General features: G+C 64.8%; 47 protein-coding genes and 1 tRNA gene (2 of these 48 running past the window's edge). 9 read left to right on the top strand and 39 right to left on the bottom strand.

The features are described 5' to 3' along the window. From BHD08_RS17975 to BHD08_RS17955, 5 genes are all read right to left on the bottom strand, one after another. Positions 1–790: the 5' portion of an ABC transporter ATP-binding protein gene (locus BHD08_RS17975; protein WP_125023956.1), read on the bottom strand. 35 nt of this gene lie to the left of the window's left edge; 790 of the gene's 825 nt are visible here — the first part of the coding sequence; it begins with the start codon at positions 788–790; the stop codon falls past the left edge of the window. Continuing rightward, positions 787–1578, bottom strand: coding sequence for an ABC transporter permease (locus tag BHD08_RS17970; RefSeq protein ID WP_125023954.1), 792 nt, complete (start codon positions 1576–1578; stop codon positions 787–789). The genes BHD08_RS17975 and BHD08_RS17970 overlap by 4 nt, the downstream gene beginning before the upstream one ends. Beyond that, positions 1575–2567: an ABC transporter substrate-binding protein gene (locus BHD08_RS17965; protein WP_125023952.1), complete on the bottom strand. Its 993-nt coding sequence runs from the start codon at positions 2565–2567 to the stop codon at positions 1575–1577. Before BHD08_RS17965 ends, BHD08_RS17970 begins: the two co-directional genes overlap by 4 nt. Next, positions 2567–4630, bottom strand: coding sequence for a TonB-dependent siderophore receptor (locus tag BHD08_RS17960; RefSeq protein ID WP_125023951.1), 2064 nt, complete (start codon positions 4628–4630; stop codon positions 2567–2569). Before BHD08_RS17960 ends, BHD08_RS17965 begins: the two co-directional genes overlap by 1 nt. A gap of 111 nt (positions 4631–4741) precedes the next feature. Next, positions 4742–5311: a DUF6436 domain-containing protein gene (locus tag BHD08_RS17955; protein WP_125023949.1), complete on the bottom strand. Its 570-nt coding sequence runs from the start codon at positions 5309–5311 to the stop codon at positions 4742–4744. An 85-nt stretch (positions 5312–5396) separates the two neighbouring features. Here BHD08_RS17955 and BHD08_RS17950 point away from each other — a divergent pair, with 85 nt between their 5' ends. After that, entirely contained in the window at positions 5397–6335 is a 939-nt protein-coding gene (locus tag BHD08_RS17950) for an alpha/beta hydrolase (RefSeq protein ID WP_125023947.1), read from the top strand. A 6-nt stretch (positions 6336–6341) separates the two neighbouring features. On the opposite strand, the gene BHD08_RS17945 is transcribed toward BHD08_RS17950, so the two are convergent. Beyond that, on the bottom strand, positions 6342–7106 hold the full coding sequence (locus tag BHD08_RS17945) for a hypothetical protein (RefSeq protein ID WP_125023945.1): 765 nt from the start codon (positions 7104–7106) through the stop codon (positions 6342–6344). Positions 7107–7260: 154 nt separating this feature from the next. Here BHD08_RS17945 and BHD08_RS17940 point away from each other — a divergent pair, with 154 nt between their 5' ends. Further along, complete coding sequence (locus BHD08_RS17940) at positions 7261–7869, top strand: 2OG-Fe(II) oxygenase (protein ID WP_125023943.1); 609 nt, start codon at positions 7261–7263, stop codon at positions 7867–7869. Positions 7870–7936: 67 nt separating this feature from the next. Here BHD08_RS17940 and dctM read toward each other — a convergent pair whose 3' ends face one another. The 30 genes from dctM to BHD08_RS17790 all read right to left on the bottom strand — a co-directional run bounded on the left by dctM (position 7937) and on the right by BHD08_RS17790 (position 45163). Next, positions 7937–9217: a C4-dicarboxylate TRAP transporter large permease protein DctM gene (gene dctM / locus BHD08_RS17935; protein WP_125023941.1), complete on the bottom strand. Its 1281-nt coding sequence runs from the start codon at positions 9215–9217 to the stop codon at positions 7937–7939. Then, complete coding sequence (locus tag BHD08_RS17930) at positions 9217–9843, bottom strand: TRAP transporter small permease (RefSeq protein WP_015278892.1); 627 nt, start codon at positions 9841–9843, stop codon at positions 9217–9219. The genes dctM and BHD08_RS17930 overlap by 1 nt, the downstream gene beginning before the upstream one ends. A 261-nt stretch (positions 9844–10104) precedes the next feature. Further along, positions 10105–11100: a C4-dicarboxylate TRAP substrate-binding protein DctP gene (dctP, locus tag BHD08_RS17925; RefSeq protein WP_015278891.1), complete on the bottom strand. Its 996-nt coding sequence runs from the start codon at positions 11098–11100 to the stop codon at positions 10105–10107. Between the two features lie 344 nt (positions 11101–11444). Beyond that, positions 11445–12839: a sigma-54 dependent transcriptional regulator gene (locus tag BHD08_RS17920; RefSeq protein WP_125023939.1), complete on the bottom strand. Its 1395-nt coding sequence runs from the start codon at positions 12837–12839 to the stop codon at positions 11445–11447. Then, entirely contained in the window at positions 12836–14641 is a 1806-nt protein-coding gene (locus BHD08_RS17915; protein ID WP_125023937.1) for an ATP-binding protein, read from the bottom strand. The genes BHD08_RS17920 and BHD08_RS17915 overlap by 4 nt, the downstream gene beginning before the upstream one ends. Before the next feature lie 126 nt (positions 14642–14767). Continuing rightward, complete coding sequence (gene rfbD, locus BHD08_RS17910; protein WP_106157138.1) at positions 14768–15682, bottom strand: dTDP-4-dehydrorhamnose reductase; 915 nt, start codon at positions 15680–15682, stop codon at positions 14768–14770. Next, on the bottom strand, positions 15679–16224 hold the full coding sequence (rfbC, locus tag BHD08_RS17905; protein WP_125023935.1) for a dTDP-4-dehydrorhamnose 3,5-epimerase: 546 nt from the start codon (positions 16222–16224) through the stop codon (positions 15679–15681). The genes rfbD and rfbC overlap by 4 nt, the downstream gene beginning before the upstream one ends. Then, positions 16221–17093 (bottom strand): glucose-1-phosphate thymidylyltransferase RfbA, encoded by an 873-nt coding sequence (rfbA, locus tag BHD08_RS17900; protein ID WP_106157144.1) that lies wholly within the window; start codon positions 17091–17093, stop codon positions 16221–16223. The genes rfbC and rfbA overlap by 4 nt, the downstream gene beginning before the upstream one ends. Then, a complete protein-coding gene (rfbB, locus tag BHD08_RS17895) occupies positions 17090–18160 on the bottom strand; it encodes a dTDP-glucose 4,6-dehydratase (protein WP_125023933.1) in 1071 nt (356 codons plus the stop codon). The genes rfbA and rfbB overlap by 4 nt, the downstream gene beginning before the upstream one ends. A 213-nt stretch (positions 18161–18373) precedes the next feature. Continuing rightward, a complete protein-coding gene (locus BHD08_RS17890; protein WP_106157148.1) occupies positions 18374–19501 on the bottom strand; it encodes an ABC transporter permease in 1128 nt (375 codons plus the stop codon). A gap of 1 nt (position 19502) precedes the next feature. Further along, a complete protein-coding gene (rbbA, locus tag BHD08_RS17885) occupies positions 19503–22244 on the bottom strand; it encodes a ribosome-associated ATPase/putative transporter RbbA (protein ID WP_125023931.1) in 2742 nt (913 codons plus the stop codon). Then, positions 22241–23317, bottom strand: coding sequence for an HlyD family secretion protein (locus BHD08_RS17880; RefSeq protein WP_015278883.1), 1077 nt, complete (start codon positions 23315–23317; stop codon positions 22241–22243). The genes rbbA and BHD08_RS17880 overlap by 4 nt, the downstream gene beginning before the upstream one ends. A gap of 117 nt (positions 23318–23434) precedes the next feature. Next, a complete protein-coding gene (locus BHD08_RS17875; RefSeq protein WP_125023928.1) occupies positions 23435–24064 on the bottom strand; it encodes an ABC-type transport auxiliary lipoprotein family protein in 630 nt (209 codons plus the stop codon). Next, positions 24061–24999 carry an MlaD family protein gene (locus BHD08_RS17870; protein ID WP_125023926.1) on the bottom strand — a complete coding sequence of 313 codons (939 nt, stop codon included), beginning with the start codon at positions 24997–24999 and terminating at the stop codon, positions 24061–24063. The genes BHD08_RS17875 and BHD08_RS17870 overlap by 4 nt, the downstream gene beginning before the upstream one ends. Positions 25000–25001: 2 nt before the next feature. Beyond that, positions 25002–25787 (bottom strand): ABC transporter ATP-binding protein, encoded by a 786-nt coding sequence (locus BHD08_RS17865; RefSeq protein WP_125023924.1) that lies wholly within the window; start codon positions 25785–25787, stop codon positions 25002–25004. After that, positions 25784–26932: an ABC transporter permease gene (locus BHD08_RS17860; protein WP_125023922.1), complete on the bottom strand. Its 1149-nt coding sequence runs from the start codon at positions 26930–26932 to the stop codon at positions 25784–25786. The genes BHD08_RS17865 and BHD08_RS17860 overlap by 4 nt, the downstream gene beginning before the upstream one ends. Before the next feature lie 144 nt (positions 26933–27076). Next, positions 27077–28213, bottom strand: a complete 1137-nt coding sequence (locus BHD08_RS17855) for a catalase family protein (RefSeq protein ID WP_125023920.1) — start codon at positions 28211–28213, stop codon at positions 27077–27079. 27 nt (positions 28214–28240) lie between these two features. After that, the gene (locus tag BHD08_RS17850; protein ID WP_125023918.1) at positions 28241–30112 is read right to left on the bottom strand and encodes a di-heme-cytochrome C peroxidase; all 1872 of its coding nucleotides are present in this window, start codon (positions 30110–30112) and stop codon (positions 28241–28243) included. Between the two features lie 93 nt (positions 30113–30205). Then, positions 30206–30742: a hypothetical protein gene (locus BHD08_RS17845; RefSeq protein ID WP_125023916.1), complete on the bottom strand. Its 537-nt coding sequence runs from the start codon at positions 30740–30742 to the stop codon at positions 30206–30208. Beyond that, positions 30739–33357: an SH3 domain-containing protein gene (locus tag BHD08_RS23270; RefSeq protein ID WP_256678722.1), complete on the bottom strand. Its 2619-nt coding sequence runs from the start codon at positions 33355–33357 to the stop codon at positions 30739–30741. Before BHD08_RS23270 ends, BHD08_RS17845 begins: the two co-directional genes overlap by 4 nt. Positions 33358–33410: 53 nt before the next feature. After that, positions 33411–35459, bottom strand: a complete 2049-nt coding sequence (gene tssI, locus BHD08_RS17835) for a type VI secretion system tip protein TssI/VgrG (RefSeq protein WP_125023914.1) — start codon at positions 35457–35459, stop codon at positions 33411–33413. Between the two features lie 20 nt (positions 35460–35479). Continuing rightward, complete coding sequence (locus BHD08_RS17830) at positions 35480–36451, bottom strand: serine/threonine-protein kinase (protein ID WP_125023912.1); 972 nt, start codon at positions 36449–36451, stop codon at positions 35480–35482. Beyond that, the gene (locus BHD08_RS17825; protein WP_125023910.1) at positions 36448–37179 is read right to left on the bottom strand and encodes a PP2C family serine/threonine-protein phosphatase; all 732 of its coding nucleotides are present in this window, start codon (positions 37177–37179) and stop codon (positions 36448–36450) included. Before BHD08_RS17825 ends, BHD08_RS17830 begins: the two co-directional genes overlap by 4 nt. Further along, positions 37179–40718 carry a type VI secretion system membrane subunit TssM gene (gene tssM / locus BHD08_RS17820; protein ID WP_125023908.1) on the bottom strand — a complete coding sequence of 1180 codons (3540 nt, stop codon included), beginning with the start codon at positions 40716–40718 and terminating at the stop codon, positions 37179–37181. Before tssM ends, BHD08_RS17825 begins: the two co-directional genes overlap by 1 nt. A gap of 1 nt (position 40719) precedes the next feature. Beyond that, positions 40720–41601 (bottom strand): type IVB secretion system protein IcmH/DotU, encoded by an 882-nt coding sequence (gene icmH / locus BHD08_RS17815; RefSeq protein ID WP_125023906.1) that lies wholly within the window; start codon positions 41599–41601, stop codon positions 40720–40722. A 5-nt stretch (positions 41602–41606) separates the two neighbouring features. Beyond that, on the bottom strand, positions 41607–42938 hold the full coding sequence (tssK, locus tag BHD08_RS17810; protein WP_125023904.1) for a type VI secretion system baseplate subunit TssK: 1332 nt from the start codon (positions 42936–42938) through the stop codon (positions 41607–41609). Between the two features lie 2 nt (positions 42939–42940). Then, positions 42941–43423: a type VI secretion system lipoprotein TssJ gene (tssJ, locus tag BHD08_RS17805; RefSeq protein ID WP_125023902.1), complete on the bottom strand. Its 483-nt coding sequence runs from the start codon at positions 43421–43423 to the stop codon at positions 42941–42943. 4 nt (positions 43424–43427) lie between these two features. After that, entirely contained in the window at positions 43428–44624 is a 1197-nt protein-coding gene (gene tagH, locus BHD08_RS17800) for a type VI secretion system-associated FHA domain protein TagH (protein WP_125023900.1), read from the bottom strand. 20 nt (positions 44625–44644) lie between these two features. Next, positions 44645–44746 carry a type VI secretion protein gene (locus BHD08_RS17795; protein WP_373278835.1) on the bottom strand — a complete coding sequence of 34 codons (102 nt, stop codon included), beginning with the start codon at positions 44744–44746 and terminating at the stop codon, positions 44645–44647. Between the two features lie 340 nt (positions 44747–45086). Further along, a tRNA-Arg gene (locus tag BHD08_RS17790) sits at positions 45087–45163 on the bottom strand. Positions 45164–45324: 161 nt separating this feature from the next. Between BHD08_RS17790 and BHD08_RS17785 the strand changes: the two genes are divergently transcribed. Further along, a complete protein-coding gene (locus tag BHD08_RS17785; RefSeq protein ID WP_125023898.1) occupies positions 45325–46026 on the top strand; it encodes a cytochrome b/b6 domain-containing protein in 702 nt (233 codons plus the stop codon). A 37-nt stretch (positions 46027–46063) separates the two neighbouring features. Here the strand turns inward: BHD08_RS17785 and BHD08_RS17780 are convergent, their stop codons facing one another. Next, a complete protein-coding gene (locus tag BHD08_RS17780; RefSeq protein WP_125024068.1) occupies positions 46064–46516 on the bottom strand; it encodes a cytochrome c in 453 nt (150 codons plus the stop codon). Between the two features lie 312 nt (positions 46517–46828). On the opposite strand from BHD08_RS17780, the gene gabD reads away from it, so the two are divergent. The 5 genes from gabD (at position 46829) to BHD08_RS17755 (ending at position 54366) form a co-directional block, all read left to right on the top strand. Continuing rightward, positions 46829–48277, top strand: a complete 1449-nt coding sequence (gene gabD / locus BHD08_RS17775) for an NADP-dependent succinate-semialdehyde dehydrogenase (protein ID WP_125023895.1) — start codon at positions 46829–46831, stop codon at positions 48275–48277. A 148-nt stretch (positions 48278–48425) separates the two neighbouring features. Beyond that, complete coding sequence (locus BHD08_RS17770; protein WP_015278861.1) at positions 48426–49634, top strand: HDOD domain-containing protein; 1209 nt, start codon at positions 48426–48428, stop codon at positions 49632–49634. 231 nt (positions 49635–49865) lie between these two features. After that, positions 49866–51971 (top strand): 3-hydroxyacyl-CoA dehydrogenase NAD-binding domain-containing protein, encoded by a 2106-nt coding sequence (locus BHD08_RS17765; RefSeq protein ID WP_015278860.1) that lies wholly within the window; start codon positions 49866–49868, stop codon positions 51969–51971. A gap of 43 nt (positions 51972–52014) precedes the next feature. Then, positions 52015–53211, top strand: a complete 1197-nt coding sequence (locus BHD08_RS17760; RefSeq protein WP_015278859.1) for an acyl-CoA dehydrogenase family protein — start codon at positions 52015–52017, stop codon at positions 53209–53211. A 12-nt stretch (positions 53212–53223) separates the two neighbouring features. Continuing rightward, positions 53224–54366, top strand: a complete 1143-nt coding sequence (locus BHD08_RS17755; RefSeq protein ID WP_125023893.1) for an acyl-CoA dehydrogenase family protein — start codon at positions 53224–53226, stop codon at positions 54364–54366. A gap of 350 nt (positions 54367–54716) precedes the next feature. On the opposite strand, the gene BHD08_RS17750 is transcribed toward BHD08_RS17755, so the two are convergent. Both BHD08_RS17750 and BHD08_RS17745 read right to left on the bottom strand, forming a co-directional pair. Next, entirely contained in the window at positions 54717–56075 is a 1359-nt protein-coding gene (locus BHD08_RS17750; protein WP_015278857.1) for an MFS transporter, read from the bottom strand. A 145-nt stretch (positions 56076–56220) separates the two neighbouring features. Further along, complete coding sequence (locus tag BHD08_RS17745) at positions 56221–57105, bottom strand: alpha/beta fold hydrolase (protein WP_125023891.1); 885 nt, start codon at positions 57103–57105, stop codon at positions 56221–56223. 100 nt (positions 57106–57205) lie between these two features. On the opposite strand from BHD08_RS17745, the gene BHD08_RS17740 reads away from it, so the two are divergent. Further along, positions 57206–57671 carry the 5' portion of a TetR/AcrR family transcriptional regulator gene (locus BHD08_RS17740; protein WP_015278855.1) on the top strand. The gene runs 113 nt beyond the window's last position, so 466 of the gene's 579 nt are visible here — the first part of the coding sequence; the start codon lies at positions 57206–57208; its stop codon lies beyond the right edge, outside the window.

Here is a 57671-nt window from a genome sequence, read left to right as displayed (position 1 = left end):
GAACCGTCGTCTCTTGCAGGGTTGCCCTGTTGCTGTGCGGCAACGTCTGTTGAGCGCGGCTGGCCAGGCCGAAACTCTTTCGCACGGCGGGCAATTGCAGCAGTTCGGCGGTCTGCTGGTAGATCCAGATATCGCTGCGCTGCACGGCTGGCAGATCCAGCTCCAGGTGACTGACGATGCGCCCCGGCGCCGCCGCCATGACCAGGATGCGGTCGGCCAGACGCACGGCTTCCATCAGGTCGTGGGTGATCATCAGCACGCCCATGCCGCGCGCGGCCTGCTCGGCCAGCAGCAGGGCATAGAGGTCTTCCTTGAGGCCGATATCCAGCGCGGCGAAGGGTTCGTCGAGCAGCAGCAGATCCGGCTGCAGCACCAGCGCGCGCGCCAGCGACACACGGCTCTGCATGCCGCCGGAAAGCTGGTGCGGAAACTTGCCGAGATCGCCTGCGGCCAGGCCCAGGCGCAGCGCGAGGGAGCTGGCCTGCTGCAGGCGTTGCTGTCGCGGTATGCCTGCCGCCTTGAGCCCCAGGGCGATGTTGTCGAGCGTGGTTTTCCACGGCAGCAGCCGCGGTTGCTGGAACATGCTGGCGGGGTTGCCGAAATCGTTGTCGATGCGTCCTTCCTGCACGTCCAGCAGCCCGGCACAGAGGTGCAGCAGAGTGGTCTTGCCGCAGCCGGAGGGGCCGACCAGGGCGACCACTTCGCCCGCCGCCAGGTTGAAGTCGATGCCGCTGAAGATCTCGTCGCGACCGAAGGCGTGGGCCAGGCCGTGGATGTGCAATTGCGTCATGAAGACACCTCGCGCCAGCGCTCGACTTCGCGCTTGATCGGTTCCAGCAGCAGGTACTCCACCGCCAGCAGCAGGCCGACCACCGCGGTGATCCAGGCCATGGTCGCGCTGGTATCCAGGTGCGAGCGCGACACCGCCAGCGCGGCGCCGACGCCATCCTGGGTGGCCAGCAATTCGGCCATCACCACGATCTTCCAGGCCATGGCGAGCGCGGTGATCCAGGCGGGGAACAGGTAGGAGACGACGTGCGGCAGATAGACATCGAGCAACAGCATCCGCCGCGGCAGGCGAAATGCCAGGGCCATGTCCTTGAGCTGGTTGTCCAGCGTACGGGTGCCTTGCAACGCACCGACGAACACCAGTGGAAAGCTGGCGATGAACACGGTGAACACCGGGGTGCCGTCACTGGCGCCGAACCAGAGCATCGCCAGTACCAGCCAGGCGATTGGTGGCATGCCCATGAGCACGGTAACCAGTGGCCGCGCCATCATCGAAGCGGTCATGGAGACACCGGCGGCGAGCCCGAGCACGCTGCCGACCGCCACGGAAAGAGCAAAGCCGAGCAGCGCCCGGCGACTGGTGGCCAGCAACTCCGGCCAGGCGGCACCTTCATCGATCAGCTGGAGCAGGCGGACAAAGGTCTCCAGCGGCGTAGGCAGCACCAGCGCGCCATAGTGACTGGCCACTGCCTCCCAGCCGGCCAGCAGCAGAAACAGGCTGGCCAGTGCGCCCCAGCCGCTCCACAGATAGCCGGGCAGGCCGGCCAGCCAGCTGCGCAGGAGGCTCATGGCTGATCGCTGACTGGCGAGTAGAAGTCATCGGCCGGCAGTTTGCCGCCGATCAGCGCCGGATTCTTCTTCAGCAGCAGCTCGAACAGATACTCGACTTCCACCCGCGCGTCGGCGGCGGGCACGGCGTCCATCTGCGCCACGGCCAATGAGTCGGTTACCGCTTCGGCGCTGAGCATCGGCAGATGCTTGGCGACCAGCTGCCCGCAGCGTTCGGCGTTGGCGCTGCACCATTGCAGCGAGTCGGCGTAGGCCTGGGCAATCCGTGCGGCGATCTGCGGCTGGTCCTTCACGCTGGCCATCAGCGCGATGCCCGCCTGCGGGATGCGTGCTTCGCGTTGCAGCAGGCGGCCCCACTCCTGTTGCAGGTCGACACTGCGATACAGATCCGGCGCGACCAGTCCCAGCGGCCCTTCGCTGGCCTTGCGCAGGGCCATGGATATGGCCGGCTCGGCCAGCAGGGCATGGTCGGTACGACGCATCAGCAGCAGCTGCATGGCGTCGATCGGGGTGGCGACGTAGCGCAAACGCAGATCCTTGCGCACATCGATGCCGGCACGCTCGGCCAGCAGGCCGAATAGGATGTCCGGCATGTCGCCGCGGAACGGCATGGCGATTTCCTTGCCGCGCAGGTCGTCGAGGGTGCTCAGGCCCTGCTCGCGGGATACCAGCCAGAGCAAGCCCCAGGTCGAAACGTTGAGCATGCGCAGCTTGGCGCCGCGGTTGTACAGGTTGGCGGCGACGTTGACCGGCATGGCCAGCACGTCTGCCTGCTCGTTCAGCGCCAGCAGGCGCAGCTGGTCGGGATCGCGCCAGCTGACGAATTCCACCTTGTCCGCCAGGTCGTCCAGTGCGCCGGATTCGACCATGTGGATCAGCGGGTTCGATACCGACGAGGAAGGGCCGGCCAGGACCAGGCGCGGCAGCTTGTCCGCCAGCGCTGGTGCTCCAGCCGCCAGCAGAACGGCCATCAGTAGGTGGCGCAGCATCAGAAGCTCCCGCTCAGCGCGACGGTGATGCCGCGCCCGGATGCTTCCAGCTCGTTGCCGCTGATGCCGTCAGCCAGATGCTCGTGGTAGGTCTTGTCGAACAGGTTGCTAAGGCGCGCGTCGAGGTTGGCAGTCTGCAGCACGCCGATCTTGCCGAAGCCCCAGCCGAGGCTGGCATCGGCAGTAACGAAGCCTGCGGTACGGTCCTCGCCGCCGCGGGTGAACTCGGTCGCTACACGATCCTGCTCCGCGACGGCACGCAGCTGCGCATGCCAGTAGAGGCCGCGCTCGGCTGGCTGGCCGATGCCCAGGGTCAACTCGTGGGCTGGCATCTGGTGCAGTGGTTCGTCGTCCTGTTTGTTCTCGCCGCGCAGCCAGGTGAAGCTGCCGTCCACCACGAAGGCGCCGACACCCTTGCTGGCACTGCCTTCGAGGCCGTAGATCACCACTTTGTCGAGGTTCTCGGTGCGCTTGATCGGCAGCCCATTGGGCGCGTTGGTGCCGGTCACGCGGCCGGCGATGTAGTCGTCGATGCGGGTGTGGAAGGCCGCCAGCTGATAGGTGAAATCGCCATCGTTACCCTTGAGGCCAAGCTCGAAGCTGGTGGAACGCTCCGGGTCCAGCTGCGGGTTGCCGACGTGGAAGTAGCCGTCGCCGCGCGGCGCGTCGTCGTAGCGCTCGCGCATGTCGGCGGCGCGGTAGGCCTGGCCGACGTTGGCGTAGAGGTTGAGGGTGTCAGTCAGCGGATGCAGCGCGCCCAGCGACCACGACAGGTTGTGGTCGGTGCTGTCCAGGCCGCTGGTTGTAAATGAAGGACCGTTGCCCTTGGCTCGGGCGTCGGCGCTGACGCGGTCGTAGCGGGCGCCGGCCGTCAGGCGCGTCTGGCCGAGGTCGAATTCATCCTGCACGAACAGTCCGTAGGATTCGATCTCGGCATCCTTGAAGGGGTCGTTGCGCTGGTTGTTGTTGAAGGTCGGCGGGCCATCCACGTAGCGTTCCGGATCACCGGTCATCTTCCAGCCGTCGACGCCCACCGTCAGCAGGTGATCGGCGACAGGCACCACCCAGCTCGAGCGCAGCCCGTGGGTGATGAAGCTGACGTTGTTGCGTACGTAGTCGCGATCGAGCCGTTCGGAGTAGGCGCGGATCTCCCGGTAGACCTCCTGACGATAGAGATCGGTGGTCAGGGTGCCTTCACCGAGGCCGTTCTCCAGGCCGATCTGGAACAGCTCGCGCTGTTGTTCCGGCGAGTGGATGGTCGCGGTGCCGAGTGGCACAGGGATGCCGGCGCCACCCGGCTGGCCGCCGGTACGCGCGGAGCCCGGATACCAGACGTCACGATCAGTGTGGCGCTGGACGTTCAGATTGACGCTGATATCCTCGGCCAGGCGCTGCTTGTACTTGAGCAGCAGGGTATCGGAGCTGTAGCCGGTGTTCTCTTCGGTACCGTTGGGGCTCTTGTAGTCGTTGACCTTGCGCCCGGCAACGCCCAGCACCAGCGCATGATCGCTGCTGGAGTCGCGCAGCAGCGTAGCGCCGGTAAAGCCCTTGTCGACGCTGCTGGCGCTGGTGGAGAAACGTCCGCTGCGCTCGTCCTGCTCGGTGAAGCGTGCCTGCGGCGTGATCAGGTTGACCACCCCGCCCATGGCCCCGCTGCCGTACAGCACCGAGCCCGGCCCCTTGACCACCTCGGCGCGCTCCAGCAGGCCGAGATCGAGCATGGAGGCCAGCGAGCCCTGCGGCTGGCCGGAGTTGACCCGTACGCCGTCGACCATCAGCACCACGCTTTCCTTCTTCATACCGCGTAGCACCGGGTTCTGGCCCCAAGCGCCGTCGCTGTGCACGGCCAGGCCCGGCTTGCCGCGGAACAGGCTGCCGGCCGGCGCTGCCGATTCAGTTGGCTGTGCCTGCAGGACCTCGATGGCTTGCGGAATGTCCTGCGTTGCGGCCTCGTAGCCCTTGGCGGTGACGACCGTTTCCTGCAACTCCAGGGGCGCGGCGAGTGCGGAAGAGGTGCTGACGGCTAGGCAGGCCAGGGCGAGCGGGTGAAGGCGAAGAATCATCGAGCGGCTCCCAGGTGGTTCGTCGGCTGCGAAACCGACTGGATGGGAGCGATTCTCGTTTAGTTGATAATAATTATCATTTGATCGGGATCAAGTTTGCCACTCGCCGCCTTATTGTTGCCAGTCGCAAAAGCAGGCCACGGCCAGCGAATGCGTGGCGCGCACCTTGCGCCCGGCGAGTACCGCATCGAGGATTGGCTCGACGAAGCTGTTGTCCGAGCTGCACACAGCGCCCTCGCTGTAAGGCCCGATATAGACCAGCTCACCGCTCTGGTCCCAGATGCCCACGGCAGGACTGGCCGGCAGTTGCTCGGAGCCGGGCAGGGTGCCAAGGGGTCTGAGCGACGCCAGCGGCTGCGGCAGGCGGCCCTTACTGCCCGGCTTGCGTACTTCGTAGAACTCGACGGGCCGCCCGGCGAAGCGCTTCAGCAGCTCTTCCAGATGCTGCTGGTTGCCGACGTTGCACGGACAGCTCGGGTCCCAGAAATGTACGAAACGCACCGGCCCAGGGCCCTGCAGGTCCGCCGGCAGACGCAACGCGTCGCCGGAGAACAGCTCGGCGCGCTCGCCGTCGAAGGTGCGCAGGTAGCGCGCCTCGAACCACCAGAACGCAGCCAGCATGGCGCCGCCCCAGAGCAGGGCGATCAGGGCGGCGATCAGGTATTTGCGACGAGCACTCATGGCAGGCTCCGATGTGGGTGCGCAAGCTTGCCATGACGCGGCGCAGAGCTGAATATCCCGGGTCCCAACCGCTTAAAGAAAGTCCATGCCTTCGCGTATCCAGCCTGATCGACTGCGCAACAGTCTGCCTGCCCTGGCGGATGCAGCTGACATCTCCGCCGAAACGCTGCACTACCAGGCTTACTACGGCCTGGACATGCCGCACCGGCGCAATGTGCAGCGCCGCCTGGGGCGCTTTCGCGTGCACGATTATGACGTGGTTGCGCAGGCCTGGTGGCCCGAACAGCCTCACGCCAGCCTGCTGATCCTGCATGGCTACTACGACCATATGGGCCTGTACCGGCATGTGGTCGATTGGGGGCTGGAGATGGGTTTCGCCGTGCTCGCCTGCGACCTGCCGGGCCACGGTCTGTCCAGCGGTCCGCGGGCCAGCATCAACGAGTTCGATGAATACCAGGCGGTACTCAGCGGGCTGTTCGAACAGGCGCGTCAGCTCGATCTGCCACGACCCTGGCATCTGCTCGGGCAGAGCACCGGCGGTGCCATCGCGCTGGATCACCTGCTGCACCAGGCCGACAACCCGGATCTGGGCCGCACCATCCTGCTGGCGCCGTTGATTCGGCCGCGTGCCTGGTTGCGCTCGCGCATCAGCTACGAATTGCTGCGACGCTTCGTACAGCAGATACCGCGCACGTTCAGCGAGAATTCCGGCGATCCGAGCTTTCTGGAATTCGTTCAGAGCCAGGATCCGCTGCAGCCGGACATCCTGCCCACGGCCTGGGTCGGCGCGCTGTCACGCTGGATTCCGCGTATTGAAGGGGCGGCGGGCAGCAGGCACTCGCCGCTGATCATCCAGGGCGAGGCGGACATGACGGTGGACTGGCAGTACAACCTGCCGATCCTCGAACGCAAGTTCGCTGGCGCCGAGGTTCTGCGTCTGCCCGAGGCGCGCCACCATCTGGTGAACGAGCGCGAGGAGCTGCGCCGTGCCTACTTCGATTTCCTGCGCGAGCGGCTGAAGTAGCGCCGCTCAGATACCCTGCTGCGGCTCCAGATCAGCGCCGCTCATGCCCACCGCCAGCCCGGCTCGCAGCGCCTGCAGCGCAGCCTGATAGTAGGCTTTGCCTGCGTCCGATTGGGCGAACTGCACGTATTCTTCCAGCTCGGCATCGGACAGATCGCGATAGACGAAAAGCAGCGTGTTGTCGAGATCGGCCTCGATCTGCTCGATCATCCGCTTGCGTTGGCTGCTCAACAGGCTCTGCGCCTGATTGCCACCGAGCAGGCCGGGAATCATCTGGCTCAGGCTGTCGGCGGCGACACCGGCCAGCGCCAGACTGACCTCCGCCCCGGCCTCGCTGGCCGGGATGGCCTGGGCCAGATGGCGAATCAGCAGCTGACGGTTGCTTTCGGCCGTCACCCGCGGCAAGCCGTTGGTATGGCGCGCCAGCTGCTCGCGGCGTGCCGCCAGCACTTCGGCAGAGACGATCTTGCGGCCGAGCGTCGACTGGAAGAACTCCAGCGCCGGTTGCGGCTGCGGCAGATGCTCGCGCAGCGCCTGCTGTGCACGCTGGTCGATGGCATGGGCGGCGAAGCGGCGGTTGCTATTGGTCACCAGCGCCTGGAATACCGCTGGCGGCAGGGTGTCCTTGTAGCGCTGCTGGGCGGCGGTCAGCGCATCGGCGAAATTGGCCTGCTGTTCGGTCCAGCCAGCGGTTTCGTACAGCTCTTGATAGGTGTCGGCGAAGCTGGCGAAGCTGAAGGTCAGCAGTACACAGGCTAAAAGGGCGCGCATGGAAGCTCCTGTCTGGCGGGCGGTTCATTTTCGGTGCCCCGACGCATGCTTGTCGAGGCGCGCGAGCGCTGCTGCGATATGGCGCAGTGCCTTGGCTTGTAGCGGAGTCTCTACAGCCCCTAGACTCGTTCAGTATCCCTTCGGAGTCACTTCCTTGCAGTTTTCTTCGATCATCGATGACCTGGCCGAGCGCGGCTGGTCGCTGCAGAGTTCTTTTCTTCCCAGTGATGTGACCCACAAGCTGGCCGACGAGTGCCGCAGGCGCGAGGCCGAGGGTGCCCTGGCACCGGCCGGCGTAGGCCGCGGCGAGGCGCAGGCGGTGCGCGAAGGCATTCGCAGCGACCATATCCAGTGGTTGGAGCCTGGCCAGGCGGCGGTCTGCGATCAGTATCTCGGGGTGATGGACGAGTTGCGTCAGCAGCTCAACCGCGAGCTGTATCTCGGCCTGGAAGAGTTCGAATGCCATTTCGCCTTCTACCCGCCCGGCGCCTTCTACCAGACCCATCTGGACCGCTTTCGCGACGATGACAGCCGTTCGGTGACCGCGGTGCTCTACCTCAACCCGGGCTGGCAGGCGGCCCATGCCGGCGAGTTGCGCATGCACATGCCCGATGGCTCGCAGCTGGACGTACCGCCGCTGGCCGGCAATCTGGTGATGTTTCTCTCCGGCGATTTTCCTCACGAGGTGCTGGTCACCCAGGCTGATCGCCTGTCCCTGACCGGCTGGTTCCGCCGGCGCCCGGCGGACGTTCTCGCCCTCTGACGCACCTGTTCTCCAGGCGAAAAAAAGCCCGGCACGGGCCGGGCTAAAGGGAAGTAATTGCTCCGCGCTACATGCCAAGCATGTTTGGCAGCGCCAGCGAAATCGACGGCACGTAGGTGATGATCACCAGGAAGCTCAGCATCAGCGCCAGCCATGGCAGCACTGCACGGATCACCTGGGTCACCGGCATGCCCGTTACCGCCGAGGCGACGAACAGGTTCAAGCCCACCGGTGGCGTGATCAAGCCGATCTCCATGTTGACCACCATGATGATGCCCAGGTGGATCGGGTCGATGCCCAACTGAATGGCGATCGGGAACAGGATCGGCGCGAGGATCAGGATGATCGCCGATGGCTCCATGAAGGCACCGGCGATCAGCAGCACGATGTTCACCACCAGCAGGAACATCCACGGCTGCAGGCCGGCCTCGATGACCCAGGCGGTAATCGCCTGCGGAATCTGTTCGGTGGTCAGCACGTGGGCGAACAGCATGGCGTTGGCGATGATGAACATCAGCATGATCGACAGCTTGCCGGATTCCAGCAGCACCTTCGGGCAGTCGCGCAGGGAGATGTCCTTGTAGACGAATAGCGCGACGAAGGCCGAATACACCGCCGCCACCGCCGCCGCTTCGGTCGGGGTGAACATGCCGGAGTAGATACCGCCGAGGATGATCACCATCAGCAGCAGGCCCCAGATCGCCTTGCGTGCAGCGGACAGCCACTCGCGGAAGGTCGCGCGCGGCAGGGCCGGCAGGTTCTTTTTCACTGCGATGATGTAGATCGCGATCATCAGCGCGCCGCCGAGCAGGATGCCTGGCACAACACCGGCCATGAACAGCTTGCCCACCGACGTCTCGGTTGCGGCGGCGTAGACCACCATGACCACCGACGGTGGAATCAGGATGCCCAGCGTACCGGCGTTACAGACGATGCCGGCACCGAACGCCTGCGGGTAACCGGAGCGCACCATGCCGGCGATGGCAATGGAGCCGACCGCGGCTACGGTGGCTGGCGACGAACCGGAGAGTGCGGCGAACAGCATGCATGCCAGTACCGCGCCGATCGCCAGGCCGCCACGGATGTGGCCGACGCAGGCGTTGGCGAAGTCGATCAGGCGCCGCGCCACACCGCCGGTGGTCATGAAGGCACCGGCGAGAAGGAAGAACGGGATGGCCAGCAGGGTGTAGTGCTCGGAGGTCTCGAACAGCTTGATTGCCAGCGAGCGCACCGAGTCCTGGCTGAAGATCATGATGGTCAGCGAACCGGCCAGGCCGAGGGATACGGCCACCGGCACGCCGATGAACATCAGCACGAAGAGGGCGACGAACAGGAACAGAATGGTCATTACTTGGGCTCCTCTTCGCCGTGCTTGAGCGCATCGGCCGCTTCATCGGCGAGGCCGAGGCCGGTCTGCTCGTTGCGCAGGATACGCACGAAGATTTCGGCGAAACGGATGAACACCATGGCGAAGCCGAACGGCACGATCATGCCGATATGCCATTGCTTGACGCCGATGTGGCCCAGATCTTCCGCGCCGATGTTGGCGATGAACAGGGTCTGGATCCATTCGAAACTGGCCACGGTCAGCAGGCCGGCATAGCCCAGGCAGAGCAGGCAGGCGATGATGCCGATGATGCGCTGGATGTGTCGCGGTGCCAGCTTGACCAGTGCATCGACACCGATGTGGCCAGCGGTGCGCACGCCATAGGCGAGGCCGGAGAAGATCAGCCAGGCGAACAGCGCCTTGGTCAGCGCGGTGCTCCAGGTCATGGCCTGGGCCAGGCCGATGATGAAATCACCGATGGCGAACCAGAAGTCGGCGCTGCCTTCGAACCGGTCGCCCAGGTTGTAGAAGAGCGTGTAAAGATTGTTGAGGATCACGTAGACGAAGGTCACCAGTGTCATGGCGGCCAACAGAAAGGCGATAAAACCTTCCTCGAAGTGGTCCCAGACGCGCCAGAGGGCGTTCATGGATGACATCTCCCGATGGACTGCTGTTGTGCGAAGGCAGCACGAGGTGCGCCGTGAACCAGCCGGGGCGGGCTGGCAGACAGAGCAATGAAAAACTCTTGTTGTCACTGTCGAAGCGGCGTAGCCGGGGGATCACCTTGGCCTGGCCTGTCTGCCCTTGGTGCGGGCTTCGCCTTCGTCAGCTGCTATGTTTTTTCACTGAGCTGTCGGGTGTTTCGGGTGGTGCAGCAAAGGGGCGGAGTACCCGCCCCTCGGCAAGGCTTAGTTAGCCTGGTTGGCTGCTTCGGCGGCCTTGATCAGGTCAGCACCGATCTCGCCTTCGAACTTCTTCCAGACCGGCTTCATGGCTTCACGCCACATTTCGCGCTGCTCCGGAGTCAGGTTGATGATCTCGGTGGTGCCAGCGTCGACGATGCGCTGCTTGTCGGCCTGGTTCAGCTCGTCAGCCTGCTTGTTCACCGCGACGGTCACTTCGTTCAGGATGCTTTCCAGCTCGCTGCGAACGTCAGCCGGCAGACCGTTCCAGAACTTGGTGTTGGTGATCACCATGTAGTCCAGCAGGCCGTGGTTGGACTCGGTGATGTACTTCTGCACTTCGTGCATCTTCTGCGAGTAGATGTTCGAGTAGGGGTTCTCGGCACCATTCACCACGCCAGTCTGCAGGCCCTGGTAGACCTCGGCGAAGCTCATCTTGCGCGGGTTGGCGCGCACGGCCTTGAACTGCTCGTCCAGTACGGCGGAAGCCTGTACGCGGAATTTCAGACCACGGGCATCCTTCGGCTCGCGCAGCGGCTTGTTGGCCGACAGCTGCTTCATGCCGTTGTGCCAGTAGCCCAGACCGGTGATGTTCTTGTCTTCCATGGAGCGCAGCAGGCTCTGGCCGGCTTCGCCTTTCTGGAAGCGGTCGACTGCCGCGATATCGTCGAACAGGAACGGCAGGTCATAAACCTGAACGCCCTTGGAGTAGTGTTCGAACTTGGCCAGCGACGGTGCGATCAGCTGAACGTCGCCCAGCAGCAGGGCTTCCATTTCCTTGCCATCGCCGAACAGCGAGGAGTTCGGGTAAACCTGTACCTCGACCTTGCCGGCCAGACGCTCTTCCACCAGTTTCTTGAACATCAGCGCGCCCTGGCCTTTCGGCGTGTTCTCGGCGACGACGTGGGAGAACTTGATGGTGATCGGGTCAGCCGCGTGGGCCAGACCGGCGATGCTCAGCGACAGGGCGCATGCCAGCGCCTTGGCAGTCAGTTTGAACATTGATGTTTCCTCTTGTTGTGGGTGGGAGGCCGCAGGGCATCCCGGCAGTAACCAGCTGGGCAAGTCTAGGCGCAATGTCCAGGTTGCGATGGGTGATCGCCACTCGTTCCGTCCGGTTCATTGAGTTTCAGGAGCAATGCCTGTGCCAACCGCCGGCAGAGCAACCTGTGGGCAGGGAGTTTACCCAGCAACAGATGAAGGTTTGAATGGCAGATTGCCAACAAGCGCGTCTAGGTCGCACCTTTGCGGGGTTCACCCTGCGCGGGAGGGGTACGCCAGAGGCCGGCGCAGGACGCGGCAGCCAGATGCTCTAGCCGAGGATCTAAATGGCGGGTTTCCGCCATCTAGTCGTTTTCATCCGGCGAGCTTCCGCCAGCATCGCTGAAATTCAGGCCGTGTTTGCGCAGCTTGTCATGCAGCGTCTTGCGCGGCACGCCGAGCGCCTCGGCGACGCTGCGCAGCGAGCCGTGGGGACGGTTCAACTCGGCGGCGATCAGTGCGCGCTCGAACGCCTCGACCTGTTCGCTCAGGTTGCCAGTGCTGGCAACACTGCTGGTCGGTTCGGCGCCTGGCTGATCCAGCCCGAGACCGAGACCCAGGGCGAAGCGCTCGGCAGTATTCTGCAGCTCGCGCACGTTGCCCGGCCAGGCGTGGCGCAGCAGGGCAGCCCGCTGTTCCGGCTGCAGTTCGCGGATCGGCAGGCCGTGGCGCTGGGCACCCGCCTCGGCAAAGTGCTGGAACAGCAGGAGGATGTCCTCGTTGCGCTCGCGCAGCGGCGGAATTCCCAGCGGTGCCACGTTGAGGCGGTAGTACAGGTCAGCGCGGAACCGACCCTGGTCGGCGGCCACGCGCAGATCCTCCTTGGTTGCCGCGATGACGCGAATGTCCAGCGCGATCGACTGGTTGCCGCCGAGCCGTTCGACCACCCGCTCCTGCAGCAGCCGCAGCAGCTTGACCTGCACGTCCAGGCTCATGCTCTCGATCTCGTCGAGGAACAGCGTGCCGCCGTTGGCGAACTCGAACTTGCCGATGCGCCGTTTCTGCGCGCCGGTGAAGGCACCGGGCTCGTGGCCGAACAGCTCGCTTTCCACCACCGACTCGGCCAGCGCACCGGCGTTGATCGCGACGAACGGACCGTTTCGCCGGTTGGAGAGGTCATGCAGGGCGCGCGCCACCACCTCCTTGCCGGCGCCGGTCTCGCCGAGGATCAGCACGTCGGCCTGGGTTCCAGCCAACGCGCCGATCTGCTCGCGCAGGCGCAGCATCGCCTTGGATTGGCCGAGCAGGCGCGCCGACAGCTGCTGACGGTCGGCCAGCGCCAGGCGCAGCGAGCGGTTGTCCAGGACCAGTTGGCGCAGCGCCAGAGCACGGCGCACGCTGTCCAGCAGCGCCTCGCTGGGGAAGGGTTTTTCCAGAAAATCGTAGGCGCCAGCGCGCATGGCCTGCACCGCCAGCTGGATATCGCCATGCCCGGTGATCAGGATCACCGGCAGCTCGCTGTCGCGTGCGCGCAGTTGCTGCAGCAGTTCCAGACCGTCGATTCCCGGCATGCGGATGTCGCTGACCACCACTCCCGGCCAGTCGGCCGGCAGGCGCGCGGCCAGCTCACGAGCGTCGCCCAGGCTGGCCACTTTGAGCCCTGCGAGGTCGAGTGTCTGGCTCAGCGCCTGGCGCAGGTGCGGATCGTCGTCGATCAACAGCACCTGGGTCTGGGCGCTGATCGAATGCTCGCTGCTCATTGAAAATGGTCCTCGGTGGGGAAGGCGATGCCCGGTTCGGCACTGCGCAGAAACAGGCCAAGCTGTGCGCCGCCCTCGGGATGGTTGCTCATGCGCAGCTCGCCGCCAAGGGCGCGGGTGAGGGTATCGCAGATTGCCAGACCCAACCCCAGGCCCTGGGCGCTGGTCTTGGTGGTGAAGAACGGTTCGCGGGCGCGCTGCAGTGCTTCATCGCTGAAGCCGGGGCCGTTGTCGCGCAGGCTGAGCAGCACGCCGTCGCCCTGCTGTTCGGCGCGTAACCAGATGCGCCGCGGCGGTGGTCGCTCGGTCAGTGCGTCGAGGGCGTTGGCCAGGAGGTTGGCGAGAATCTGCCGCAGCCGGGTTTCGCCAGCCTGCACCCACAGCGTCGCCTCCGGCAGATCGCGGATCAGCTCGACGCCCATGGCCTGCCGACGCTTGGCCAGTAGCGCGAGGGCATCATCCAGCGCCGGCTGCAGCGCCACCCGCTCCGGCGCATGCTGATCACGGCGGGCAAAGGCGCGCAGGTGGGCGATGATCGAGGCCATGCGCGCGGTCAGTTCGCTGATCAGTCGCAGGTTGTCGCGTGCTTCGGCGTTGCGCTGGTGGTCGAGCAGCACCCCGGCGTTATCGGCATAGCTGCGGATCGCCGCCAGCGGTTGGTTGAGTTCGTGGCTGATGCTCGCCGACATAGTGCCCAGCGCCGACAGCTTGCCGGCTTGCAGCAGCTCGTCCTGCGCGCGGACCAGTTCCTGCTGGGCCTGCTCGCGCTCGAGCACCTCGACCTTGAGCCGGCTGTTCAGCGCCTCCAGATCACGGGTGCGTTCCAGCACGCGCTGTTCCAGCTGCTGGCGCGCCTGGGCATCCAGCGCCAGCCGTTCGAGGAAATGCCGGCGGCGCTGCATCAGCAGGCCGAGCCAGAGCAGCAGCGCCAGCAGCGTCGCGGCACCAATGGCGACCACAGTGCGTACCGGGCGCTCGACCAGGTTGACCGGGGCGAGGATGCGTACCGTCCAGCCGGTTTCCTTGAGCTCACGGCTCTGGATCAGCCAGGCATTGATGTTCAGGGTCAGGTCCTGTGGGTACAGGGTGGGATAGGGCTGATCGAAGGCGATCTGCTCGCGTTCGTCGACGCCCAGCCCGCGGGTTGCGCGAAATCGCCATTCCGGACGCGAGGTGAGGATCACCACACCGAAGTTGTCGGTCACCAGCAGCTGCTCGGGCGTGCTGCCCCAGAGCGTCTCGGTGTGGTCGAGATCGACCTTGACCACCAGCACACCGAGCACCTGGTCGCCATCGCGTACCGCCGCGCCGAAGTAGTAGCCGCGCTTGCCGGAGGTGGTGCCGAGGCCGAAGAAGCGGCCGAGGCGCCCTTCCATGGCCTGGCGGAAGTAGGGGCGGAAGGCGAAATTGCGATCGACGAAACTGTCTTCCTCGTCCCAGTTGGAAGCGGCGAGGGTGTTGCCGTCGGTTCCCATGAGGTAGATCACATCGGCACCGGTCTGGTTGCGCAGGCGCTTAAGCAGCCGGTTGGCGTTGTCGCGCACCTGGGGCGAGTCCTGCTGTAGCACGGCGCGCAGGGCCGGCAAGTCGCCGAGGATGCGCGGCAGCACTTCATAGCGATTCAATGTGCCGAGCAGGTTGGCGACGTACAGATCCAGGGTCTGGCGGTTCTGTTCGGTCAGCTCGTTGCGGTAATAGCGCTCGGCGAGTTGCTGCAGCGGCCAGAGCAGAGGCGCCAGCAGCAAGGCCAGAACGGCGAGGTTGCGCCAGCGAGGGCGACGGTGAGGTTGCAGTGCGGTCATGCGTGGGCGCCTGGGTGTCCGGCGCATTATGCACGCAGAGCGTGCCGGCGTTCAGCGTCGATAGCGCTGGCCGGTCAGGCGGAACCTCTGATTGGACCTCTCAGGGCGCAGCCACCGCCAGCCAGCTCAGCGGCCGACTGTGGCAGTCCGGGGCGCGCTTGCGGCAGCCTGCTCATCGCTCTGAACAAGGCATTCATGCAGAGCGGTTTCCCAGTCCGGCAGATGGATGCCCCAGTCATGCTGCAGTCGCGCGCAATTGAGCCGCGAATTCAGCGGGCGCTGCGCAGCGGTCGGGTAATCCTTGGACAGGATCGGGGTGATCTCGGCGCGCAAGCGGCCCTGCTGGCGCAGGTGCTCGGCGATGCTGCAGGCGAAGCCGTACCAGGAGGTTTCGCCGCCCGCAGTGAGGTGGTAAAGGCCACTTGGACCGGCTTCGCCAGCGCTGCGCTTGCGCACCATTTCCGCGGTGGTGCGGGCGATGGTCGCGGCCCAGGTCGGCGCGCCGATCTCGTCGCTGACCACCGACAACGCATCGCGCTCCTGCAGCAGACGCTGCATGGTCAGCAGGAAATTCTTGCCGTGTTGTGAATAGACCCAGCTGGTGCGCAGGATCAGGTATTCCCCTCCGACCGCCTGAATCGCCTGTTCCCCGGCCAGCTTGCTGGCGCCATAGACGCTCAGCGGCTGCGGCACGTCGGCTTCGCTATAGGGTTCGTCCTTGCGGCCGTCGAACACGTAGTCGGTGGAGTAATGGATCAGCGGCACACCAAGGCGCGCAGCCTCTTCGGCGAGTACCTGCGGCCCGCGAGCGTTGACCGCAAAGGCCAGCTCACGATGGGTTTCCGCCGGGTCAACGGCGGTGTAGGCGGCCGCATTGATGATCAGGTCCGGCCGCAACAGGCGCACCTGCTCACGGACCTGGTGTGGATCGGACAGGTCCAGCGCGTTGTGCCCAAGGGCCAGCAGTTTGCCGGCGCCAGCCAGTTCCAACTGCAGCTCGCGGGCAAGCTGCCCCTGGCTGCCGGTGATCAGGATCTTCATGGGAACAGCTCCGCGTCGCTGAGGCGCTTGCCAGCCTGGTCCTTGGCGGACAGTTGTGGCGGCTCGTCGAACGGCCATTCGATGCCGAGCTCCGGATCGTTCCACAACAGGCTGCGCTCGTGCTCCGGCGCGTAGTAGTCGGTAGTCTTGTAGAGGAATTCGGCGCTCTCGCTGAGCACCACGAAACCGTGTGCGAAGCCTTCGGGTATCCACAACTGGCGCTGGTTCTGCGCGCTCAGGTGAGTGCCGAACCAGCGGCCGAAGCTTGGCGAGCTCTTGCGCAGGTCGACGGCTACGTCGAACACCTCGCCGGCCACCACGCGCACCAGTTTTCCCTGCGGCTGCTGGATCTGGTAATGCAGGCCGCGCAGCACGCCGCGCTGGGACTTGGAGTGGTTGTCCTGGACGAACTGGCGCTTGAGCCCCGTGGCCGCTTCGAAAGCGGCCGCGTTGAAGCTCTCGTAGAAGAAACCGCGTTCGTCGCCGAAGACCTTGGGCTCGATGATCAGTACGTCGGGAATGCTGGTTTCGATGACCTTCATGCGTCTTCACCCGCCAGCTTGAACAGGTACTGGCCGTAGCCGGTCTTGCCCAGGGCGTCGGCGCGGCGCAACAGCTGCTCGCGGTCGATCCACTTGTTCTGGTAGGCGATCTCCTCCAGACAGGCGACCTTCAGACCCTGGCGGTGCTCGATGGTCTGCACGTACTGCGAGGCTTCCAGCAGGCTGTCGTGGGTACCGGTGTCGAGCCAGGCGAAGCCACGGCCGAAGCGTTCGACATTGAGATCGCCGCGCTCGAGGTAGGCCATGTTGACGTCGGTGATCTCCAGCTCGCCGCGTGGCGAGGGCTTGATCGACTTGGCGATCTCGATCACGTCGTTGTCGTAGAAGTACAGGCCGGTGACCGCGTAGCTGGACTTGGGCTTCTTCGGCTTCTCTTCGATGGACAGCGCCTTGCCGTTCTCGTCGAAGTCGATCACGCCGAAGCGCTCCGGGTCCTTGACCCAGTAGCCGAACACGGTGGCACCGCTTGGCTGGGCTGCGGCGCGCTGCAGCTTCTCGGTGAAGTGCTGACCGTGGAAGATGTTGTCGCCGAGGATCAGGCACACCGAATCGTCACCGATGAACTCTTCACCGATCAGGAAGGCCTGCGCCAGGCCATCCGGCGAGGGCTGCTCGGCATAGCTGAAGTTGACGCCGAACTGGCTGCCGTCGCCCAGCAGGTTCTTGTACTGCGGCAGATCCTGCGGCGTGGAAATGACCAGGATGTCGCGGATGCCCGCAAGCATCAGCACCGAAATCGGGTAGTAGGCCATCGGCTTGTCGTAGATCGGCAGGAGCTGCTTGGATACGCCAAGGGTGATGGGGTGCAGACGGGTGCCGGAGCCTCCGGCGAGGATGATTCCTTTCATGCGTTCTCCAGGGCGCCGAGGCGCTCGCGTTGATAGCTGCCGTCCTGAACGCGACGGCACCATTCGAGGTTGTCCAGATACCACTGCACGGTCTTGCGCAGGCCGGTCTGGAAGGTTTCCTGCGGCACCCAGCCGAGCTCGCGCTCGATCTTGCTGGCGTCGATGGCGTAGCGCAGGTCGTGGCCCGGGCGATCCTTGACGAAGGTGATCAGGTCTTCATAGCGCGCAAGCCCGGCGGGCTTGTTCGGTGCCAGCTCTTCCAGCAGCGCGCAGATGCCGCGCACCACCTCGATGTTCTTCTGTTCGTTATGGCCGCCGATGTTGTAGGTCTCGCCGACCTTGCCTTCGCTGACCACCTTGAACAGTGCGCGGGCGTGGTCCTCGACGAACAGCCAGTCGCGGATCTGCGATCCGTCGCCATAGACCGGCAGCGGCTTGCCATCGAGGGCGTTGAGGATCACCAGCGGGATCAGCTTCTCCGGGAAGTGGAACGGCCCGTAGTTGTTCGAGCAGTTGGTGATCAGCACCGGCAGGCCGTAGGTACGCTGCCAGGCTCGCACCAGGTGGTCCGACGAGGCCTTGCTGGCCGAATAGGGCGAGCTGGGCGCGTAGGGTGTGGTCTCGGTGAACAGGTCGTCGACACCATGCAGGTCGCCGTAGACCTCATCGGTGGAGATGTGATGAAAGCGGAAGGCCTCGCGACGCTCGACCGGCAGGCTCTGCCAGTAGGCGCGGGTGGCCTCGAGCAGCTGATAGGTGCCGACGATGTTGGTCTGGATGAATTCGGCCGGGCCGTCGATGGAGCGGTCGACATGGGACTCGGCGGCCAGATGCATGATGGCGTCCGGCTGGAACTCCAGCAGCGCCTCGCTGACCCGCTCACGATCGGCGATGTCGGCCTGGAGGAACTGATAGCGCGGGTTGTCTTCCACGGCTGCCAGCGACTCCAGGTTGCCGGCATAGGTCAGTTTGTCCAGGTTGAGCACGCTGTGCTCGGTATCGAGAATGAGGTGGCGGATCAGTGCGGAGCCGATGAATCCGGCTCCACCGGTAACGAGAATGCGCATAGTGATGGGGCTTCCTTGGCGCGCTGTCGAGCGTCAGGCTCTTAGCATGTCGGCACGATAGACCGGCCTTCGATACAAAAATTCCCGAGCGCTTTGGGGTGTTGGGTAACCATCTGGTTACCGACACACGTTCAGCACGCCGGCGTGCCGCTAGAACGCTCGGAGGTAGAGAGGCCGGTTCGCTGTTGATGAACCTGGCAGGCTACACCGACGCTAGCGCAACGACACCCGCAGCCGCGACAGCGCGCCAAGAAAGAACACCGTGCCGATCACGCCCAGGGCGAGCAGCTGCGGCCAGACGATGGAAGGGCCGGCGCTGCGGAACAGGATCGCCTGGGCCAGTTCGACGAAATGCGTGGTCGGCGCCACCAGCATGATGTTCTGCACCAGCTCCGGCATGCTCTCGCGTGGCGTCACCCCGCCGGAGAGGATCTGCAGCGGGATCAGCGTGAGAATCACCAAGAGGCCCAGCTGCGGCATGGAACGCGCCACGGTGCCGAAGAAGATGCCCATCGAGGTGGCGGCGAACAGGTGCAGCGCCGCACCGCCGGCGAACAGCCACAGCGAGCCCTGGATCGGGATGTCCAGCCAGCCCTCGACGACGAAGCGCAGGGCGAACGCCGCTGCCGCCAGCACCACCAGGCCCATGGCCCAGACCTTGCCGACCATGATCTCGAACGGCGTCACCGGCATCACCAGGAGGTGCTCGATGGTGCCGTGCTCGCGCTCGCGGATCAGCGCCGCACCGGTGAGGATGATCGCCAGCATGGTGATCTGGTTGATCACCTCGTTCACCGCGCCGAACCAGGCGCGGCTGAGGTTGGGGTTGAACGCCGTGCGCACTACCGCCTCGACGGGCAGCGCGTCACTGCTGCGATAGCGGCGAACGAATTCGGCGGTCTCGCTGGCGATGATCTGCTGAATGTGCCCGGCGCCGGTGAAGGCCTGGCTGACCTGGGTGGCATCGACGTTGAGCTGGATGGTCGGCTGGCGGCCGGCGAGCAGGTCCTGCTGGAAACGCGGCGGGATGTTCAGGGTGAAGGTGTAGAGGCCATCGTCCATGCCGCTGTCCATCTCCTGCAGGCTGATGGCCTTCGGCTCGATGAAATAGGGCAGCTGGAAGGCATTGATGATGCGCAGCGAGGCCTGCGAGCGGTCCTCGTCGACCACCGCGATGCTGGCGCGGTGCGGCGCCTCGGGAATCGCCGTGGCGCCTTCGTAGATGGCCAGGGTGAACGAATAGATGATCAGCACCAGCATCGCCGGGTCGCGGTAGAGGCTGCGCAACTCCTTGAGGCCGAGCTGGAAGATGTTGCCGAGCTTGCGTCGCAGGCCGCCCATGTCATTTCTCCTGCTTGCGCAGGCCGGCGACGCTGAGCAGGGTCAGCAGCGGAATGGCCAGCAGCATGGGAATGAAATAGGGATACAGCTCGGCCAGCCCGAGCGCCTTGGAGAATACCCCGCGGCTGATGATCAGGAAGTGGCTGGTCGGGTAGAGCTTGCCGATGAAGGCGCCGGCGCCCTCCATCGCCGAAACCGGGTGGATCAGTCCGGAGAACTGGATGGCCGGCAGCAGGGTGACGATGGTGGTGCCGAAGATCGCCGCGATCTGGCTATTGAGGATCGATGACATCAGCAGGCCCAGGCCGGTGGCGCAGGTCACGTAGAGCAGCGCGCCAAGGCAGAGGGTGAGGATGCTGCCCTTGATCGGAATACCGAAGACGAACACCGCCAGCAGCGCCAGGGTGGCGAAATTGAACATGCCCAGGGCGATATAGGGCAGCTGCTTGCCGAGCAGGAATTCCAGGCGGGTGGTCGGCGTGACGTAGAAATTGGTGATCGAGCCCAGTTCCTTTTCGCGCACCACGCCGAGGGCGGTGAGCATCGCCGGGATCATCATCAGCAGCAGCGGGATCATCGCCGGTGCCATGGCTGGCAGGCTCTGCACGTCCGGGTTGTAGCGATAACGAATGGCCACGTCAGCCGGTGCCAGCTGGCCGTCGACGCCCGCCTCGCGGGCCAGCTGCTGCAGGTAGTTGAGGTGGATGCCCTGCACATAGCCCTTGATGGTGTCGGCGCGCATCGGCATGGCGCCATCGATCCAGAACGCGACTTGCGGCACCGCGCCGCGCTTGAGGTCGCGGCCGAAATTCGGCGGAATCTCCACCGCCAGGCTGATGTCGTTGCTGCGCATGCGCTGGTCCAGCTCGGCATGGTTGGCCAGCGGCGCCTGCTCGATGAAGTAGCGCGAGCCGGCCATGTTCAGCAGGTAGTGCTGGCTGGTGGTGGTCTGGTCGCGGTCGAGCACGGCGTAGGTCAGGTTCTCGACGTCGAAGCTGACCCCGTAGCCCATGATGAACATCAGCAGCACGCTGCCGAGCATCGCCAGCGTCGCGCGGATCGGGTCGCGGCGCAGCTCCACGGCCTCGCGGCGGGTGTAGCTGAGCAGGCGGCGCAGGCTGAAGCGGGCCTGACGGCCATTGTTGCCGGCCGGTTGGATCGGGTTGCGCGTCGCGGCAGGAGGCGCTGCTGGCTGTTCGGCGGCATGTGCGGCGGCGGCTTCCTCCAGGTAGGCGATAAAGGTCTGTTCCAGCGTCGGCAGGCCGCGCTTGGCCATCAGCGCCTGCGGCGTGTCGCTGTCGAGCACGCGCCCGGCGTGCATCAGCGAGATGCGATCGCAGCGCAGCGCCTCGTTCATGAAGTGGGTGGAGATGAAGATGGTCACGCCGTCTTCGCGCGACAGCTGCACCAAGAGCTCCCAGAAGCCGTCGCGGGCTACCGGATCGACCCCGGAGGTGGGCTCGTCGAGGATGAGGATTTCGGGGTTGTGGATCACCGCCACCGCCAGCGACAGGCGCTGGCGCACGCCCAGCGGCAGGCTGCTGGGTAGGCTTTCGGCATCGCCGGTGAGGTCGAAGCGGGTGAGCATCTCCTGCACGCGCGGCCCGCGTCGTTCGGCCGGCAGGTGGAACAGTCGTGCATGCAGGTCGAGGTTCTGCCGCACCGTCAGCTCGCTGTACAGCGAGAATGCCTGGGACATGTAGCCGACCCGCTGACGGGTCTGCATGTCGTGCGGGTCCACCGGTTTGCCGAACAGCAGGGCGTCGCCCTCGCTGGCTGGCAGCAGGCCGGTGAGCATCTTCATGGTGGTGGTCTTGCCGCAGCCATTGGAGCCGAGGAAGCCGAATATCTCGCCGCGGGCGATGCGGAAATTGACTTGATCCACTGCGACGAAATCGCCGAAACGCATGGTCAGGCCGTGAGCCTCGATGGCGATGCTGTCACTGTGCGGCTGCGGCGGGATGACCAGTTCACGATGCTGGCTGCGCTTGGCTTCCGGCAGCAGGCGGATGAAGGCCTGCTCCAGCGAGTCGCTGTTGGTGCGCGCCAGCAGCTCGGCTGGCGTGCCGGTGGCAAGTATGCGGCCGGCGTCCATCGCCACCAGATGGTCGAAGCGCTGCGCTTCGTCCATGTAGGCGGTGGCGACCAGCACGCTCATCTGTGGGCGCTCGCTGCGGATGCGTTCGATCAGTTCCCAGAACTGCGCGCGCGACAGCGGGTCGACGCCGGTGGTGGGCTCATCGAGGATCAGCAGGTCGGGGTCGTGGATCAGCGCGCAGCAGAGGCCGAGCTTTTGCTTCATGCCGCCGGAGAGCTTGCCCGCCGGGCGTTCGACGAAGGGTGCGAGGCCCGTGCTACGGGTCAGTTCGGCGATGCGCCAGTGGCGCTCTTCGGCGTCTTGACCGAACAGCCGGCCGAAGAACTCAAGGTTCTCGAACACCGTCAGCGTGGGGTAGAGGTTCTTGCCCAGCCCCTGCGGCATGTAGGCGATACGCGGGCAGACCGCGCGGCGGTGGCCGGCATCGCCCATGTCGCCGTCGAGCACCTGCACTTGGCCCTGCTGCAACTTGCGCGCACCGGCGATCAGCGCCAGCAGGCTCGACTTGCCGACCCCGTCGGGGCCGATCAGGCCGACCATGCAGCGCGCCGGCAGGCTCAGGCTGAGGTCATCCAGCGCGCGGGTCTTGCCGTACCGTAGGCTGACGCCGCTGATCTCGGCGACCGGGGCAGGGGACGTGTTCATTTGCCGACATTGATCTGCAGGTGTGCCGGCCACTCGGCGTCAGCGTCGAGCTTCAGATAAGCCATGCCGGGCAGCCCGGTCTTGACCTGCTCCATGTGTTTTCTCAGCAATTCCGGGTCGATCCGCGCCTTGACCCGGAACATCAGCTTCTCGCGCTCGCTCTCGGTTTCCACGGTTTTCGGCGTGAATTGCGCGACGCTGGCGACATAGGTGACCTTGGCGGGAATCACGTACTGCGGCGCTGCATCGATCACCAGGCGCACCTCGCTGCCCATCGCCACCCGGCCGGCCTGGCGCTCGGGAAGGAAGAAGGTCATGTAGACGTCGGCCAAGTCGACCAGATTGAGCAGCTTGCCGCCGGCGCCGAGCACCTCGCCCGGCTGCGCCACGCGGTACTGCACGCGCGCCACGCGATCGGTCTTCAGTTCGCTATCCGTGATGTCCGCCTGCAGCCGCACCACGCTGGCCTGGGCCGCCTCCAGCGCCGATTGCGCTTCGATGACCTGGGACCTGGCGGCGGCGATGCCGGCATCGGCCGAGAGCACCTGCGAGCGCGAAGCGGCCAGAGCAGCCTGCGCGCTCTGCATGGCGGCGAGGTCGTCGTCCAGCTGCTGGCGTGGCAGCGCATTACGGCCGACCAGGGTTTCGGTGCGCTGATGGCGTTTTTGTGCGGCGGTCAGTTCGGCGCGGCGCTGCAGCACCACTGCTTCGGCCGTGGCCTTCTCGCTCTCGCGTTGGGTGACCAGCGCCTGGGCGGTAAGGATGGCGTTTTCCGCCTGGCGCACCTGGGCGCGGGCCTGGTTGAGCTGGGCGTCCAGCACCTCGGTATCCATACGGGCGATGACCTGGCCGGGCTGGACGAAATCACCCTCGTCGACACTGATCTCGCGAATGCGCCCGCCGAGCTTGGTCGCCACATCGATCTCGGTGGCCTCGATGCGGCCATTACCGCTGGCGAATCCCTCGCCCAGGCCATCGGTGCGCAGCTCCGACCAGGCCAGCAGGCCGATGACCACGAGCGCGACGAGCACGAACAGCACTCGGCGAAGAGTTTTCTGGGCTGGCGCTTTCATGAACTTTCCTTACGTGAAGCGATAGTTCGCATGCTAAGCGATTGCCCTGAAGGTTACGCTTAGCCTGAGTCAATAAAACTGCTGTTTAACGATTTTATCTGACCGTTTCGCCGGACTTCACTGCGCGGGCTGGCTTTTTGCTACCTCGATCGTCCAGCGTTGCAGCTGACGGCTGAGCTCGTCGCTGGCCTGGCCGAAGGCGTCCACCACGCTTTCCAGCTGCGGGCTCGCGCTGGGCTGACGGATTTCGAAGTGGCGGCTGGCGAGGATGCGTTGATCGACAGCGGATACCAGCTGGGCGTCCAGGCGGACCAGCACCCGCGGCTGGCCATCAACGTATTCGCTCTGGAAGGCGCGCAAATCGCTGAACAGCTCCAGCTCCGCGAACAGATTGCTGTCCTCATTGCTCACCGCCACCGCCACCGGTCCGCTCCGGCGGAACTGCTCGATCAGCCGGTCGCGCAGCAGCGTCGGAGCGGCATCGCTCCAGCGTGCGCCCTGGTAGCTGCTGATCTGGTTGCCGTCCGGCACCACGGCGATACGCGGCCCGGCCAAGATCCGGCTGGCATGCGGGGTGTGGATACGCAGCGCCTGCTGCAGGCGCTCTCCCTGCTGGCCGGCCGGCGCTTCGCTGGTCGGCAACAGGTACACGCGGATTGGTTCGGCCTCGGGCAGCAGGGTACAGGCCGCGAGCGTGCCGAGCAGGGTCGCGAGGGCCAGGGGGCGGATCAGTGCACGGCGGCTCATGGGGTGAACTCCTGGATCTTCTCGCGGCCGAGCAGGAAGCCGCTTGGATTGTCTTCGAGGCGCTGGGTGACACGGCGTAGCGCACCGAGGGTGCCGCGCAGTTCGTTGATTGCCGGGCCGAGGTCGCTGAAGCCCTGCAGGCCGTTGTTCAATGCGCCCTGATTGCTCGACAGCAGCTCGTCGAGGCGCGAAGTGGCGCGCTCCAGTGCGGCCATTGACGCGCCGGCGCTGCCCAGCAGCTGGCGCCCTTCGTCGTCGATCAGGCCATTGGCGTTCTGCGTCAGCCGAGTGATTTCCGCCAGTGCGGTGTTGGTCTGCTGCCCCAGTTGGCCGAGCTGGGTCAGCGCTTCGCTGAGATCGCCCCGTTGCTCGGCCAGCACGCTGGTCGCCTGCTCCAGATTGGCCAGGGTGCGGCCGATGCGACCGGCATTGTCTTCGGAGAGCATCAGGTTAGCGCTGCGCAGCAGGTTGTTGATGTTGGTCATCAGGTCTTCGCCGTTCTCCAAGAGCGCGCTCAGCGGCGATGGGTCGGCGATGATCAGTGGCGGCTCGCCGCGCTTGCCTTCCAGTGGTGGGCTCTGTGGCGTGCCGCTGTGCAGCTGGATGATCATGCTGCCGGTGATGTTGGCCAGCGCCAGGCGGGCGCGGGTGTCCTGCTTGATCGGCGTGCCGGAATACACGCGGATACGCGCCCGCACCTTGCGTGGGTCGTCCGGCTCCAGCCACAGCGCTTCGACGTCACCGACCTTGATGCCGCTGTACTCCACCGAGCTGCCATTGGACAGCCCGCTGACCGCGCGATTGAAGCTGATCTCGTAGTAGTTGTACTCGCGGTCCATGCTCGACTTGCCCAGCCAGAGGGCGAACAGCAGGGCGCCGCCGACTGCCAGTACGGTGAACAGGCCAATCAGCACGTGATGGGCGCGGGTTTCCATTTTCAGCTCTCCAACAAGTCAGCGGCCTGCTGCGCCGCCCGGCCACGCGGGCCATGGAAGTAGTCGCGAATCCAGGCGTCGTCGGTGGCTTCCACCACCGCCAGTCGATCGGCCACCAGCACGCGCTTGCGCGATAGCACGGCGACCCGGTCGCAGATGGTGTAGAGCGTATCCAGATCGTGGGTCACCAGAAACACGCTCAGACCCAAGGCATCGCGCAAGGTCAGGATCAGCTGGTCGAAGGCCGCCGCGCCAATGGGGTCGAGGCCGGCGGTGGGTTCGTCGAGAAACAGCACCTCAGGGTCGAGCGCCAGTGCCCGGGCCAGGGCGGCGCGCTTGACCATGCCGCCGGACAGCTCGTCGGGATATTTGCAGGCGGCATCCGCCGGCAGGCCGGCCAGCGCCAGCTTCAGCCGCGCCAGGTGTTCGGCGTCGCGGCGCTCAAGCCCGGCATGCTCGATCAGCGGCAGGGCGACGTTCTCCTGCAGGTTCAGTGAGGTGAACAGCGCGCCGCGCTGAAACAGCACGCCGAAGCGCCGTTCCACCTGCGAGCGGCGTTCGGCCGACAGCTCCAGCAGGTTCTCGCCAAATACCGTTACGCTGCCGGCGTTGGGCCGGCGCAGGCCGACGATGCTGCGCAGCAGCACCGACTTGCCGGTGCCCGAGCCACCGACCACGCCGAGAATCTCGCCACGGCGGATGTCCAGGTCGAGATTCTCGTGCACGGTCTGGCTGCCAAAACGATTGACCAGCCCGCGTACCTGGATCAGCGCGTCGTTGCTCGTCACCAGCCCATCTCCATGAAAAACATTGCGGCGATGGCGTCCAGCAGGATCACCATGAAGATCGCCTGAACCACGCTGGAGGTGGTGTGCTCGCCCACCGACTGCGCGCTGCCACTGACCTTGAAGCCTTCCAGGCAGCCGATCACCGCGATGACGAAGGCGAATACCGGCGCCTTGGCCAGGCCGACGAGGAAATGGCTGACGGCAATGTCGCGCGCCATGATGGTGAAGAACATCGTCGGTGAGATGTCCAGCGCCAGCACGCAGACCACCAGCCCGCCGGCGATGCCGCTGAGCATGCCGACGAAGGTCAGGATCGGCAGGGTGATCAGCATCGCCAGCACCCGCGGCAGTACCAATAGCTCGATCGGGCTCAGGCCAAGGGTGCGGATCGCGTCGATCTCTTCATTGGATTTCATCGAGCCGATCTGCGCGGCGAAGGCGCTGGCGCTGCGCCCGGCCAGCAGAATCGCCGCCAGCAGCACGCCGAACTCGCGCAGGAAGGAAAAGCCCACCAGGTTGACGGTGTAGATGGTTGCGCCGAAGTCGGCGAGCACGGTCGCGCCAAGAAAGGCCACCACCGCACCGACCAGAAAGGTCAGCAGTGCGACGATCGGCACCGCGTCCAGCCCGGTCTGCTCGATATGCACGGCCAGTGAGGTCAGCCGCCAGCGCCGCGGTCGCGGCAGGGTCAGCAGCAGCGTCTGCAGAGTCAGGCCAGTGAAGCCGAGCAGCTCGCGCTGCTGCTTCCATACCGACGTGACCGTGCGGCCGATATGCGCCAGCAGATCGCCGAATTCATACCCGCGCGGCGGCTCGGCGGCATCCGGTTGATCCAGGGCGGTGGCGACGGTGCGCAGCAGCGCCAGGCGCTCTGCCGGCAATTGCGGCGCCCAGGCTTCGATGGCGGCGATCCGCTCGCGGCCCAGCAACTCCACCAGCAGACCGGCGCCTGCCGTGTCCAGCGCACCGAGCCCGCTCAGCTCGATCTGGCTGCGCTCGTCGATCCGCGTCCTGAGCCGCTGCACCTCACGTCGCAGTGCCGCGTAATGGGCGAGGGTCCAGTCACCGAGGATACGCGCCCGCAATGGTGAAGCCCCTTGATCGAGGGTCACCGAACCGGGAGACGAGGACAGGGTGGCGCTCATCTGCTGCAAACGGGTGCCTATGTCGGGCGATGGGGTACTGATTGATGCTAGCAGGGCTCTGCCCGGCAAGACAGGACCGGGTCGCCCTGGGTCGGCAATCGGCGGCAGGCGTCGGCTGCTGATCCATGGACCACGACGGTCGCGTCAAAGTGCGCCGTTACGCTCGAGCCGGTAGCTGCTGATCGCCTCGTACACCGCCTTGCGCAGCCGATTGATGCCGCCGATGGGGCGATGCTCCGGCAGTGCGTGCCAGGGGTTGAAGCTGAGGTTGTCGCAGGCGAGGTTCTGCTCGGGGCTGTCGAAGTCCTGCGGCGGCAGGCGGATGTCGGCGACCGTCTCGAATGGCGCGATGGCCTCGTCCCACTCGATGCTGGTGTCCTCGATGGGCATGTAGTGCTCGGCGTTCTGCCGCTGCACCTGCAGGGCGAAGCAGGCGGGTGCGCGGTCGAGGGACAGCTGCTGGTAGAGCGCGCTGCGCAGGAAATTCGGCAGGTCGCGGTTCTGCTCGGGCAGCTGGTAGGTCGGGCAGTTTTCCGGCGTCGGGATGACCCTGTACTTGATGTTGTGCGGGCCGAGCTTGTACGGCGCCACGGAGCTGTAAGTGGTGGCAACCGGGCTCTGGGGCGCGGGCGCCAGGGTCTGCAGCGCGATGAACAGGTGGCGCAGCTCCCAGCTGCGCGGATCGATACTCGGGAAGAACGCCAGCGCCTTCTTGCCCTGCGCCTGGGCGGCGAAGTTGCTGCGGTATTCGGCAACGTCGCGGACGAAAAACACCGGGTGGTTGAACATCACGAAATCCTGCTCGCTGGCGTGGCGCGGGTCACGCGTGAGCTTTTCCCCCGGCACATCGAGCAGCTTGATCGCCATGCCGCGGGCGTCCCGGATGCGGTCGAACTGCGGATAGGCGTTGCCGTTGGACAGCCGCACCCAGGCTTGCCAGGTCTTGCCGGGCTCGCTGAACACACCCTGGCGCAGTGTGGGTTTCAGGTCGGCGCGCACGCTGACGTCGGCGCGCACGCAGCCGTGGGCCTTGGCATGGGCGTCGCGCAGCACACGGGTGTTCTCGCTGTGCTGTTCGACCACAGCGATGGCGTCGGCGATGATCGCCTGGGTGTCGGCCGCTTCGCTCGGGGAGACGACCTCTTCGCTGGAGACGGGGCCGCGATGGGTGAGGTGAAAGTGCACGGCGGCAATCGCCCAGCCGGCCAGGCCCACGGCGGTGACGGCAAGCAGCAGTCGGCCCAGCAGGCGGCCGATCCAGAGCCAGAGTCTTGTCAGCATGAGGCAGATCCTTGTGCGAAGGGCAGTTCAGCGGCAGCGTGGGCCGGGGTTGTGGGGGCGCGCCGGCAGTTCCTCGAGGCGCGGTTCGAAGCGGGGGTCGCCGAGCACCTTGAGGTACTCGACCAGCGCCCAGCGCTCATGCGACGCCAATGCCCGGCCGATCACGCCATTGCCGCGGCAGCCGGCGCGGAATTCGTGGCCGCGGTTGCTGTTGCCGGTGATCGCGGTATCCAGCAGAAAGCCGCCGTCGAAGCGCTCGGTGCGAATGCCCACATGCCGCGGATCGTATTCGCGACTGCCGACCCAGAACTGCTTCTGCCGCTCGGCCACCGGTGACAGCAGCTGGAACAGCGTCGGCACCGAGCCGTTGTGCAGGAAGGGCGGCGTCGCCCAGATGCCGCCCAGCGGGCGCGCCTTGTAGCCGCGAATCTCCTGTACGCCGATCTGCAGACCGAAGCCGTCGAACGTCGCGCGCTCGGTCTCGTCGATGCCGGCGTCACGGTAGGCGCGCTCCTCGACATAGGCGGTGATATAGGCCAGCCCCTTAGCGCTGGACAGGCTGGCAAGATCAAGCGGGGCGGATGGCGCGACATACAGCTGCACATCCAGGCGATCCAGCTCATCCTGAGTCCAGCCCAGGCGGGTCAGGTCGAAGCGGTGGTCGGCAATATTGTCGGCCGTGGTCGGATCGGTACCGACGAAGGAGGTGGGGATCAGCTTCATGCGCCACTCGGGGTCGCGCTCGGCAGCGAAGCGCTTGTCGACCGGCTTGGGCCTGGCATCGTGGCAATGCGCGCAGTTTTCCTTGTACAGCGCGCGACCGAGGCTGGCCTGCTTGAGATCGATCGCGCCCAGCACGTCTTCGGGCCAGCGGGGCGGGGCCAGCTGCATGAGGGTGGTTTCCAGCCTGTGCAGGTCGCGTACGCGAACGCCCGATGCGTAGCGCTCGGCTTCGGCGACGGGCTGGCCGTTCTCATGCAGCAGCCGCAGCGTGGCGCCAACACCCAGCGCCTCGCCGATATTGCGTGCCATCGGCTGCATGGCCGAGCCGTTCCACTGCACCCAGTCGAACTTCCAGATATCCCACAAATGCGGGTAGCTCACCGGCGCGTTGGCCACGCGGTAGTTCGCTGGATCGATGGCGTCGCCGAACACGCTGTTGGCGATGCGGCCAAACGCATCGGTACGGCCGAAGCCTTCTTCGGTGGGGTAGAGCCCGCGGTGCCAGTCGTTGTAGGCGGTGCCGAGCAGGCGGTCGAGCACCTGCTTGAAGTCGTGGCGCAACTGCGCGCGGTCCTGCTCGTAGCGCTCGCCCAGCACCTGCTCGGCGAAGCGGCGGAACTTGAGCGGGTTGTAATAGGTGAAGGCCATGCTCATGCCCAGCGCCTGGCCAAAGGCGCCACCGCGCAGGGTCGGCACAGTGGAGGCCAGCGAATGCATCGCCGCGCCACCGTCGATACGAATGGCCTGACCTTGGTAGCGCAGCTCGCCGGTGTGGCAGGCCGCGCAGGTCACATCCAGATAGGCGCGACCGGTCTCGTCGTCCTCATGGCGGGCAAAGCCGACCGGCAGGTTGCCGGGGTTCAGCGCGGTGGCTTTTTGCGCGGGATCGACCAGAAATCCGAAGCGGGCGAGGTAGTCGGGCGTGGCGAACCTGTCCCGTCCGAAGGGCAGCTCCAGCGCGCGGAACCAGTCGTACTCCAACCCCTTAACCTGGGTGCCTTGCGGCGTGTAGTAATAGGTCTGCCGCTGCGTGGCGTCCCACTGCTCCAGATAATGCAGCGCCTCAGGCGCTTCGTATTCTGGAAGGTTCGGGTAGGCCACAAAATACAGCCCGACCCCCACGGCCAGCACGGCCAACAACAAGACAGCCCCCAGGGCTCGGCGCAGCAATCGCATCGTTACATCCTTGTAGCGTCATGGCGAGTGCGCGTTTATGGCAGGGTTGTGGGGTGATGGCAATATGCTTTTTGGGAAACTTCAAATTATGGCTCAATGGCAAAGGTGCAAATTTGCGTCTCCATTAATTTCTGCGAGCGCTTCCACGTCAGAATTCTTTGACGCCGTGTTTTGATTGCGCTGATCAACAGTTATCTCTTCGCCAGCCCATAACCAAGCATCGTTATTGGTCGCCCATTGTCCTCCGCAGAATGAGCCTGTTTCCTGTCGTACGATACAACCGCTCGCCATTTCAACGAAGGCGCAATAAGCACGATCGTAATCTTCTTCCAGAGCGCCTCCTTCAATACTTCCACGGATGGTTTTTTCAATCTTTAGATATCTGCTGCCCTCAGAAAAGTCAGAAGGTAGGCTTGCATAAAAGTAGGCTTGCTCTTTGGGGAATAATTTATAATGGTTACCATTTTTCAAAAAATAAACGCTACGCCAAAAGCCCTTTTCGGGATCCGCAAAAATTACTTGACCGCCGTGTGCCTTCAGGACCGATTGAGCTTCAGCCCAGGCCGTAGTATTAGCTGCAGTGAAATAAATAAATAATGCTAGTAAGATTTTCATGTTCATCAATCTCATAGCTTGTCCTTAAGATGTTGATATCTGATTGGTGCGACACTCTGGCCATTTACTATAGCCATTCTTCTTGTGTTTCCATAATCGTTTAGAATTGAATGTTCATATTTTTCATGGTTGTCACCCCAGTTAATTGGTTCTTGGGCGGCACTTGGATTGCTGTCAAAGAAACGCTGTAACGCAGCACCAAAATCGCGACTTACATAGCCTGGCCGGTTGATGTGGTGGTCAAGTACGGTCGCTTTTCCGAGGGGTGATTTTAGATAGTCCTTAAGTTTAAATCCGGAGCCGGAAGGCTTAATCTCCATTGCCTCATGTTTGAGGCGTTTTGCAAAGTCCAAGACTTGTTGTTCTTGGAATTTCTCATGGGTTATTGCTTTTAGGATTGAGCTTAAAGGAATGGAGCAAATTTTCTGTTTTCGAGAGAAAGTAGTTTCGTTAAACCCTTCGCGTAGTAGTCGTTTAAGTTCGGCGCCAGTATAGTTTTCACCTTTTGTGAAGCTTTGGTGCTTATAGTACATTCTCGCAGCTGTGCGAGGGCCTTCCACTGACCATCCACAGTTCTCGAATAATTCTTTATAGAGTTGAGGTTGGCGCTCTTTAAAATCAAAAACCTGAATAGGGAACTCTCCTGCGCCGGACAGATTTATCGTTTTTTGCATGGCGCCTGCAGTAAGTATTTCGCTGTCGTAAGACTGTAGCGAATCGATTTTTCCCTCGTTGGGAGACATCGCAATGAATATATTTTTTTCCTCTTCAGTGACGATGCCTGTAGCTACAGTTTCGTGCCAATTAGCGTAGCTTTGTAAGTCAATTGAGCCAGTGTATAGCGGGCCATAAATTGTCGTGCTTTGCCCTTTGAAGCGGACACAGGAAAATATTTTCCCTAAGTTACATCCACAGTCAGTGCTTTCATCCTGGCGGAGTAGGCTCACAATCTTGGTTGGGTTCAAGTGCCAAGCCATTCCATCCGCCCGGACTGCGTGCTTCTCAGCTAAATCGCTCCACCAACTCAACGTCTCGATTCGCTGTTTTTCCACCTCCCAAACAAGGTTCGGTTTCCCGGGCTCCTCCGCTAACAAGGGATCAAGCTCATCCCACTTGCCCTTGCTCCAGAACCACTCGCTTTCATATTTGGCGACCAGTTGACCAAGCACTTGGGCATGCCAAGGCCTGGCCAGCGCTGCTTGGATTTCAGCGCTGGTCAATACGCCATCCTTATCGGTATCGGCGATATCGTAGAGTCGAGCGAGCGTTACGATTGGGCCGCCATCGGCTTTGCTGATCTGCGCCCGGTAGTTGTGCTGTTCGTCTGCGCTTAGCAGGCCTCTGGCATTGAACGCGTAGGCGAGCTTTTCGACGGGCGTTCCGGTTTCCTCAATGCACTGGAAGCCTTCCCACTCCCACGGGCTGTGGCGAGTAGTGATCAGCTCCTGCTCGGCGAGCCAGCCGTCGATGGGGTTGCCGTTAGCGTCGGCGAACAGGCCGTCCAACCGCCACCGGTGCATAGTGTTGTCCGCGCCATCCTTGGCCTGGATTTTTCTCGAAGCGGGGAGCCCATCCAGCAAGGACTGCGGAATGATCAGGTCGACGCCGATCTGCGTGCCATCGTCATCCAGCTTGGGCGGGTTCTCGGCATTGATATCGTCCCGATGGGTGATCAGTTTGCTCGCACCTTTGTAGACCTTGAGCAGGGTTTTCTGGTCGTCCGGCAAGCGGCTGGCCCAGGCGCGGCTCCGGGCGATAAAGGAGGGCACATCGTCGCAGCTGAACAGTTCGACATGGACCATGCGCTGAGCGGCGCTGTCGTGGTTCTGGTACAGACCGGGATGGCCAATAAGGTCGCCCGCGTTGATCGGTACTCCGCTGTCGAGAACGACGACCTTGTTGTATTCCGCTGGCTCGCTGTGCGGTTTGAGCAAGCTGGTGGACACATAGCCGGGTAGTTGCCTCTCGTCGTCAGCTGATAGGACGGGTTGTGCCGTCCCGCTGAGCAGGCTGACCAGCTTGCTGAATTCGCCTTCCGCTCTGCCAATGGTGATCTCGGCACCCTTGGACAGCGTCGACAGCTTAGTGGTGTTCTTGCTCGGGCCTGCGCGGACGCTCAGGCCATCCTGCTGCGTATTCACGGTGTAGCGTTTGGTTTCCCAAAAGGTGGGGCGCGGCAGGTCCGGTTGCGCTTGGTAGCCCGCCCAATCCAGCAGGTGCATGTACAGGCTGTAGAGAGTGAGGCTTGGAGGAGTTTGTCCTTCGACGATGCTGCCGTCAGCGTTCTTCAATGGCGGTGGCTGCAGGCTGTGCTTGACGAGAACGAACCCTGTTGAAAAGGGTGCTCGCTTGACGCGCGGGATATCGTCAGTGAATTCGCTGACCGGGTAGCGCTCGTCGATACGGTAGGCAATCACCTCCCCGTCGGCGATACAGCGCACGCTCGACTGGTCGAATGCGGCAGCCGTGCCTTCGTCGAAGTGCACGCCGCCATGCCATAAGCCGTTTTCGCCGGTGGGGTAGAACCCGCCCTTGGCCTGGGCCATATGCGTAAGCAGCTGCAGCGGATTGTTGCTGGTGTCCTTGCTGGGAAACGGATAAGCCCAGTTGATCGGCTTTTGTTCGGCCATGTTCGATGCTTCCTTGCGTTCGAGCCGGCGGGGCAGCTGGCTCTGTCCTTTTCTTAGCCTGAAAAATTGAGCGAGCGCTTGCGTTTGCTGAGCAGGCTGTCCGCCTCACCCGGCACTGCCTGCTCCAGTAGGCTCCCGGCCTTGTCGCTATCAGCCATCCCCGGCAGCACCGGCGGCTTGATCTTGATCCCCGAGCCCTTGCCCGGTGCGCCGCCGGCGTTGATTCGCGCTAGCGGGCCAGAGACGGTGATGCCGCCTGGGTCGAGCTTAATGAAGCTGCCGCCGGCTTTAAGCGTGAGTTCGACGCCGGCTTCGATGACCATCTTCTGCCCGGCCTTGAGATGGATCTCGCGGCCGGCCTTGGTCAGCTGGGCGGTGCCGAGCTTGATGTGCTGGGTCTGGCCGATGGTGAGGTGGTCGTCAGGTTTGACTTCCACCTTGCAGTCGCCGGCGACGATGAGATGTTCCTCAGCCTTAAACTCGCTGTAGCTGTTGGCCTCGACGGTGTCGTGGCGTTCATTACCGACGCTGATTTTCTGATCGTGCTCGATGTTCTCGTCCCAGTCGCGTTGGGCGTGGAGGTAGATCTGTTCGGCGCCCTTGCGGTCTTCGATGCGCAGCTCGTTGTAGCCACCACCACCCGGGGAGCTCAGGGTCTTGAAGACGGTGCGGGTCTTGTTGGCCGGCAAGTCGTAGGGGACCTGATGCTCCTTGTGGTACAGGCAGCCGGTCACCAGCGGTTGATCGGGATCGCCTTCGAGGAAGGTCACCAGCACTTCCATGCCGACCCGCGGGATGGCGATACCGCCGTAGCGGTCGCCGGCCCAGCTGGAGCTGACGCGCAGCCAGCAGCTGGTCTTGTCGTCGGCCTGGCCTTCGCGATCCCAGTGGAATTGAACGCGCACGCGTCCGTACTCGTCGCAGTGGATTTCTTCGCCGGCGTGACCGGTGACCACGGCGGTCTGGCTGCCAAGGACCTTCGGCTTCGGATGGTTCAGTGGCGGGCGGAAGGGGATGTCCCAGGGCGTGGCGATGAAGTGGTTGCGGTAGCCCTGGATGAAGCCGTCACCGGTATCGACATGGCTGGTGACTGACTCCTCCAACACTTGTGGCTGCTTGCCTTCATGCAGCACCTCGGTCAGCAGCCAGAGGTCGTTCCATTCGCGGCGCGGGTGGTCGGAGATTTCCAGCAGATGGCCGCTGACCAGCCGCGGCTGGTCGCTGTTGCCCTCGGCCAGGCGGTAGTCGTGGCGGTGGCGCTCCAGCGCGCGTTGCGCGAGGTGCTTGCCGCGGGCGCGTTCGGTGAAGCGACCCGGGTAGTCGTAGTCTTCCAGGTCGGGCTGCGGCAGCGCGTTCGCTGCTGGCTCGCCGCGGTAGGCCGCTTCCATCAGCAGCCTGGGTTGTTCGAAGTCGTAATCACGTCGGCCGACCCGGCTGGTGCGTGTCGCGACGCGCACGGCGAAGCGCTTGATCACCGGCTCGTCAGCCGTCATGCCGTTGTCCTGCAGATAGGCGGTCGGCTGGCCGAGTCGGGCGAAGCTGGTCTGGTCGTCGCCGAAGACCAGCACGTGGCCTCTGGTGCTGTGCTCGAAGTGGTAATGGATACCTTCTTCCTCGCACAGGCGCTGGATGAAGTGCAGGTCGGTCTCGTCGTACTGCACGCAGTACTCGCGCTTTGGGTAGATCACCGGGCCGAGCTGGAAGCGGTAGGCATCGGCCTGGATGCCATGTTCTTCGAGCACTTGGGCGACGATCTGCGGCACGCTGAGGTGCTGGAAGATGCGCTGGTTGGTGCGATGGGCGAGGTAGGCCAGCTGCGGCACGAGCGTGAGCCGATAGCGGGTCAGGCGCTTGCCGGATTCGCCCTGGGCGATACGGTGGACCAGACCGTGTATGCCCATGCCGGCGGGGTCGAAGGTTAGAAAGGCGGGCTTATGCAGCAGTGCCTGCAGATCGAGGTCGGGGCGCTCGCTGACCAGTTCCAGGTCGAAGCGGTAGGGCTGGCTGATGGCCTCGCGGCCCCGGAATTCGAGCACCTTGAAGTCGTGTTCGACGCCTTCCAGGGTCAGGCTGAAGTGGGTTTCATTGGCCGCGTTGAACATGGGCTGTCCTTGTCCTGATGTCATCCGTGGGAATGGCCGAACCAGCGCTGCCAACGGTTCGGTGCGGGGCGGCTGAAGGCGTGCAACAGGCCCGCCGCATCGATGCTGCGCTGCGCTTCGTCGAATGCCAGCGCCAGACGCAGTGCCGGCCAGCAATGCGCGGGCAGCTGAAGCGGCCGTTGCAGGGCGCGATCCAGCTCCATCGCCTTGGCCTGGCGGGCGCTGAGCCGGCGAAACGGATGGCTGCCGCTGGCCAGTTCATAGAGCACGCAGGCCAGGGCGTACACATCCGCCGCGGCGGTCAGCTCACCGCCGTCGAGCAGTTCCAGCGCGGCATAACGCGGTGTCCATGCGGCGAAGCGCGTGCGGCACAGGCGCGGTAAACCGGGCAGCAGGCCTTCCAGCGGCTGGCCGAGGCCATAGTCGAACAGGCGCAGGCCGTCATCGGCGAGCATCACGTTGCTCGGTTTCAGGTCGCCATGCAGTACGCCCAGGCTATGGGAGTAGGTCAGCGCTTCCAGCAGTGGTAACGCAATGCCCTGCAGTTCGCTCCAAGGCATGCCCTGTAGGCGTTCGCAGAGCAGCTGGTCGAGGGTTGGGCCCTTGAGCAGCTCCAGGGTGATGAAGGCGCGCTGGCTGGCTTGGTCGATGTCGAAGTTGTACAGGCGCACCACATGCCGATGGCTAAGGCGTGTGGTCAGCGCGTATTCGCTGTAGAGCAGCGCGCTGGCGTCGGGGTACTCGGCAAAATCCTCGCTGAGCGTCTTTAGCGCCACGTAGGGTTCCGGATCGCCGAACTGTTCGCGCAGCAGGTCACGCGCTCGATAGACCGCGCCCATGCCGCCGACGCCGAGCAGCCGCTCGATCCGATAGCGGCCGCCGAGTACGTCCGGCAACTCGCCGGCAGGCGTCTTCGGTGCCACCGGCGCTGGCGCGGCCGCGGTGGATGCCAAGGCAAAATAGGTGAGATCGCAGGCGGGCTGGGCGTTCATCGGCGGATCACCACGGCGCTGAGATTGTCCCGCGCCGGGCCCTTGAGCGCCTGGCAAAACAGCCGCTCCAGCGCCAGCTGCGTGGATGGCAGGCTGAGTGCGGCGCCGAGGGCGTCGGCGGACATGCTCTGGTATAGCCCATCGCTGCACAGCAGCAGCGTGTCGCCAGGCAGCACGACGAACTCGAGGATGTCCAGCTCCAGCTTCTCGCTGGCGCCGATGGCGCGGGTCAGCGCATGGGCGGCCGGGTGTTTGGCGGCAACCTCGGGGCTGAGCTGCTGCTCGTCGATCAGTTGCTGCAGCAACGAGTGGTCGCGTGACAGCTGATAGAGACGGCCGCTGCGCCACAGGTAGCAGCGGCTGTCGCCGGCCCAGATGCAGGCGGCGTGGTCACCCTCCATGAGCAGGGCGACCACGGTGCTGCCGATCACCGGATCGGGGCGTTCGGCGGTGACCGTCAGTTCCTGGCTGAGCCGGCGATTCAGCTCATGCAGGCAGCGCCGCAGCGCCAGCAGCCGCTCAGGCAGATCGCCCGTAGTGGATAGATCGACCAGCTGCTCGATGATCAGGCGACTGGCCAGAGCACCGTTCTGGTGTCCGCCCATGCCGTCCGCCACGGCCCAGAGCCCGGCCTGTGGGAGGTCGAGAAAGGCATCTTCGTTGCGCGCACGCACCTTGCCGGTATCGGTGCGCGCGGCGCTGCGCCAGCTGCATGCCGTTGCGTCCATCACAGCGTCGCCGGCAACTTGAAGCCGCGCAGCAGCGCGAGGTCGAACGGATTCGGCGAGCGCTGCGCGTGCAGCAGGTAGTTGGCGCGCAGGCCGCCGAGATCGGCCTTGAGCATCAGCACGTCGCGGCCGCTGTGGTAGTCGACCTGCATCAGGTCGATCAGGCGGAACAGCGACCAGGGCCCGGTGTTCTTCTCGATACCGACACGACGGCCGCCGAGTTCTTCCACCACCAGGCTGGTGCGTCCGTCGTCGGCTTCGGCCGGCCAGCGGAATGCGGTCTGCACGATCGGCCCGTGGCGGTACTCCAGCTGCTGGTTGCCGAAGCGGAAGTCGGCGCGGCCGAGGCTGGAATCCAGCGAGTACGGTTCGAGCTTGAACAGGATCAGCGGTTCGTTGGGGTTCTCCGCAAAGAAGCTGCGGCGAATGGTCTGCGCCCGGCTCATCTGCGCCAGGAACTGCTCGGACAGCGGCAGGCCGCGACCGTCGACCCGGCGCAGTTGATACTGCCCAGCGCTGCCGCTGACGAAGGGCTTGAGGTAGCGCTCGAAAAAGCTGTCCGCCAGGCCCTGGGCCTTGAAGAACTCGCGGAAGTCGGCGAGGGCGACGTCGCTGGCGCTGTGGGCGCTGAACGGATAGCGCTCGCGCAGCGAACCGCGGTAGCTGGCGTAGAGCTCGTTGCGATAGCGCTGGTTGAGGTAGTGGTAGGCATCGGTGAGCACCAGCGACCAGCTGTCTTCGGCCAGCAGTCCCAGCCACTTGCCGACCGGTTGCGGCAGCCGTGCAGCGCTGCTGCGCAGCTGGTTGATGGCGTCGCGCTGGCCGCCCATGCGCGCCTTGGCCATCTCGAATGCGGCCTGTTCCGGAGCGCTGGCATGAGCCAGGGAAGCCAGCTGCAGTTGCAGGGCGTCGAGGGCCTGCAGACTGGCACTTAACTCGGGGCCGGCTGCGCCGTTTTCGTCGAGCAGCTGGTGCAGCGGTGCAAAGCGACGCTCCAGGGTCTTGCGCGCGGTGTCCGGCGTGTTTTTCAGCAGTGCTGCCTGGGCCTGCTCGGCGGCGGCGGTGGCCAGCTTGGCTGCCTTGCCGAGCTTGCCGCCGGCGCCTTGCGCCGCTTCGGCGAGCTCGCCAGCCCCGGCGGTCGCTTCGGCCAGACCGGCGAAGCGGGTGTTCTCGCGCACCTCCAGCAGCAGTTGCAGCAGCGGCGAGTTGGCGGCGGTGAGCCCAGCGAGCTGCGCGGCACCTTGGGCCGCGCTGCCGGCCGGCAGGATGTTCAGTTGGGCGATCGCTTCGCTCCAATGCGCGGCGTAGTCGCGGAAGTACAGCTGTTCCATTTCCACCAGCAGACGGCCGAGATCCTTGGCGCTGAGGCTGTCGCCTTCGCCCAGTACCCAGTTGTCGCGCAGGATCTCGCTGACCAGATCGGCACCCTGGGCGACGAACAGCTTGTGATAGCCGCGCTGGGTGTAGAAGCCGGGAATCGTATAGTCGCCGCCGACGAACAGGGATGCCTGCGGGCCGAGCTGGGTGTTCAGCCGATAGTCGGGAAGATTGCGCGCCTGGTCGCGCAGCATGCGGTACACCACTGCCGCCAGCGATTCGCTGCGCAGCTGGGCACGGGCCTTGGCCACCAGATTGTCGTTCAGCTGATACGGCGCGAAGGACTCTTCCAGCAGGCGCGCGAAATGGGTGTTGAGCCCCTGCTGCGCCACAGCGTTGCCCGGATGGCGAAGCGACCAGTCGGCGGCCAGCCAGTCCTTGAGGAAGGCCTCTTCACGGCGGTCGGCCAGGTTCAGCATGAGATAGGCGCGCAGGCTGCCGAGCAGCTGCTCGCGGTCGTTCAGGTTGGCGCGAATCTGCGCTTCCAGCTGCCGGGCGACACGTGGCAGCAGCAGTTTCTCCAGATCGCGGCGGTAGGCCTCGTGCAGCGTCGGGTCGACCGCTTCGCCCTGATACAGGCCGCCCCGGCGCAGCCAGGACACCTCGTCTTTCGGCGGGAACACCTGCGTCGCCGCATAGCTCGCGTCCAGAGCCTTGAGGGTGCGCAGTGCCTCGTCTTCCGCCTCGATGGTCTTGCGCTCGCTGCCGAGTCGCTGGGCGATGTCGCGCAGCTGTTCCAGGCGTTCATGGTTGCCGGAGAAGTTCAGAGCCCAGGCAGCGCCGAACAGCAGCAGACAGCCGAAGGCACCGGCATAGAGGGCACGCTGGCCCCAGTCGATGCGGCGCACTTCGCGCTGGTCGAGGCCGGCCAGTTCGGCTTCGGGGAAGATCACCCGGCTGAGCAGCTGATTGATGAAGCGCGCACGACCGCTGCGGAAGGTCGGCAGCGCACTGCTGGACATGCCGAGCTGGCGGCCGATGCCGGCGGTGAGCGGGTCGAGCGTTTCGCGCAGCTGCGGCGCGCTGGTCAGGTAGAAGCCACGCAGCTGGCTGGCACGCTGGTAGCGGTTGCCGGAAAAGGCGAGTTCGATGAACAGGCTCAGGCGCTCGCCGATCTGCCCCAGCTGATGCGGGAAGTCGAGGATCCGGCCACGGCGCTGTGTATCGCGCTCTTGATGCATGCGCAGGATCACCTGGCTGTTCAGCCGGCGCAGCAGTTCCTCGAACTCCTGGCGCACCACCTGCGCATCGCTGCCGTTCTGCTCCTTGCGGAAACTCGCGCCGAGCACCTGGTCGCTTTCCTCCCGCGACAACTGCTCGAAGAAGTCGTCGAAACCGAGAATCCGGTCGGACTTGCTCAGCACCAGGTAGACCGGCACGTCCACGTTCAGACGCTGATGGATCTCGTGCAGGCGCTGGCGGGTCTGGCGGGCCAGGTTCTCCAGCTCCAGTTCACTGCCGCCCTGCAGCTGGTCCACCGGCAGGTTGACCAGCACGCCGTTGAGCGGACGCGCGCGGCGCTTGCGCAGCAGGCCGATCAGGGTGTCCCAGGCGCTGCCGTCGACAGCTGCATCGGGCTGGGACAAGTAGCGGCCGGCGGTGTCGATCAGCACGGCATGATCGGCGAAGTACCAGTCGGCATAGCGGGTGCCGGAGACGTCCTTGGTCAGGCGCTGCTGTTCGCTGCGGTTGAGCGGGAAATCCAGCCCGGAGAAGTCCAGCAGGCTGGTCTTGCCGCTACCCTGCGGACCGATCAACAGGTACCAGGGCAGCTCGCTGCGCCATTTCTCGCTGCGCCCGCGATAGAGGCTGGAGGTCTTCAGGGTGCGTAGCGCCTGCTTGAAACGATGGCGCAACTCCTGTTGCTCTTCGCCGATCAGGCCGTTGCGGCGCAGCTGTTCCTGGACGTCCTGGTCCTCGGCGTCGCGCTTCCTGCGCGCACTGGCGCGCCAGCTGGCGAAGACCATGGCCAGGCCCCAGCCGAGAAACAGCACGCTGATGCTCAGCAGGCGTGCGGTCGACGCTTCCCAGAAGCGGTAGTCGTCGACCGCCAGCAGCGGCCCGACGAACCACACCACGACTGCCAGCAGCAGGACCAGCAGCAGGCTCCAGACCCAGGTCCGGCGCAGCACGGCGCCGAGCTTGCCAAAGAACGTCTTCATTTCATCTCATCCCTGAAAAGGTGGAATCGCCGGCATCCATGTCCAGCGAGCGATAGGATTGCAGCACGCTCTCGCGTTGTTCGCCCAGCACCCAGGCGAAACCGCCGTAGATCACCCCGAGGCACATCAGGGTGAACAGCGCGACCATCCACCAGGGCACGATGCGCACCAGGCGTCGGCGGGTGTCCTTGAGGCCTTCCCAGTGCGGCGACAGCTCGCGCGGGATGTCGCCGCGCATCTGGCGGATCTGTCGGTAGAGGCTGTCGCGTACCGCTTCCAATTCGAGCATGCCGCGCGGCAGCACGCGGTACTTGCCCTCGAAGCCGAGGGACAGGCAGAGGTACATCAGCTCGAGCATCGGCAGGTGCTTGACCGGGTTGCGCGACAGCCGCTCGAGCAGCTGGAAGAACTTCTCGCCGCCGAAGGTCTCGTTGTGGAAGGAGGACAGCAGGCTCATCTGCGACCATTCGCTCTCGTTGCCCCAGGGCGTGGTCACCACGGCCTCGTCGAGCACGGTGCAGAGCACGTAGCGCGCCGCCATCACCTGGCTGCTTTCGGCGCCGTCATGCAGCGCGCGGTGTTCGAACAGCTTGATCGCGCTGCTCAACTGGCCGTGCAGGGCCTGCAAGTCTTCGCTTTCCAGGCTGTGCTTGAAGCGCACCACTTCCGAGAGCAGCGGCGAGGCGGCAGCTACCAGCGGATTGAGACTGATGTTGAAGGTTTCCGCCGGGCGCAGGCGCGCCGCGTAGATCATCCGCTCCTCCAGCTGCTCGAAGCGCGGCGGGGTGTCGAAGTCGGTCAGCGGGCCTTGTGCCGGGGTCTCTCCCGCGCGATTGACGATGACCGTGCGGTCGTCCTGTCCGTAATCCATTTCCTTGATCATGTCGCTCAGTCCCTGACCGCCCAGAATTTCAGTTCGAGCCCGGTGAAGTCACCGGACACATGGAAGGCAAAGCCGCCGGAGCGCTCCAGCTGCGCCTGGTCCTCGGCGCTGAGCTCCAGGGCGAAATAGGTTTTGCCGGCATGGAAGGGGATTTGCCGCGGCGCCACCGGCAGCGGCTTGAGGCGGATGCCCGGCAGATGCAGGTTGACCAGCTGGCGGATACGCTCCACCGGGCCGATCTTCAAGTGCGCCGGCAGCCGCGTGCGCAGGGTTTCCGAATCGCACTGGGCGCTGGCGGCGAGCACGAAGGACGCCGTGCCGAGCAGCTTGTGGTCATGCAGCGGCGATACCTGGATGCCGTACTGACGCTGCTGCAGCAGCAGCTCGATGGCGTGCTGTTCGAGCACCATCGACAACACCTGGCGAATCGCGTCCATCAGCTTGCGGAAGCTCGCGCCCTGGTCGCTGTGCTGGTAACGGCCATCCAGGCGCGGGCGCTTGCTCTCGCTGGAGAAGGTCGCCAGCTCGCCGAGCAGGCCAAGCAGGTCGCGGTAGATCTGCTCCGGATGCACCTGCTCCACGCCCAGGTAGTGGCGCAGCACCGGTTCGTGACGGTTGATCAGCTGCAGCATCATGAAGTCGCCGACCTCGGCGCCACCCACCTTGCCGGTGGCGCTGATGCGCTCGGCGAGGGTATCGCCGCGGTGGGCGAGCATGCTGATCACTTCCTTCAGGCACGACAATAGATAGCCGGAAGCCTGGAAGTTGACGTAGGTGGGAATGAACTCGGGGTCGAGGCTGATGACCCCGTCCGGCGTGGTGTCTAGCACCTCGCACAGCTGCAGCTTCACATAGGCCTGGTCGCTCTGCTGCTCGCCCAGCAGCAGGCGGAAATCCGGCAGTCCGGTGCTGACCTGGCTGGTGCTGCTGTCGCCGGCATTGGAGTCGGCGACGTCCAGCTCATGGGCGGTATAACGCGCCAGCACGTCCTTCTGTTCGGGCCGGCGGGTTTCGATGTGGTTGCCGGTGACCAGCGGCAGCGCGAGATAGACCGGTGTGCTGCCGGTGTTCGGCGGGATGTCCAGCGCCAGTGGCTCGCGCTCGCTGCCCAGCTCGAACAGCGTACCGTCCGGGAGGATGCCGCTGGCCTGGCTGAGCACCAGCTTGCCCATGTTGAGGAACTGGCGGTCAATCTCCAGGTTGAAGAACCCCCAGGCATAGCTGCCCAGCTTCTGGGTGCGCGCCTTGAGTTGGTGATCGTAGTAGCGATCGCTCTGCTGGAAGTGCTGCGGACGCAGCAGCATGCCTTCCTGCCAGACAACCTTGTGCAGGCTCATGCTTATTGTCCTTCTTCGGCGAGCGGGTCGAACAGCGCGATGCCGCGCTCGTCCAGGCTCAGGGCGACGCGGGTGCGCTCTTGCGGCGGTACGGCGATGACGTAGCGCCAGCTGGCTTCCGGCAGGTCGCGGTAGGCCGCCAGCACGCCGACGTAGCGGCTGCCGTCCTGCACCGACAGCTTCAGCTCGCGGCTCTCGCCGGGGCGCAGCTCCAGTTCCTCGGAGGTCACCCGGTCCGGTGCCAGGGCTTCCTTGGGCCGCTGGTAGAGGGCGAAGAAGTCGCCGTTTTCGAACGCCACCGGATGCTTGAGCTCCAGCAGGCGCAGCACGATCGGCGAAGGCCGGCCGTTGAGGTCGGGGTTGAGACGGTCGCTGCCGTGCAGCTCGAGGTCCAGCTTGGTCAGCTTGGAGTACGGCGACAGTGCTGAGCAGCCGCCCAGCACGAGCAGCGAGGCCAGCATGGCCAGGGTGATGCGACGAGGCATGGGATCATCCTTGATGGGTTGAATCGAGCGTGGCGATCAGGCGCACCTGCTCCTCATAGGTCTTGGCGAAATCGCGGGCGAACAGCCGTTCGCTCCAGTCGGCGTCCTGGCCGAGGCTGTGATGCAGACGGCGGTAGGCGCGCCAGCGACTGCCGGCGGTGGCGAGCAGCGGTTTGCGGCCTTCGCGTTCGAAACGCAGCGCCAGCTGCTCCGGGGCCAGTTGTTCGAACATCGCCTGCACCGCTGCGCGGCTGGCGGCCAGCAGTGCCACCTGATGCGCCTGCAGGTCGCGGAAGGCGCGACCGACGGCCTGTTCGGCCGGCAGTTGGCCGGGCTTGCTAGCGCGCAGCAGGGCGCTCATGGCCTCGCCCGCATCGGCGCTGTGCTTGAGTGGGTTGTTGCCGGCGCTCTGCACCGTGGTCAGCGCCAGGCGCAGCTCGTTCTTCAGCTCGCTGCGGGTGCGCAGGCTCTGCTGCAGACCGCCGATGCTTTGCTTGAACAGGCGGGCGGCATTCAGTGCCAGCGCCTGACGCTGGTCCTCGTCCATATCCTTGAGATCGACACCCAGCGCGTCGCCGAAGCGCTGCCAGAAGCCGGGAGGCAGGCGTTCAGGCTCCGGTTCGCGCTTGGATTCGGTTGCCACCGGCGGCATGACCAGCTCCGGCAGCGGCAGGCTTTCGGTGTCGATGCGGGCGTAGTCGCGCTGCTGGGCCTGGCGTTGCGGTGCCACCAGCGTCAGGTCGAGGTCGTCGACTTCGGCATAGATGCGCTCCTGCTGATCCATGGCGACCAGTGGATCGAGGTCGAGGAAGGCATCGTCGGGGATGATGGTGCCGGCCGGTTGCGGGCGGCCGATGTCGCCTTCGAACAAGGCCGGGTCCTGGATCAGCCGGGCGCGGATCTCGAAGTCGCCCAGGCAGTAGACGCTGCCATGTTCGATGCGCTGCGGCTGGCCCTTGACCAGGCTGGCGCCGCTGTCCTTGAGCTGGATGCCGTTACTGCTGGTATCGGTGAGAAAGAAGCCGCCGTCGCGGTAGCTGATCACGGCGTGACGGCCGGAGAGGACGCGCTTGCGGTCGGGGATCACCCAATCGCAGCCTTCGGCCCGGCCGATCACGCCGCCGGCCTGCTTGAAGGTTTTGGTGGTCAGCAGCCCGGGCACGAATTGCTGGGCGCCCACCATATCGAAGACCAGTTCCATGGTCGTGTCGCTCCTTGCGGTTACTTGCCGCGATTCAAGGCTTGCGGATCACCCAGCGGGCGATAGTGGTCATCGTCGAATTTGTAGTTGCCGGTGCAACCGGCGAGCAGCGCGGCGGCGATGAGCGAAACGAGGGCGTAATAGCGCACGGGCACGCGATTTCCTCCTTGAAGTCGTGTGTGGGGGCAAGGTGCGCATGGCGCGACCTGAGCGAGGCATTGAAGTTCAGTTGTCGTGCGGGCTCGGTGAACGGGTTCACAGAACACCCGACGGATGCGTCTAAAACGAGCGTGAGGTCAGGTTGAGGCGGCTCGGTGACGCCGCGCGGCAGGTTTGCCTTGCGCCGGCCGACCGTTGCTGGCAGGTGATCCGCTGATCGCTGACGTACCTGCAGAAACGCAAAAGCCCGCAGCGAGCGGGCTTTTGCGAAGCGCTTCGAGCGGAACTCGAAACGACTATATATGGCGCATCCGGCGGGATTCGAACCCACGACCCCTGCCTTCGGAGGGCAGTACTCTATCCAGCTGAGCTACGGATGCGTTGCGGGGCGCAATCATACGCATGTCGTTGACGGGCGTCCATGCTGGTGCGGCCGGGCGGATACGCCCAGGTGCGGCTTTTTCGCAGCTGCCTGTCACCGGGCCGGCTGGTACCCTTGCGTGTCGCGGCCGGGGGCCGTGGGTGTTCGGATGGCGAGGGGATGGAGATGTCGGGCCATATCAAACTCTGGGACGCGCCGCTGCGGCTGTTTCACTGGCTGTTCGCCGGGGCGGTTATCGCGGCCATCGTCACGGGCTGGGTCGGCGGCAGTCTGATGCCCTGGCATGGCCGGCTCGGCCTGCTGGTACTGGGGCTGCTGGTGTTCCGCCTGATCTGGGGCTTCGTCGGTTCGACGTACGCCCGCTGGTCGCGGATCTTCGCTGCCACGGTTGGTGTGAAGGACTATCTACAGGGCAACTGGCGCGAAGCCGGGCACAATCCGCTCGGCGCGTTCTCGGTGCTGGCCATGCTGCTGCTGGTGACCTTTCAGGTGACCAGCGGATTGATGGCAACCGATGACATCGCCTTTCAGGGCCCGCTCCATGCGTTGATCAGCAGCGAGACCGGCAGCGCGCTGAGCGGCCTGCATCGGCAGGCGAAGTGGCTGCTGCTGGTGCTGATCGGCATGCACATCGCAGCCATCATCTATTACACGCTGGTGATGCGCCGGCCACTGGTGCGGGCGATGATCGCGGGACGGACGCAGCGCGAGCATCCGTCCCAGCAGGATGCGCGGGGTGGCTCGCTGCCCTCGGCGGTTCTGGCGATCGCTCTGGGTGCGGCTTGCGTCTGGGGCGTGCAGGCGGTGGGGGATTGGCTGCGGCCTGAGCCGGCGGCGGTGGCGCCCAGCCTGGACTGGTAAGCCAGCCGACCGGCAGGTGTCGGCTGGCTGCGCCTGATCAGTCGGCGCGGAACTTGTCATGGCAGGACTTGCAGCTGCCGCCGACATCGCCGAAGGCCTTCTTGATCGCGGCCTGATCGCCTTCTGCGGCGACCTTGGCGAGCTGGTTGGCGGCGGCGGTGAAGCTGCGACCGATCTGCCCGGCTTCGTCGAGGTTCTGGAAGAACTCAGGCTTCAGGCGAGTCGCCTTGCCCAGCTGCTCGGTGGTGGTGTCCGGGCTGTACAGGCTGCCCATGCCGGAGTTGGCGATCGCGGCGATGGCATTGGCGGCCGCAGCCACCTTGGCCTGATCGTAGGGCTCCTTGCCGTCGATTACCTGGGCCTTGATCTTGCCCATGTTCCACGACATGAACTGGTAGCCGGCCTGGCGGGTTTCGACCATCTCTTCCGGTTTCATCTGCGCCTGGACGGCAGTGCTGGCCAGCAGGACGGCGGCCACGGCGCCTGTCATCAATGCTTTCACGGTAACTCCTTATCGATCCTTGGTTATCGGCGGCCGAGGCCGCTCGCGCGCAACTATACCCCGGCCAGTAGCAGGGTTTGGGTAACAAGGCGTGACAGGCCGCGCAGGCATCAGGCTGGTCAATGGCGCGACAACGCCAAGCGCCATGAACTTGCCGGGCCGGTGGCTGCGGTCCTAGCATGGTCGTTCGCAGTGCAATGCGGCGACAGGAACCGGGCGGCGAAGGACGGTTCAGATGAGCGTCGTATCAGCCAAACTTTCCGCAGCGGGCCTGCCGCTACGATGCCCGAGGAGACTGCCATGCAACTCAAAGACACCGCTCTGTTCCGTCAGCAGGCCTATATCGATGGCGCCTGGGTCGATGCCGACAGCGGCCAGACCATCAGCGTGAACAACCCGGCCACCGGCGAGACGCTCGGCACGGTGCCGAAGATGGGCGCCGCGGAAACCCGCCGCGCCATCGATGCCGCCGAGCGGGCGCTGCCGGCCTGGCGTGATCTGACCGCCAAGGAGCGTTCGCAGAAGCTGCGTCGCTGGTTCGAGCTGCTGATGGAGAACCAGGACGACCTCGGCCGCCTGATGACGCTGGAGCAGGGCAAGCCGCTGGCCGAAGCCAAGGGCGAGATCGCCTACGCTGCCTCGTTCATCGAGTGGTTCGCCGAGGAAGCCAAGCGCATCTACGGCGACACCATTCCCGGGCACCAGAAAGACAAACGCATCATCGTCATCAAGCAGCCGATCGGCGTGACCGCGGCGATCACACCGTGGAATTTCCCGGCGGCGATGATCACCCGCAAGGCCGGCCCCGCGCTCGCAGCCGGCTGCACCATGGTGATCAAGCCCGCTTCGCAGACGCCGTTCTCGGCGCTGGCGATGGTCGAGTTGGCCGAGCGCGCCGGCATTCCCAAGGGCGTGCTCAGCGTGGTGACTGGCTCGGCCGGCGACATCGGCAACGAGCTGACCGCCAACCCCAAGGTACGCAAGATCTCCTTCACTGGCTCCACCGAGGTCGGTGCCAAGCTGATGGAGCAGTGCGCGCCGGGCATCAAGAAGGTCTCGCTGGAGCTCGGCGGCAACGCGCCGTTCATTGTCTTCGACGATGCCGATCTGGACGAGGCGGTGAAGGGTGCCGTGCAGTCCAAGTACCGCAATGCCGGGCAGACCTGCGTCTGCGTCAACCGCATCTATGTGCAGGACGGCGTGTACGACACCTTCGCCGAGAAATTCCAGGCGGCGGTGGCCAAGCTGCGGGTTGGCAATGGCCTGGAGGAGGGTACCGATCTCGGTCCGCTGATCGACGATCGCGCTGCCGCCAAGGTCCGCGAGCACATCGAGGACGCGGTGGCCCAGGGCGCGCAGCTGGTGGCAGGTGGCCAGGCCCATGCGCTGGGCGGCAGTTATTTCGAGCCGACCGTGCTGGTTAACGTGCCGGACAGTGCCAAGGTGGCCAAGGAAGAGACCTTCGGCCCGCTGGCGCCGCTGTTCCGCTTCAAGGACGAGGCCGACGCGATCGCCAAGGCTAATGACACCGAGTTCGGCTTGGCCTCCTACTTCTACGCGCGCGATCTGGGCCGCGTGTTCCGCGTCGCCGAGGCGCTGGAGTACGGCATGGTCGGCATCAACACCGGGCTGATTTCCACCGAGGTGGCGCCATTCGGCGGGGTCAAATCGTCCGGCCTCGGCCGCGAGGGCTCCAAGTACGGCATCGAGGACTACCTGGAAATCAAGTACCTCTGCATGGGCATTTGATGCCCCCTGCGACAGTCGGTCTCAGGGGCTGGCTGTCGCGTTCTCCTCCGGTCAGAATCGCTCGCCCCCGCAGCGCGTCGCGTTAGTCGACGCGCTGCAATTGTCGACCTGCCATCCGGTAGCAGTCGTCTCCCCAGCGAGTACCACGGTGAGCATCTCGGCCCAAGTCTCCTTCGTACTGGTCGCCTACAACGAACCGTGGCGTGCGGACCAACTTTGTCAGCTGGTGCGCCAGCTGCGGCCCGGCATGCGTGTGCAACCGGCGGCCGATGGCCATGCCGCCCTGGCGACGTGCAAGCGGCAGGCGCCCAGCCTGCTGATCGTGGATGGCGAACTGGACGGGCTCGACGGGCGCCAGCTGCTGCGCGAGCTGCGTCGCCATGGTCCGACCCAGCGCCTGCCCTGCGTGCTGATCAGTGCCCGTACCGATACCGCCAGCGTGCGCACCGTGCTGCCGCTCGCGCCGGCCGCCTATCTCGGCAAACCCTATGATCTCGCTGACCTGCGCCAGCGGCTGGACAAGCTGCTGCCGCGGTCGGCCGGCCACGCTGGCGCGGCGCGCCTGGCCGTGGTCGATGACCTCGACAGCTTTCTCGAACGCATGCGTCCGCATAATCGTGGAGCGCCGCTGCTGGACAGCGTACTGACGGCGTTGCAGCGTTTGCAGGGCGGCGACCAGGATTTCGCCGAGCTGGAGGAGCTGCTGTCGCGCGATCCGCAGGTCAGCGCCCGGCTGATCAGCGTTGCCAGCAGCAGTGCGGCAACGTCGGCGGCATCCTGCGTGAGCCTGGCGCAGGCGCAACGACAGCTGGGCGCCGCGCGCAGTCTGCAGCTGGTCACCGAACTGGCCCTGCAGCACAACGCCCGGTTGGTCGAGCCTCGCCTCGCCGAGCTGGCGGCGCAGCTCAGTGCCCAGGCGCTGCGCACGGCGCGCCTGGCGAGCTGGCTGGCGCGCCAGCTGAAGCTGGATGCCGAGCTCTGCTTCAGCGCCGGACTGCTGCAGAACATCGGTGAGCTGGCGCTGTTGCGCAGCCTGCAGGAATGGCTCGACAGCGGCGGCGCGCTCGATGAGGCAGAGCTGCAGCGCTGTCTGCGCGAGCGTGCGGCCGGCTTCGGCTCAGCGTTGCGGGCGCAATGGGCGCTGCCATTGGAGTTGCGTCAGGTAATCAGCGCCTACTACACGTTAGGTGCCGGTGTGCTGCGCCGCGAAGCGCTGATACTCAATCTGACACGCCTGCTGGTGGAGCTGCCTGAAGGCACTGAACCTACCTCTCTGGCCAACGAACGTACGGTACGTTTGCTGCGCATCGACCCCGACCTGTTGCTTCGCGCTCCGCGGCACGCCGTTCCAGGCTGAAGCCGCCGCGCGCTTTGGCGGCATTATTCCGCTGATTGATAATGCTCTCCGGCGCCGGACCCATTACCCGCAACATCACACCTGCTGGGCATTACGCCTTCTGCATCGGCTAAACCGCTCCCAACAGCAGGCCTATCGACACGCGTAACGTGACTCCATTATTCTGCTGTGCGAAACATGATTCCGTGAAATTACAATTCCAATCAGCATTTCACACAGCGGAGGCCAGTCATGACAGATGTCGTACGGCTCGAAGTTCAGGGCGAGATCGCGCTGATCACGGTCAACAATCCACCAGTCAATGCCCTTGGCCAGGCGGTGCGTGAGGGGCTGCAGAAGGCCTTTCAGAGCGCCGAAGCGGACCCGCAGGTACGTGCGGTGGCGCTGGTCTGCGAGGGCAACACCTTTATCGCCGGGGCCGACATCAAGGAATTCGGCAAGCCGCCGCAGGCGCCGAGCCTGCCCGAGGTGATCGAAATCATCGAAGCCTGCAACAAGTCGAGCGTTGCGGTCATTCATGGCACCGCGCTCGGTGGCGGGCTTGAAGTCGCGCTGGGCTGCCATTACCGCATCGCGCGCAAGGACGCCAAGGTCGGCCTGCCGGAAGTGAAGCTGGGTTTGTTGCCGGGCGCCGGTGGCACCCAGCGGCTGCCGCGTCTGGCCGGTGTCGAGAAGGCGCTGGAGATGATCGTCAGCGGCCAGCCGATCAGTGCGGCCGAGGCGGTCGAGCACAACATCGTCGACGAGCTGTTCGAGGGTGATCTGGTGGAAGCTGGCCTGGCCTATGTCCGTCGCATGGTCGAGGAAGGCCGCACACCGCGACGTACTGGCGAGCAGACCCAAGGCCTGGAGGGCGCCGACAACGAGGCGCTGATTCGCGCCAAGCATGCCGAGGTGGCCAAGCGCATGCCCGGGCTGTTCTCGCCGCTGCGTTGCATCGCGGCGGTCGAGGCTGCGACGAAGCTGCCGCTGGCCGAAGGCCTCAAGCGCGAGCGTGAGCTGTTTGCCGAGTGCCTGAACTCGCCTCAGCGTGGTGCATTGGTTCATTCATTCTTCGCCGAGCGCCAGGCGGGCAAGATCAACGATCTGCCATCCGATACGAAGCCGCGGTCGATCAACTCCGCCGCGGTGATCGGCGGCGGCACCATGGGTGTCGGTATTGCGCTGAGCTTCGCCAATGCCGGCGTGCCGGTGAAGCTGCTGGAAATCAATGAGGAGGCGCTGCAACGCGGCTTGCAGCGCGCCCGCGACACCTACGCGGCGAGCGTCAAGCGCGGCAGCCTGACCGAAGACGCGATGGAGCAGCGCCTCGCGCTGATCGAGGGCGTGACCGAGTACGCCGCGCTGGCTGATGCCGACGTGGTGGTCGAAGCGGTCTTCGAGGAAATGGGCGTCAAGCAGCAGGTGTTCGAGCAGCTGGATGCCATTTGCAAGCCCGGCGCGATTCTCGCCTCCAACACTTCCTCGCTTGATCTGGACGCCATCGCGGCTTTCACCAAGCGCCCGGAAGATGTGGTCGGCCTGCATTTCTTCAGCCCGGCCAACGTCATGCGCCTGCTGGAAGTGGTGCGCGGCGCGAAGACCAGCGATGAAGTGCTTGCCACTGCCATGGCGATCGGCAAACAGCTGAAGAAGGTCTCGGTGGTGGTCGGCGTCTGCGATGGCTTCGTCGGCAACCGCATGGTTTTCCAGTACGGCCGCGAGGCAGAGTTCCTGCTGGAGGAGGGCGCCACGCCACAGCAGGTCGACGCTGCGCTGCGCAACTTCGGCATGGCCATGGGACCGTTCGCCATGCGTGACCTGTCGGGCCTGGACATCGGCCAGGCGATCCGCAAGCGTCAGCGCGCGACGCTGCCGGCGCACCTGGATTTCCCCACCGTCTCCGACAAGCTCTGCGCCGCCGGCATGCTCGGGCAGAAGACCGGCGCCGGCTATTACCGCTACGAGCCAGGCAACCGCACCCCGCAGGAAAACCCCGACCTCGCGCCTATGCTGGAGGCAGCGTCGCTGGAAAAGGGCATCGAGCGAAAGGCGCTGGACGAGCAGTACATCGTCGAGCGCTGCATCTTCGCGCTGGTCAACGAAGGCGCGAAGATTCTCGAAGAGGGCATCGCCCAGCGTTCCAGCGATATCGACGTCATCTACCTGAACGGCTACGGCTTCCCGGCCTTCCGTGGTGGCCCGATGTTCTATGCCGACAGCGTCGGCCTGGACCGGGTGCTGGCGCGGGTCAAGGAACTGCACGCACGTTGCGGCGACTGGTGGAAGCCAGCGCCGCTGCTGGAAAAACTGGCCGCCGAAGGCCGCACCTTCACCGACTGGCAGGCCGGGCAATAAGTGCCGCCCGCCTGCAAACCGAACGCAGCATGAGGACTTTCCCATGAACGTCAACTACACGGCCGAAGAGCTCGCCTTTCGCGATGAAGTGCGCGCCTTCCTGAAAAGCGAGCTGCCGGCGGACATCGCCGCCAAGGTCAAGCTCGGCAAGCACATGTCCAAACAGGATCACGAGCGCTGGCAGCAGATTCTGGTCAAGCGCGGCTGGTACGCGCCGGGCTGGCCGGTGGAACTGGGCGGCACCACCTGGGGCCCGGTCGAGAAGCACATCTTCGATGAGGAGTGCTCGGCCTTCGGCGCGCCGCGTACCGTGCCCTTTGGGGTCAACATGGTCGCCCCGGTGATCATCAAGTTCGGCACCCAGCAGCAGATCGACCATTACCTGCCGCGTATTCTTTCTGGCGAGGACTGGTGGTGCCAGGGCTATTCCGAGCCGGGTGCCGGCTCTGACCTGGCGAGCTTGAAGACCCGCGCCGTGCGCGACGGCGACCACTACGTGGTCAACGGCCAGAAGACCTGGACCACTCTTGGTCAGCACGCCAACATGATCTTCTGCCTGGTGCGCACCGACCCCGAGGCCCAGCAGCAGCGCGGCATCAGCTTTCTGTTGATCGACATGAAGAGCCCCGGCATCAGCGTGCGGCCGATCATCACCCTGGACGGCGATCATGAGGTCAACGAGGTCTTCTTCGACAACGTCCGCGTGCCGGTGGAGAACCTGGTCGGCGAGGAAAACCAGGGCTGGACCTGCGCCAAGTACCTGCTGACCCACGAACGCACGGGCCTCGCCGGCATCGGCTCGTCCAAGGCGGTGTTGGCGCATCTGAAGCGCATCGCGATGAAGGAAGTCTGCGATGGCAAGCCAATGCTCGAAGACCCGCTGTTCCGCGCCCAGGTCGCGGAAGTGGAAATGCAGCTGATGGCCATCGAGATGAGCACCCTGCGCATCCTCGCCGCGGCGAAGGAGGGCGGCGTGCCCGGCGCGGAGTCCTCGATCCTCAAGGTCAAGGGCACCGAGATTCGCCAGGCGATTACTCACCTCTTGCGCAAGGTCATCGGCCCCTACGCGTTGCCGTTCCTCGAAGAGGAGATGCAGCTGGACTACGACGGCGAGCTGTTGCACGCCGACTACAGCGCGTCGCTGGCCGGTGACTACTTCAACATGCGCAAGCTGTCGATCTTCGGCGGCTCCAACGAAATCCAGAAGAACATCGTCTCGAAGATGATTCTCGAGCTGTAAGGGGGCACCGCAATGGACTTCAAACTGACTGAAGAGCAGCAAATGCTGCAAGACACCGCGGCGCGTCTGGTGCGCGACGCCTACCCGTTCGAACAGCGCGAGAAATTCAGCGAGTCGGAGCTGGGCTTTTCCGCCGAGTTCTGGGCGCAGCTGGGCGAGCTGGGCCTGACAGCTGTGCCGTTCGACGAGGAGATCGGCGGCTTCGGTGGCGGCGGCGTGGAAACCATGCTGGTGATGACCGAACTGGGTCGCGGCCTGACCCTGGAGCCCTACCTGCAATCGGTGATCTTCGCTGGCGGACTGCTTACTCAATTGGGCAGCGATGCGCAGAAAGAGGAGCTGCTGCCGCAGGTGGCGGCCGGTTCGCTGCAACTGGCGGTGGCGCTCGACGAGCCGCAGAGTCACTACAACCTCAACGACGTACAGACCAAAGCCGAGGCGGCGGACGGCGGCTATCGTCTATCCGGACGCAAGGCCGTGGTGATCGGCGGGCACAGCGCCGGGCAGATCATCGTCTCCGCGCGCACCGCTGGCGACAGCCGCGACGAAGCCGGCGTCAGCCTGTTTCTGGTCGACCCTAACGCCCAAGGCGTCAGCCGCCGTGTTTATCCGACCATCGACGGGCGCAAGGGCTGCGATTTGTTCCTCGACAACGTGCAGGTCGGCGCCGATGCGCTGCTCGGCGAAATCGGCAACGCGCTTCCGGCGCTGCGCTACCAGCAGGGCCGTGCCATCGCCGCGCAGTGCGCCGATGCCCTCGGCAGCATGGACGAAGCCTGCAAGCTGACCCTCGACTATCTGAAGACGCGCAAGCAGTTCGGCGTGCCGATCGGCAAGTTCCAGGTCCTTCAGCACCGCATGGTCGACATGCAGACCGAACTGGAGCAGGCCACCAGCATGGCGATCCTCGCCGCGACCTTTGCCGATGGCGAAGACAACGACGAGCGGAGCCGTATCATCGCCGCCGCCAAATACATCTGCGCCCGCGCCGCGCGCAAGGTGGCCGAGGAAGCGATACAGCTGCACGGCGGCATCGGCATGACCTGGGAATACAACCTCGCCCACCATGCCAAGCGTCTGGTGATGATCGCCCACCAGTTCGGTGATGACGACCATCATCTGAAGGCCTATGCGAAGCTGATGCAGGTGGCGTGATCGGTTGATCGCGAGACATAAAGAACCCGCTCTCAGGAGCGGGTTTTTTGTGGGCGGTGGGTACCGTTGCGGTGATTGTGCTGTGGGAGTGGACTTATCCGTGACGTTTCTTGGCTCCGGTGCTAAGCCGGGTACGCGAACAGTCCGGTAGGGCGGTTGGCGCGTTTCCACCACACGCGGCGGGTCGGCACGGTGGCTGGGCTGGGCGGTGGAGCGTGATCCACCCTACGCTGTCGGTTCGGGTTCGTAGGGTGGATGTCGCTTTTCACATCCACGCGGTTGGGTCGGTACCCGTGGATCGGTGGATCGATAAAGCGTGATCCACCCTACGCCTGAGGTCCCGCGTCCGCTCAGGCCGGATTGGCCTGTGCCTCGACTGGTGCTGCACCCTGCGGCTTCCACTCCTGCAAGCGATCCAGGCTGCCGCGGTAGTGCTTGAGGCCCATGCCGAGCAGGATCATCGCGCCGACCAGGGCGACGCCGGTGACGATCAATAGCGAGTAGCGCAGGGCGTTGTCGTCGCCGAAGACGAAGTCGGTGCCCAGCGCCACGGCGGTCGGGCCGATGCCGAGACCGACCATGGTGATGACGAACAGGTACACCGCCGAGGCCTGGCCACGCATGGAGTTGGGCATGATCTCCTGGATCGCCGCCGGGCCGACGCCGAAGGGCATGGCGATGGTGAAGACGTGCAGGGCGATCAGCGCCAGTGCCAGTTCGCCGGTGCCGGCCAGGTAGGCGAGGTTGAGTGGCAGGGTCAGCGCGGCGGAGATGATGCCGACGCGCAGCGGTGCGTCGCGATAACCGCGGCGGTGCAGCAGGTCCGACAGCCGTCCGCCGGCGATAATGCCGATCGAGCCGGCCACCGCCACCACCGAGCCATAGAGCACGCCGACGTCGCTGGCCGACCATCCATAAGTGCGGATGAAGAAGGTCGGAATCCACGCCGAACTGCCGTAGGCGGCGAAGGCCAGGCAGGCGAAGCCGAAGTTGTGGCAGAGCACGGTGCGGCGGTTCTGGCGAATGTAGCCGGCCACCTCGCTCAGTGGCACCTCGACGCCCGCGCCGACGCCCTTGCGTGACGGCTCGCGGATCAGCAAGAGCACGGCAGTGAACAGCACGCCGGCCGCGCCAAGTACGAGGAAGATCAGCTGCCAGGGGCGCACCATGCCGAGCACCGGCAGCTCCACATCGCCCTGTGCCGAGGCGAACTTGACCACCAGCCCGCCGAGCAGGAAGGCCAGGCCGGAGCCGATGTAGATGCCCATCGAATAGACACTCATCGCGGTGCCGCGCAGCTTGGGCGGGAAGCTGTCGGCGATCAGTGAATAGGCCGAAGGCGACAGCGCCGCCTCGCCGACACCGACGCCGATGCGGAACACGAGGAACTGCCAGAAGGTTCGCGCGGTGCCGCACAGGGCGGTCATCAGGCTCCACACCAGCACACCGATGGCGATGATGCCGCGGCGGCTCTTGCGGTCGGCCAGGCGCCCGATGGGCACGCCGCAGATGGTGTAGAACACCGCGAAGGAGAAGCCCATCAGCAGGCTCATGTGGGTGTCGGTGATATCCAGATCACGACGGATCGGCTCGACCAGCAGGTTGAGGATCTGCCGATCGACGAAGGACAGCACATAGGCGAGCATGAGGATGGCGACCGTGACCCAGGCGCGGGTTTGCGAGGGGTAGCCGTTATTGTTGTTGTGCATGGCAAGGCTCCATTGGCAAGGAGGGCTGTAACCAGCCCATCCTCACTTTTGTCGGAGATCCGCCATCCGGCAAGGTGAATAACCCCTGCATATGTTTCGAAATATGCTAGCAGTGTTCCGCTCTGCGAAACTAACGCGCTTGGAGTCACGCCACCGTTTGTTGTTGGCTCGGCATCAGCTCCGGTAACAGATGCGGCGTCCACAGGTTGTCGGCGAAACCGCGACGGAAGAAGCCGAAGTGGCCGATCCGCGCGGCGCCGATTTCCGCTGGCGCGATGCGCTGCATGATCTTCGGCGCCGAGCTATAGAAGCCATGCAGGGATTCGGTGTTGCGCGCCGACATCATTTCGTCGTCGCTGAAGGACAGCGAGGTCAGCGGTGTGCGTACCGCCGCGAAGGCCTGACGCACGGGCTCGCCTTCGACACCGACCAGATAGTCCGGATGCAGGCACCAGCGCCGCCACTGGCGAATGACCCCGGCCGGCAGGTCGCCGACCGCCCCGATGCGAGCGCCCGGGAAGTAGCCCGCCACCGCAGTCAACACCGGCGCCAGGCCATGCCAGAGTAGCCAGGCCTTGTTGCGGATCTGCGGGCTGTTCTCGCGCCAGTAGCCGCTGCCGGCGGCGATGGTGACGATGCGGGTCAGGCGCTCATGGCCTTTGACCAGCGGCAGAATCTGCGCGCCGACGCTGTGGCCGATCCAGTACAGCGGCAATTCGCCGGCGGCTTCAGCGGCCACGGCGAGCACCGCGCTGCAGTCATGGCGCGCCCAGTCGAGGATGTCGACGTTCAACTGGCGAAGCGGCATTCGCCGCGAGCGGCCCATGCCCAGGTAATCGAAGGTCACCACCTGATAGCCGCGCTCGGCGAGCCAGGTGGCGAAGTCAGTGTAGAAGCGCTGCGGCACGCCCATCGCCGGCGCGATCAGCACGACGCCGCATGGCACGCTGCTCGGCTGATACCAGTAGCTGGACAGGGCATGGCCGTTGCCATTGTCGATGGAGCGTTCTTCAACCTGTATCGTCGCCATCTTGTTGTTCTCCGCGCTTCTGCGATTGCTGCGATCGGTGCAGTATACGAAGGGTAGAAGATAATTCTAGAAAAATATTCTAGTCCAGACTGGAGGCCGGATGGCCCGTAGTAGCCGCAAGCAGGAAATCCTTCAGGCCGCACTCGCCTGTTTCACCGAGTTCGGTGTGGAGGCGACCACCATCGAGATGATCCGCGACCGTTCCGGCGCCAGCATCGGCAGCCTCTATCACCATTTCGGCAATCGTGAGCGGATCATCGCTGCGCTGTATCTGGAAGGCATCGGCGAGTACGCCGCGCTGCTGGAAGCCGGACTGATCGAGACGCTCGATGCCGAGGCCTGCGTCCGGCTGTTCGTCACCAGCTACATCGACTGGGTGGTGGCGAACCCGGACTGGGCGCGCTTCGTCTTGCACAACCGCGGGCGGGTCGAGGCGGGGGAGATGGGCGAGCAGCTGCGCGAGGTCAATCGCACCCACGGCGAGCGGGTTGGGGCGATTCTGCGCCGCCATCGGGAAAGCGGAGCCTTTCGGCGAATGCCCGGCGACTGCTTTCTCGCGGTGGTGA

Origin of the sequence: Pseudomonas sp. SCT, assembly GCF_003864275.1 — a bacterium.
Lineage (GTDB): Bacteria > Pseudomonadota > Gammaproteobacteria > Pseudomonadales > Pseudomonadaceae > Stutzerimonas > Stutzerimonas stutzeri_AE.
Note: the sequence above shows the minus strand (reverse complement) of the source record. Positions and strands in the feature narration are given on the sequence as shown.

Excerpts from the sequence above, each read along its gene's own strand:
- BHD08_RS17970 (WP_125023954.1), bottom strand. The coding sequence starts at position 1,578 with ATGAGCCTCCTGCGCAGCTGGCTGGCCGGCCTGCCCGGCTATCTGTGG.
- BHD08_RS17965 (WP_125023952.1), bottom strand. The coding sequence starts at position 2,567 with ATGCTGCGCCACCTACTGATGGCCGTTCTGCTGGCGGCTGGAGCACCA.
- BHD08_RS17960 (WP_125023951.1), bottom strand. The coding sequence starts at position 4,630 with ATGATTCTTCGCCTTCACCCGCTCGCCCTGGCCTGCCTAGCCGTCAGC.
- BHD08_RS17955 (WP_125023949.1), bottom strand. The coding sequence starts at position 5,311 with ATGAGTGCTCGTCGCAAATACCTGATCGCCGCCCTGATCGCCCTGCTC.
- BHD08_RS17950 (WP_125023947.1), top strand. The coding sequence starts at position 5,397 with ATGCCTTCGCGTATCCAGCCTGATCGACTGCGCAACAGTCTGCCTGCC.
- BHD08_RS17945 (WP_125023945.1), bottom strand. The coding sequence starts at position 7,106 with ATGCGCGCCCTTTTAGCCTGTGTACTGCTGACCTTCAGCTTCGCCAGC.
- dctM (WP_125023941.1), bottom strand. The coding sequence starts at position 9,217 with ATGACCATTCTGTTCCTGTTCGTCGCCCTCTTCGTGCTGATGTTCATC.
- BHD08_RS17930 (WP_015278892.1), bottom strand. The coding sequence starts at position 9,843 with ATGAACGCCCTCTGGCGCGTCTGGGACCACTTCGAGGAAGGTTTTATC.
- dctP (WP_015278891.1), bottom strand. The coding sequence starts at position 11,100 with ATGTTCAAACTGACTGCCAAGGCGCTGGCATGCGCCCTGTCGCTGAGC.
- BHD08_RS17920 (WP_125023939.1), bottom strand. The coding sequence starts at position 12,839 with ATGAGCAGCGAGCATTCGATCAGCGCCCAGACCCAGGTGCTGTTGATC.
- BHD08_RS17915 (WP_125023937.1), bottom strand. The coding sequence starts at position 14,641 with ATGACCGCACTGCAACCTCACCGTCGCCCTCGCTGGCGCAACCTCGCC.
- rfbD (WP_106157138.1), bottom strand. The coding sequence starts at position 15,682 with ATGAAGATCCTGATCACCGGCAGCCAGGGGCAGCTTGCCCGCGAGCTG.
- rfbC (WP_125023935.1), bottom strand. The coding sequence starts at position 16,224 with ATGAAGGTCATCGAAACCAGCATTCCCGACGTACTGATCATCGAGCCC.
- rfbA (WP_106157144.1), bottom strand. The coding sequence starts at position 17,093 with ATGAAAGGAATCATCCTCGCCGGAGGCTCCGGCACCCGTCTGCACCCC.
- rfbB (WP_125023933.1), bottom strand. The coding sequence starts at position 18,160 with ATGCGCATTCTCGTTACCGGTGGAGCCGGATTCATCGGCTCCGCACTG.
- BHD08_RS17890 (WP_106157148.1), bottom strand. The coding sequence starts at position 19,501 with ATGGGCGGCCTGCGACGCAAGCTCGGCAACATCTTCCAGCTCGGCCTC.
- rbbA (WP_125023931.1), bottom strand. The coding sequence starts at position 22,244 with ATGAACACGTCCCCTGCCCCGGTCGCCGAGATCAGCGGCGTCAGCCTA.
- BHD08_RS17880 (WP_015278883.1), bottom strand. The coding sequence starts at position 23,317 with ATGAAAGCGCCAGCCCAGAAAACTCTTCGCCGAGTGCTGTTCGTGCTC.
- BHD08_RS17875 (WP_125023928.1), bottom strand. The coding sequence starts at position 24,064 with ATGAGCCGCCGTGCACTGATCCGCCCCCTGGCCCTCGCGACCCTGCTC.
- BHD08_RS17870 (WP_125023926.1), bottom strand. The coding sequence starts at position 24,999 with ATGGAAACCCGCGCCCATCACGTGCTGATTGGCCTGTTCACCGTACTG.
- BHD08_RS17860 (WP_125023922.1), bottom strand. The coding sequence starts at position 26,932 with ATGAGCGCCACCCTGTCCTCGTCTCCCGGTTCGGTGACCCTCGATCAA.
- BHD08_RS17855 (WP_125023920.1), bottom strand. The coding sequence starts at position 28,213 with ATGCTGACAAGACTCTGGCTCTGGATCGGCCGCCTGCTGGGCCGACTG.
- BHD08_RS17850 (WP_125023918.1), bottom strand. The coding sequence starts at position 30,112 with ATGCGATTGCTGCGCCGAGCCCTGGGGGCTGTCTTGTTGTTGGCCGTG.
- BHD08_RS17845 (WP_125023916.1), bottom strand. The coding sequence starts at position 30,742 with ATGAGATTGATGAACATGAAAATCTTACTAGCATTATTTATTTATTTC.
- BHD08_RS23270 (WP_256678722.1), bottom strand. The coding sequence starts at position 33,357 with ATGGCCGAACAAAAGCCGATCAACTGGGCTTATCCGTTTCCCAGCAAG.
- tssI (WP_125023914.1), bottom strand. The coding sequence starts at position 35,459 with ATGTTCAACGCGGCCAATGAAACCCACTTCAGCCTGACCCTGGAAGGC.
- BHD08_RS17830 (WP_125023912.1), bottom strand. The coding sequence starts at position 36,451 with ATGAACGCCCAGCCCGCCTGCGATCTCACCTATTTTGCCTTGGCATCC.
- BHD08_RS17825 (WP_125023910.1), bottom strand. The coding sequence starts at position 37,179 with ATGGACGCAACGGCATGCAGCTGGCGCAGCGCCGCGCGCACCGATACC.
- tssM (WP_125023908.1), bottom strand. The coding sequence starts at position 40,718 with ATGAAGACGTTCTTTGGCAAGCTCGGCGCCGTGCTGCGCCGGACCTGG.
- icmH (WP_125023906.1), bottom strand. The coding sequence starts at position 41,601 with ATGATCAAGGAAATGGATTACGGACAGGACGACCGCACGGTCATCGTC.
- tssK (WP_125023904.1), bottom strand. The coding sequence starts at position 42,938 with ATGAGCCTGCACAAGGTTGTCTGGCAGGAAGGCATGCTGCTGCGTCCG.
- tssJ (WP_125023902.1), bottom strand. The coding sequence starts at position 43,423 with ATGCCTCGTCGCATCACCCTGGCCATGCTGGCCTCGCTGCTCGTGCTG.
- tagH (WP_125023900.1), bottom strand. The coding sequence starts at position 44,624 with ATGGAACTGGTCTTCGATATGGTGGGCGCCCAGCAATTCGTGCCCGGG.
- BHD08_RS17785 (WP_125023898.1), top strand. The coding sequence starts at position 45,325 with ATGGAGATGTCGGGCCATATCAAACTCTGGGACGCGCCGCTGCGGCTG.
- BHD08_RS17780 (WP_125024068.1), bottom strand. The coding sequence starts at position 46,516 with ATGACAGGCGCCGTGGCCGCCGTCCTGCTGGCCAGCACTGCCGTCCAG.
- gabD (WP_125023895.1), top strand. The coding sequence starts at position 46,829 with ATGCAACTCAAAGACACCGCTCTGTTCCGTCAGCAGGCCTATATCGAT.
- BHD08_RS17765 (WP_015278860.1), top strand. The coding sequence starts at position 49,866 with ATGACAGATGTCGTACGGCTCGAAGTTCAGGGCGAGATCGCGCTGATC.
- BHD08_RS17760 (WP_015278859.1), top strand. The coding sequence starts at position 52,015 with ATGAACGTCAACTACACGGCCGAAGAGCTCGCCTTTCGCGATGAAGTG.
- BHD08_RS17755 (WP_125023893.1), top strand. The coding sequence starts at position 53,224 with ATGGACTTCAAACTGACTGAAGAGCAGCAAATGCTGCAAGACACCGCG.
- BHD08_RS17750 (WP_015278857.1), bottom strand. The coding sequence starts at position 56,075 with ATGCACAACAACAATAACGGCTACCCCTCGCAAACCCGCGCCTGGGTC.
- BHD08_RS17745 (WP_125023891.1), bottom strand. The coding sequence starts at position 57,105 with ATGGCGACGATACAGGTTGAAGAACGCTCCATCGACAATGGCAACGGC.